The sequence below is a fragment of the Nitrincola tibetensis genome (assembly GCF_003284585.1).
Taxonomy (GTDB): Bacteria; Pseudomonadota; Gammaproteobacteria; order Pseudomonadales; family Balneatricaceae; genus Nitrincola; species Nitrincola tibetensis.
On the sequence record NZ_QKRX01000004.1, the window covers coordinates 1 to 57,671 of the forward strand.

The 57,671-nt window shown below is 44.8% G+C and carries 49 protein-coding genes (1 of these 49 running past the window's edge); 23 read left to right on the plus strand and 26 right to left on the minus strand.

Features of this window, described 5'->3' with window-relative positions; translation table 11 throughout:
- Positions 1–1,495, minus strand: a 1,495-nt coding sequence (locus DN062_RS06405) for a retention module-containing protein (protein WP_112158513.1), incomplete at its 3' end; no start/stop codon positions are given.
- A gap of 366 nt (positions 1,496–1,861) precedes the next feature.
- On the opposite strand from DN062_RS06405, the gene DN062_RS06410 reads away from it, so the two are divergent.
- The 6 genes from DN062_RS06410 to DN062_RS06435 all read left to right on the plus strand — a co-directional run bounded on the left by DN062_RS06410 (position 1,862) and on the right by DN062_RS06435 (position 9,960).
- On the plus strand, positions 1,862–3,361 hold the full coding sequence (locus tag DN062_RS06410) for a TolC family outer membrane protein (protein ID WP_112158514.1): 1,500 nt from the start codon (positions 1,862–1,864) through the stop codon (positions 3,359–3,361).
- Positions 3,362–3,444: 83 nt separating this feature from the next.
- Positions 3,445–5,589, plus strand: coding sequence for a type I secretion system permease/ATPase (locus tag DN062_RS06415; protein ID WP_112158515.1), 2,145 nt, complete (start codon positions 3,445–3,447; stop codon positions 5,587–5,589).
- Positions 5,589–7,016, plus strand: coding sequence for an HlyD family type I secretion periplasmic adaptor subunit (locus DN062_RS06420; protein WP_112158516.1), 1,428 nt, complete (start codon positions 5,589–5,591; stop codon positions 7,014–7,016). Before DN062_RS06415 ends, DN062_RS06420 begins: the two co-directional genes overlap by 1 nt.
- Positions 7,013–7,618 carry a helix-turn-helix transcriptional regulator gene (locus DN062_RS06425; protein WP_112158517.1) on the plus strand — a complete coding sequence of 202 codons (606 nt, stop codon included), beginning with the start codon at positions 7,013–7,015 and terminating at the stop codon, positions 7,616–7,618. Before DN062_RS06420 ends, DN062_RS06425 begins: the two co-directional genes overlap by 4 nt.
- 37 nt (positions 7,619–7,655) lie before the next feature.
- Positions 7,656–8,000 (plus strand): tryptophan synthase subunit beta like protein, encoded by a 345-nt coding sequence (locus DN062_RS06430; protein WP_112158518.1) that lies wholly within the window; start codon positions 7,656–7,658, stop codon positions 7,998–8,000.
- 139 nt (positions 8,001–8,139) lie between these two features.
- Entirely contained in the window at positions 8,140–9,960 is a 1,821-nt protein-coding gene (locus tag DN062_RS06435) for a YiaD family glycine zipper/OmpA-like lipoprotein (RefSeq protein WP_133256750.1), read from the plus strand.
- A 31-nt stretch (positions 9,961–9,991) separates the two neighbouring features.
- Here DN062_RS06435 and DN062_RS06440 read toward each other — a convergent pair whose 3' ends face one another.
- Entirely contained in the window at positions 9,992–11,920 is a 1,929-nt protein-coding gene (locus tag DN062_RS06440; RefSeq protein ID WP_112158520.1) for a bifunctional diguanylate cyclase/phosphodiesterase, read from the minus strand.
- A gap of 36 nt (positions 11,921–11,956) precedes the next feature.
- Positions 11,957–12,649 (minus strand): transglutaminase-like cysteine peptidase, encoded by a 693-nt coding sequence (locus tag DN062_RS06445; RefSeq protein ID WP_112158521.1) that lies wholly within the window; start codon positions 12,647–12,649, stop codon positions 11,957–11,959.
- 272 nt (positions 12,650–12,921) lie between these two features.
- On the opposite strand from DN062_RS06445, the gene DN062_RS06450 reads away from it, so the two are divergent.
- A complete protein-coding gene (locus DN062_RS06450; RefSeq protein ID WP_112158795.1) occupies positions 12,922–13,209 on the plus strand; it encodes an ArsR/SmtB family transcription factor in 288 nt (95 codons plus the stop codon).
- A 19-nt stretch (positions 13,210–13,228) separates the two neighbouring features.
- On the opposite strand, the gene DN062_RS06455 is transcribed toward DN062_RS06450, so the two are convergent.
- On the minus strand, positions 13,229–15,964 hold the full coding sequence (locus DN062_RS06455; protein WP_112158522.1) for a bifunctional acetate--CoA ligase family protein/GNAT family N-acetyltransferase: 2,736 nt from the start codon (positions 15,962–15,964) through the stop codon (positions 13,229–13,231).
- A 266-nt stretch (positions 15,965–16,230) separates the two neighbouring features.
- Here DN062_RS06455 and DN062_RS06460 point away from each other — a divergent pair, with 266 nt between their 5' ends.
- The 4 genes from DN062_RS06460 (at position 16,231) to DN062_RS06475 (ending at position 21,345) form a co-directional block, all read left to right on the plus strand.
- On the plus strand, positions 16,231–17,967 hold the full coding sequence (locus tag DN062_RS06460) for a type I secretion system permease/ATPase (RefSeq protein WP_112158523.1): 1,737 nt from the start codon (positions 16,231–16,233) through the stop codon (positions 17,965–17,967).
- A gap of 2 nt (positions 17,968–17,969) precedes the next feature.
- Positions 17,970–19,319, plus strand: coding sequence for an HlyD family type I secretion periplasmic adaptor subunit (locus DN062_RS06465; RefSeq protein WP_112158524.1), 1,350 nt, complete (start codon positions 17,970–17,972; stop codon positions 19,317–19,319).
- 110 nt (positions 19,320–19,429) lie between these two features.
- Positions 19,430–20,875 (plus strand): calcium-binding protein, encoded by a 1,446-nt coding sequence (locus DN062_RS06470; protein ID WP_112158525.1) that lies wholly within the window; start codon positions 19,430–19,432, stop codon positions 20,873–20,875.
- 266 nt (positions 20,876–21,141) lie between these two features.
- Positions 21,142–21,345 carry a PA3496 family putative envelope integrity protein gene (locus DN062_RS06475; RefSeq protein ID WP_112158526.1) on the plus strand — a complete coding sequence of 68 codons (204 nt, stop codon included), beginning with the start codon at positions 21,142–21,144 and terminating at the stop codon, positions 21,343–21,345.
- Positions 21,346–21,409: 64 nt separating this feature from the next.
- Here DN062_RS06475 and DN062_RS06480 read toward each other — a convergent pair whose 3' ends face one another.
- From DN062_RS06480 to ectA, 4 genes are read right to left on the minus strand one after another with little or no spacing between them, the layout of a single operon-like run.
- Positions 21,410–22,840: an aspartate kinase gene (locus tag DN062_RS06480; protein ID WP_112158527.1), complete on the minus strand. Its 1,431-nt coding sequence runs from the start codon at positions 22,838–22,840 to the stop codon at positions 21,410–21,412.
- Positions 22,841–22,854: 14 nt separating this feature from the next.
- Positions 22,855–23,244, minus strand: coding sequence for an ectoine synthase (locus tag DN062_RS06485; protein ID WP_112158528.1), 390 nt, complete (start codon positions 23,242–23,244; stop codon positions 22,855–22,857).
- Positions 23,245–23,265: 21 nt separating this feature from the next.
- The gene (gene ectB / locus DN062_RS06490) at positions 23,266–24,540 is read right to left on the minus strand and encodes a diaminobutyrate--2-oxoglutarate transaminase (RefSeq protein ID WP_112158529.1); all 1,275 of its coding nucleotides are present in this window, start codon (positions 24,538–24,540) and stop codon (positions 23,266–23,268) included.
- Positions 24,541–24,560: 20 nt separating this feature from the next.
- Positions 24,561–25,103, minus strand: coding sequence for a diaminobutyrate acetyltransferase (gene ectA, locus DN062_RS06495; protein ID WP_112158530.1), 543 nt, complete (start codon positions 25,101–25,103; stop codon positions 24,561–24,563).
- Positions 25,104–25,280: 177 nt separating this feature from the next.
- Here ectA and DN062_RS06500 point away from each other — a divergent pair, with 177 nt between their 5' ends.
- Both DN062_RS06500 and hisC read left to right on the plus strand, forming a co-directional pair.
- On the plus strand, positions 25,281–25,856 hold the full coding sequence (locus DN062_RS06500; RefSeq protein ID WP_338039967.1) for a MarR family winged helix-turn-helix transcriptional regulator: 576 nt from the start codon (positions 25,281–25,283) through the stop codon (positions 25,854–25,856).
- 112 nt (positions 25,857–25,968) lie between these two features.
- Positions 25,969–27,027, plus strand: a complete 1,059-nt coding sequence (gene hisC / locus DN062_RS06505) for a histidinol-phosphate transaminase (protein WP_112158531.1) — start codon at positions 25,969–25,971, stop codon at positions 27,025–27,027.
- 64 nt (positions 27,028–27,091) lie between these two features.
- On the opposite strand, the gene DN062_RS06510 is transcribed toward hisC, so the two are convergent.
- The 5 genes from DN062_RS06510 to DN062_RS06530 form a co-directional block, all read right to left on the minus strand.
- Entirely contained in the window at positions 27,092–27,988 is an 897-nt protein-coding gene (locus DN062_RS06510) for a GGDEF domain-containing protein (RefSeq protein ID WP_112158532.1), read from the minus strand.
- 84 nt (positions 27,989–28,072) lie between these two features.
- Positions 28,073–28,381 carry a c-type cytochrome gene (locus DN062_RS06515; RefSeq protein WP_112158533.1) on the minus strand — a complete coding sequence of 103 codons (309 nt, stop codon included), beginning with the start codon at positions 28,379–28,381 and terminating at the stop codon, positions 28,073–28,075.
- A 156-nt stretch (positions 28,382–28,537) separates the two neighbouring features.
- Positions 28,538–30,466 (minus strand): molecular chaperone HtpG, encoded by a 1,929-nt coding sequence (gene htpG / locus DN062_RS06520; RefSeq protein WP_112158534.1) that lies wholly within the window; start codon positions 30,464–30,466, stop codon positions 28,538–28,540.
- Between the two features lie 157 nt (positions 30,467–30,623).
- Positions 30,624–31,376: a DUF599 domain-containing protein gene (locus DN062_RS06525; protein WP_112158535.1), complete on the minus strand. Its 753-nt coding sequence runs from the start codon at positions 31,374–31,376 to the stop codon at positions 30,624–30,626.
- 126 nt (positions 31,377–31,502) lie between these two features.
- Complete coding sequence (locus tag DN062_RS06530) at positions 31,503–32,981, minus strand: protein adenylyltransferase SelO (RefSeq protein ID WP_112158536.1); 1,479 nt, start codon at positions 32,979–32,981, stop codon at positions 31,503–31,505.
- A 136-nt stretch (positions 32,982–33,117) separates the two neighbouring features.
- Here DN062_RS06530 and DN062_RS06535 point away from each other — a divergent pair, with 136 nt between their 5' ends.
- Positions 33,118–33,438 carry a DUF3301 domain-containing protein gene (locus DN062_RS06535; RefSeq protein WP_112158537.1) on the plus strand — a complete coding sequence of 107 codons (321 nt, stop codon included), beginning with the start codon at positions 33,118–33,120 and terminating at the stop codon, positions 33,436–33,438.
- On the opposite strand, the gene ybaK is transcribed toward DN062_RS06535, so the two are convergent.
- From ybaK to DN062_RS06560, 5 genes are all read right to left on the minus strand, one after another.
- A complete protein-coding gene (ybaK, locus tag DN062_RS06540; protein WP_112158538.1) occupies positions 33,435–33,905 on the minus strand; it encodes a Cys-tRNA(Pro) deacylase in 471 nt (156 codons plus the stop codon). The genes DN062_RS06535 and ybaK overlap by 4 nt on opposite strands.
- Before the next feature lie 100 nt (positions 33,906–34,005).
- Positions 34,006–34,359, minus strand: coding sequence for a ribbon-helix-helix domain-containing protein (locus DN062_RS06545; protein ID WP_112158539.1), 354 nt, complete (start codon positions 34,357–34,359; stop codon positions 34,006–34,008).
- A 21-nt stretch (positions 34,360–34,380) separates the two neighbouring features.
- Entirely contained in the window at positions 34,381–34,944 is a 564-nt protein-coding gene (locus tag DN062_RS06550) for a DJ-1/PfpI family protein (RefSeq protein ID WP_112158540.1), read from the minus strand.
- A 97-nt stretch (positions 34,945–35,041) separates the two neighbouring features.
- On the minus strand, positions 35,042–35,926 hold the full coding sequence (locus DN062_RS06555) for a DMT family transporter (protein WP_112158541.1): 885 nt from the start codon (positions 35,924–35,926) through the stop codon (positions 35,042–35,044).
- Positions 35,927–36,039: 113 nt separating this feature from the next.
- Entirely contained in the window at positions 36,040–37,965 is a 1,926-nt protein-coding gene (locus tag DN062_RS06560; RefSeq protein ID WP_112158542.1) for a DNA topoisomerase III, read from the minus strand.
- A gap of 78 nt (positions 37,966–38,043) precedes the next feature.
- Between DN062_RS06560 and DN062_RS06565 the strand changes: the two genes are divergently transcribed.
- A complete protein-coding gene (locus DN062_RS06565) occupies positions 38,044–39,216 on the plus strand; it encodes an MFS transporter (protein WP_112158543.1) in 1,173 nt (390 codons plus the stop codon).
- 12 nt (positions 39,217–39,228) lie between these two features.
- On the opposite strand, the gene rapA is transcribed toward DN062_RS06565, so the two are convergent.
- Positions 39,229–42,090 (minus strand): RNA polymerase-associated protein RapA, encoded by a 2,862-nt coding sequence (rapA, locus tag DN062_RS06570; RefSeq protein WP_112158544.1) that lies wholly within the window; start codon positions 42,088–42,090, stop codon positions 39,229–39,231.
- 138 nt (positions 42,091–42,228) lie between these two features.
- On the opposite strand from rapA, the gene DN062_RS06575 reads away from it, so the two are divergent.
- Positions 42,229–43,095: a prephenate dehydratase gene (locus DN062_RS06575; protein ID WP_112158545.1), complete on the plus strand. Its 867-nt coding sequence runs from the start codon at positions 42,229–42,231 to the stop codon at positions 43,093–43,095.
- Positions 43,096–43,331: 236 nt separating this feature from the next.
- Here the strand turns inward: DN062_RS06575 and mgtE are convergent, their stop codons facing one another.
- The 6 genes from mgtE to DN062_RS06605 all read right to left on the minus strand — a co-directional run bounded on the left by mgtE (position 43,332) and on the right by DN062_RS06605 (position 48,557).
- The gene (mgtE, locus tag DN062_RS06580; protein ID WP_112158546.1) at positions 43,332–44,675 is read right to left on the minus strand and encodes a magnesium transporter; all 1,344 of its coding nucleotides are present in this window, start codon (positions 44,673–44,675) and stop codon (positions 43,332–43,334) included.
- 252 nt (positions 44,676–44,927) lie between these two features.
- Positions 44,928–45,992 carry an FAD:protein FMN transferase gene (locus DN062_RS06585; protein WP_112158547.1) on the minus strand — a complete coding sequence of 355 codons (1,065 nt, stop codon included), beginning with the start codon at positions 45,990–45,992 and terminating at the stop codon, positions 44,928–44,930.
- An 18-nt stretch (positions 45,993–46,010) separates the two neighbouring features.
- A complete protein-coding gene (tcdA, locus tag DN062_RS06590; protein WP_112158548.1) occupies positions 46,011–46,805 on the minus strand; it encodes a tRNA cyclic N6-threonylcarbamoyladenosine(37) synthase TcdA in 795 nt (264 codons plus the stop codon).
- Positions 46,806–46,816: 11 nt separating this feature from the next.
- Entirely contained in the window at positions 46,817–47,056 is a 240-nt protein-coding gene (locus tag DN062_RS06595; protein ID WP_239995723.1) for a hypothetical protein, read from the minus strand.
- A 1-nt stretch (position 47,057) separates the two neighbouring features.
- Complete coding sequence (gene hda, locus DN062_RS06600) at positions 47,058–47,765, minus strand: DnaA regulatory inactivator Hda (protein ID WP_112158549.1); 708 nt, start codon at positions 47,763–47,765, stop codon at positions 47,058–47,060.
- 3 nt (positions 47,766–47,768) lie between these two features.
- Positions 47,769–48,557 (minus strand): DUF2066 domain-containing protein, encoded by a 789-nt coding sequence (locus DN062_RS06605; protein WP_162301260.1) that lies wholly within the window; start codon positions 48,555–48,557, stop codon positions 47,769–47,771.
- Between the two features lie 160 nt (positions 48,558–48,717).
- On the opposite strand from DN062_RS06605, the gene purM reads away from it, so the two are divergent.
- From purM to DN062_RS06620, 3 genes are read left to right on the plus strand one after another with little or no spacing between them, the layout of a single operon-like run.
- Positions 48,718–49,779: a phosphoribosylformylglycinamidine cyclo-ligase gene (gene purM, locus DN062_RS06610; protein ID WP_112158551.1), complete on the plus strand. Its 1,062-nt coding sequence runs from the start codon at positions 48,718–48,720 to the stop codon at positions 49,777–49,779.
- Positions 49,776–50,420 (plus strand): phosphoribosylglycinamide formyltransferase, encoded by a 645-nt coding sequence (purN, locus tag DN062_RS06615; protein WP_112158552.1) that lies wholly within the window; start codon positions 49,776–49,778, stop codon positions 50,418–50,420. Before purM ends, purN begins: the two co-directional genes overlap by 4 nt.
- Positions 50,421–50,443: 23 nt before the next feature.
- A complete protein-coding gene (locus tag DN062_RS06620) occupies positions 50,444–51,169 on the plus strand; it encodes a DUF3108 domain-containing protein (protein WP_112158553.1) in 726 nt (241 codons plus the stop codon).
- Positions 51,170–51,187: 18 nt separating this feature from the next.
- Here DN062_RS06620 and DN062_RS06625 read toward each other — a convergent pair whose 3' ends face one another.
- Positions 51,188–52,402, minus strand: a complete 1,215-nt coding sequence (locus DN062_RS06625; protein ID WP_112158554.1) for an EAL domain-containing protein — start codon at positions 52,400–52,402, stop codon at positions 51,188–51,190.
- A 157-nt stretch (positions 52,403–52,559) separates the two neighbouring features.
- Between DN062_RS06625 and DN062_RS06630 the strand changes: the two genes are divergently transcribed.
- The 4 genes in view from DN062_RS06630 to DN062_RS06640 are tightly spaced (at most 6 nt apart) and all read left to right on the plus strand, a layout consistent with a single transcriptional unit that may run on beyond the window.
- Positions 52,560–52,931, plus strand: coding sequence for a response regulator transcription factor (locus DN062_RS06630; RefSeq protein WP_112158555.1), 372 nt, complete (start codon positions 52,560–52,562; stop codon positions 52,929–52,931).
- Between the two features lie 4 nt (positions 52,932–52,935).
- Positions 52,936–54,972: a 3'-5' exonuclease gene (locus tag DN062_RS06635; protein WP_112158556.1), complete on the plus strand. Its 2,037-nt coding sequence runs from the start codon at positions 52,936–52,938 to the stop codon at positions 54,970–54,972.
- 6 nt (positions 54,973–54,978) lie between these two features.
- Entirely contained in the window at positions 54,979–55,173 is a 195-nt protein-coding gene (locus tag DN062_RS18470) for a hypothetical protein (RefSeq protein WP_133256751.1), read from the plus strand.
- Positions 55,163–57,671, plus strand: partial view of an ATP-binding protein gene (locus DN062_RS06640; protein ID WP_112158798.1) — the 5' portion only. It continues 230 nt past the right edge of the window; 2,509 of the gene's 2,739 nt are visible here — the first part of the coding sequence; it begins with the start codon at positions 55,163–55,165; its stop codon lies beyond the right edge, outside the window. Before DN062_RS18470 ends, DN062_RS06640 begins: the two co-directional genes overlap by 11 nt.

Here is a 57,671-nt window from a genome sequence, read left to right on the forward strand (position 1 = left end):
CATCTTCTTCAACAATCGCGGTTGTCGTGACGGTATTGCCATTTTGGTCGGTAATGGTGACTTCCAGCTCTGAGCCGGGTGGGATATCAGTGGTATCACCTGTAACCGTAATGCTTGGACCTGTATTATCGACGTCAGTCTCAACTGTGATCTCTGAAGGCACGGCATCCAGTTCATCAGTACCCGTTCCAGTCACTGGATTGCCGTTATTGTCTGTACCTGTAACGACAATATCCAAATCGCCATCGGTTAAATCAGTAATATCTAGATCAACAGTGTAGCTACCATCTTCTTCAACAATCGCGGTTGTCGTGACGGTATTGCCATTTTGGTCGGTAATGGTGACTTCCAGCTCTGAGCCGGGCGGGATATCAGTGGTATCACCTGTAACCGTAATGCTTGGACCCGTGTTGTCGACGTCAGTCTCAACTGTGATCTCTGAAGGCACGGCATCCAGCTCATCGGTACCCGTTCCAGTCACTGGATTGCCGTTATTGTCTGTACCTGTAACGACAATATCCAAATCGCCATCGGTTAAATCAGTAATATCTAGATCAACGGTGTAGCTACCATCTTCTTCAACAATCGCGGTTGTCGTGACGGTATTGCCATTTTGGTCGGTAATGGTGACTTCCAGCTCTGAGCCGGGAGGGATATCAGTGGTATCACCTGTAACCGTAATACTTGGACCTGTGTTATCGACCTCAGTCTCAACCGTAATCTCGGACTCGACAATATCCAGCTCTACTGTTGTTTGATCCGTTACAGGATTGCCATCGTTATCAGTCGTAGACGTATCTATAGTAATTGGACCATCTGTAAGGTCTGTAACATCGACATCTTCAGTGGTATAACTACCATTTTCTTCAACTACAGCTGATGTAGTTACCGTATTGTTATTCTTGTCCGTAATAACAATAACAACTGTGTTTCCGGGTGGTATGTTAGTTGTATCACCAGTCACAACAATCGTGCCCGAGTTCGGGTTATTGACAAGCGTAGTTAACGTTCCTGGGTCGTTTACGGTTGCACCATCGAAAATTAGACCTTCAAAGCTCTCAGCGCCTATAGTGCCAAACTGGAAAGCTAGTGGATCAACAGCTTCAACAATACGTGTCAACTGAACAAAGGAAGCCCCACCACCATCTGGCGCACCATCAGTACCAGCAGCAGGAGCCTCTAACTCATCTAATAAATCACCATCGCCATCAAGCGCCGCTAAAATTGCATCTAGTGTAGGATCAACAACGACACTTTCATCAGACACATCAGGTGCTGCACTGCGCTGGGATGCCGACATTAAGAGCGATTGATCTGGTCCTACTGAAACCAACTCACCCTCAAAATCAAGCACAACTTCTGCGCCTGTTGCCGTAACAAGCGTTTCTCCCGGCAATAGTCCATCGCCCACTTGAAGTAAACGCAGGCTACCATCAAAAGATCTTGCCCAAACGTCACCAGTCAAACTAGTTACAACAGCCACAAAGTTTTCCATAAAATCAGCACCTTATCTAATACTGCATTTGACAAGCGACGATAAAAATCACTTATCTATAGGATTTATATGGTGTACATACTAGTCTTTAGCAGACAAATAGGTATTGTACCGATGTACAGTTCAGACCTTTTAGTATGAATAAATTGAAAATAGAATAAGAGATCGACAAGAAAGGACCCACACAAAACATATGTTTAATTTTATTACACTGCAAAATAAGGGACAAATTAAAACAAACGATTTATTTTCTATTTTTATCCCATGCAATAAAATGCAAATCAGAAAAAACGCAAGAATTAAATGATTCCTAACAAGTATTGTGCACTCATCCTCACTGTTTTATGATAACGTTCTTTATTGTAAATGCTTAAAAATAAAATAAATCCAAAAGCAGAAAAAAAAGAAAAAACAGAACTATCTAGATCGGCTATTCTACTTAACAAGGACTTCGGGAATATGATCAACAGTAAAAAAAGTAAAACTCTATGCACCCTAATTGCTAGCATATGCTTATATTCTACGAGCACACTTACTCTAGCTGAAACAGCATCCAATCACTTTCCCGATGTTGTAAAACACGCAATTGAAAGCAACCCCGAAATCCAGGCCAGCTGGCATAATTTCATTGCATCTGGATACGATATTGATGCAGCACAAAGTGGCTATCGTCCAACCTTAGATTTTCTTGCCTCTTACGGTTTCGAATGGAACGACTATAAATCCAAACGTAGCTATGACGGCGCATCTGTTCAAATGACACTAACACAGATGCTTTATGATGGACTACGCACCTCTAACGACATTAAACGCTTTAGTAATCTTCAGCTTGTTCGCTATTTCGAATTACTTGACAGTATAGAGAACACTACACTTTCGGCTTTAAAAGCATATGAAGATGTACTTCGCTTTCGAGAGCTGGCAAGGTTAGCGGAAGAAAATCTTGCTGAACACATCTCTGTATACAATCAAATTGAAGAAAGCGCTAGGGCTGGCGTTGCACGACGCGCCGACTTAGAACAGATCAGTGGTCGCTTATCGCTTGCGGAAACAAACTTATTGATAGAGCTTTCCAACCTTCACGACGTAAGTGCTCGGTATTTACGCATTGTTGGGGCATTACCAGGTGACAACCTCACCCCCTTACAATTCAATGACAACCTAGTTCCAGCCAACACTCGTGAAGCTCTTCATTTGGCATATCAGGCCAACCCTGGGTTTCATGCAGCTATTCGTAACGTAGAAGCTGCAAAAGCCAATGAAAAACTTCAAAAAGGCATTTTACTTCCAGAACTTAGTTTTAATGCCAGGCACACAACTAGAACGTTTGACTCACAAGGCACGAACAATCAAGAGTCAGAAAGCCGTGCAGCGCTTGATTTCCGACTTAATATTTACAAGGGCGGTCGCGATATTGCCAACATTAACAAAGCGACCCATGAGCACTTAGCAACTGAATCTCAAAAAGATGCGTCCTGTGTAGTTTTACGCGAAGCTGTTCAAACTTCCTTAAGCAACATACGCAAGCTTGATGAGCAGATTCCATTTTTAAATCAACATCGTATTTCTTCTGACAACGTTAGAATGGCGTACAAAAATCAATTTGATATAGGGCAGCGATCTTTACTAGATGTTCTCGATTCTGAAAATGAGTTTTTTCAAGCTAGTCGCGCCTATGTGAATGCACTAGCTGATAGAAACATTGTGGCAGCGGAGTCCCTTACACTCACAGGACAACTACTGACTTCATTAAATATTGTGCGTGAAGGCCTGCCAACTCTTGAAGAACTTGGAGCCGACTCTCTAGATCCTACTGAGTTAGCCTGTGAAGCCCTTGATCTTAAAGAACTTACAGCACAACGTTGAGATTGATAAGAACAATTTGTCATTTACATGGCTATCGCCACTACCCAAAACGATAGTCATGTTATTTACATTTAAGGGACCTTATGTCGACAACAGTAGCTTCAGAAAATCGTGGTGGGATTCTTGTAGATTGCTTATTAATCATATGTAAGCATCATGACAGAGCACTATCACGCGAGTCTGCTATTGCTGGCTTACCACTTGAAAAGGGCGTTTTAACTCCTTCTGTGTTCCCCAGATCTGCCAAAAGAGCTGACTTATCTACACGTTTTTCAAACACAGCGCTGCAATCAATCCTATCTGAAATGCTTCCTGCCATTTTAATTCTAAAAAAGGATAATGCCTGTGTACTACTGGAAATTAACCAAGAGGAAAACACGGCTAAAGTTATATTCCCTCAGATTAACTCATCAAAAGTATTAACTGTACCCATATCAAAGTTAGAGTCAGGCTATACAGGCAACGTAATTTACATAAAGCCAGAACTTCAATTTGACAAACGCGCGCCTGAGATTAAAGAGTTAAAAGAACGCCATTGGTTTTGGAGCGTCATCAAAGATAATCGTCGAATTTATAGAGACGTTATAATATCGGCAATAATGATTAACCTCTTCGCCATTGCCATGCCATTATTTATCATGAATGTGTACGATAGAGTTGTACCCAATCATGCAACCGATACACTCTGGGTATTAAGTGCAGGTGTCTTTCTTGTGCTCTGCTCCGATTTAGTTTTAAAGCTGATGAGAAGCTGGTTTATCGACTTAGCCGCGAGCCGAGCCGATGTCAAACTATCCTCCTCAATCATGGAACGCGTACTGGGCATGAAACTGGTCAATCGTCCAGCATCATCAGGCTCCTTTGCCTCAAACGTTCAATCATTTGAATCGATCCGAAGCTTTATTGGCTCAATGACTGTCGTTTCACTCGTTGACCTACCTTTTGTCGCTTTTTTCGCCATCATTATAGCCATCATAGGGTGGCCACTTGTTTTACCTATTATATTCGGCGCTACTTTAATACTCCTATATGCACTATCCGCACAGAGCAAAATGCATAAACTCTCTGAAGACTCCATGCGTGCTGGTGCCATGCGAAACGCGACATTAGTTGAAAGCATTTCAAATATTGAAACTCTAAAATGTTTTGGCGGTGAAAGTAAAATTCAATCCATCTGGGAAAAAACAACACAGTTTTTATCGCGCAATACTTCCCAAATGCGCTTGATCGCTTCCTCAATTACCAGTGGTGCGCAGTGGGTGCAACACAGCGTTGCCGTTTGCATCATCATCATTGGTGTTTATATGATCATTGAAGGCCAACTCACACAAGGCGGCCTTATTGCAGCTTATCTTTTATCTTCTCGAGCTATGGCTCCTATTAGCCAAGCAGCAGGCCTTTTATCACAATATCATAATGCCGCAACGGCGATGCAATCTCTTAATGATCTAATGGAGCGCCCTGTAGAACGCCCTGCCGGAAAAAACTGGGTTACACGACCAAGATTAAAAGGCGATATTGAGTTTAAAAATGTTAACTTTCGTTACCCTGATGACGAAAGACTCGCGTTATCTCGTGTCAGTTTTAAAATAAAAGCGGGTGAGCACGTTGCCATTTTAGGTAGAAATGGTTCGGGTAAAAGCACACTAGAAAAACTAATACTTGGGCTCTACGAACCTGAATCTGGCGCTGTCTTAGTTGACGGAGTTGATATTAGACAAATTGACCCCGCAGAGCTTAGACGAGATATTGGATATGTGCCTCAAGACATTACTTTATTCTTTGGCTCATTAAAAGACAATATAATCACGTCTTCTTCGAATGCTACAGATGAGGAAATTATTCAATCTGCCAACATTAGTGGCTTAGCTCCTTTTATCAATTCGCATCCTGCTGGATTTGACATGCCAGTTGGTGAAAAAGGACAGCTTTTATCCGGCGGCCAGCGCCAAGCTGTTGCAATCGCGCGAGCTGTCATTAACAACCCACCACTTCTGCTACTTGATGAACCAACAGGATCTTTGGACCATTCAAGCGAAGAATATATTAAACAAAACCTTCAAACCTTTGGCCAAGATAAAACGATGATCATCATCACACATAGAACATCACTACTTGCACTAGCTGACAGAATTATAGTGATTGATGGTGGCATGATTATGGCAGATGGCCCTAAAAATGATGTAATGGAAGCCTTACGACAAGGTCGTGTCGGGAGCGCATCATAATGACAGAGACTAAAACATATAAAACAACAGAGCAGAAAGGTTTTGAAAAACTGGGCACTCTTTCAACGAGTGTTGGTGATAAAGGCATTACAGTTATTGAAAAGCTCTTCGGACGCTTATTAAACCAATCAGATAACACTGACTGGTCAGCAGATGCACAGTGGGCCCATATTCAACAAGAGCCTGTTCGTGGCCGTCGTCTTTTGTATGTGATGGCATGCATTCTTATACTCTTAATTATATGGTCTGCATTTGCTCCCTTAGATGAAGTTGCTCGCGGAGATGGTAAAGTTATCCCTTCTCAACAACTGCAAATTATACAATCATTGGATGGTGGTATTGTTGAAGGCATTCTCGTGCGCGAGGGTGAGATTGTTGAACCCGGCCAAACCCTTATTAAAATTGATCCAACTCGCTTCATTTCCAGCTTCAGAGAAAGCCGTGCTCAATTTTTAGCCCTAAGTGCTGAAGTCGCTCGCTTACGCGCGCTAACAGATGGAGTTGAACCCGATTTCTCAGCGGAACTAGAACTTGAGGCTCCTGAAATCGTTGCTCTCGAAAGGCGGCTGTACTTTTCTAACCTAGAAGAACTAAGTGAACAAAGTGGTATTTTTGAACAACAGCTGGCACAACGCCAACAAGATCTTCGTGAAGCTCGTGCAGCACGCGACCAGTATGCCCGCTCACTTTCTTTGAGTTCCCGAGAGCTTGACGTCACCCGTCCCTTACTTAGCTCGGGCGCCGTGTCGGATGTCGATATCATACGTTTAGAAAGAGAGGTTTCTAACGCCAGAGGTGAACTTAATCGTGCCGAAGCAGCAATAAGCCGCGCATCATCGGCCATAGAAGAGGCCCGAAATAAAATACGAGAGGCCCAACTCAATACCTCTAATAAGTGGCGAGCTCAACTTTCAGAAAGCCGAGCTAGACTTGAAGCTCTAACAGAAGCCGAAACAGGTTTAGCCGACAAGGTTACTCAAACAGATATACGCTCACCTGTTCGAGGAACTGTACAACGCTTATTTGTAAATACTGTCGGTGGAGTTGTCACACCCGGTCGAGATATTGTAGAAATCATCCCCTTAGACGATGCTTTGATCATTGAAGCAAGGATACAGCCAAAGGACATCGCCTTTATTCGTCCAGGACAGCAGGCCATGATCAAGTTCACCGCATATGATTTTGCAATTTTTGGTGGACTAATTGCTGAAGTTCAGCACATAAGTGCCGATACAATAACGGATGAAAAAGATAACACCTATTACCTTGTAAGATTACAAACGCACACCTCCGGCTTCGCAGATGACTTGCTAATCATTCCAGGCATGACGACGCAGGTAGATATTATGACAGGCAAGAAAACCGTACTTGAATACTTACTAAAACCCGTGTTACGTGCGACTTCTCAGGCGATGACAGAACGATGAATATAAAAAATACATTTATTACGGACGATAATCTAAAAATTTCTCGCTGGTCTATGGCATTTCCAGATGCTGAGATTATTTCAACAACACAGTTTGAACCACAATTTCATCAATCTGATGTTGTATGGATCGTGGTTGGCATCGAAAATTGGCAATCACTCATTTCTGACTATACACAGCTAGGAATACCCGTGATTGCATTATCTAAGCGCATGACACTTGCAGAACTCCGTCAAGCCCTAGAATTAGGTGCTCGAGCGTATGTCGAGGCGCTGGCAAACGTTAATACATTAAAACAAGTCGCAGAAACGGTAACTAATGGTGCCATGTGGTTACCTGCACCATTACTAACCCGTATTATAGGATCTCTATCAAATATCTTACCTGAGCCCAATAGTTTTCAGAAATCACCCTTAGAAATTTTGACGCAAAGAGAACGCCAAGTAACCGAGGCCGTTGCACAAGGTGCCTCTAATAAGGAAGTAGCAAAGCAGCTTAATATTACTGAACGAACCGTCAAAGCTCATTTAACCTCGATTTATGAAAAGCTTCAGGTTAAAGATCGGATGCATTTGATGCTAATTGCTAGAGTCGGGCCGTAGAGGCCTTCGTTAATTAACGAGAATAAAGGACGTTCGCATGTACGTTAAACGCAATCATGAAGCAAAAATCATAGCCGTCAGCATAGACAAAAGTGCGGAATTTTATGAGTGGGTTGAAGATGACGCTTCGGATCTAATGGACTTTCTGCCTTTTTCAGTCCAAGACTCCAAGGCTGACTCCCTTGCGTTTAACGACACTGAACTAATACGGGTTGTTGATGACTTGATAGATTTGCTCACTGAAAAGCAAATCATTCAATTCACTGAGCTTCCTCAAGCGGCTCAGTTAAAACTGTTGCGACGCCAAACACTCAGAAAAAAAGCAAACAGACTAGATCTTCTCTCCGAAGACCCTGAAGAGGAGACGATTCATTTAAATTAATAAGATGCCCGACTAGACTGATTATTAACTGCTGCAATAATTACGTAATCTTAGCAAGATTGTTGAGTGAAGTTGCAGACAACCCAAAACGTCTCTAAAAGAAACTCCTTCTAGAGCTTAGATGCATGGAAATATGGATATGATAACTCAGCACAAAAGAAAGCTTCTTCCTCGCCTAGTTGCAGGATTATGCTTATTATCAACAGGCCTTCTAACTCAAGCACACGCAACCACCATTGCCGACATTGCTAAAAGAGCGATTGAAAGCAACCCTGAGGTGCAAGCAAGCTGGCATACGTTTTTGGCTTCTGAATATGATGTTGACATTGCACGTTCTGGTTTTCGCCCTACTTTGGATTTTTTAGCCAGCTATGGCTACGAGTGGCGTGATTATGGCCCAAACAGCAACTTTGATGGTGGAGCAGCTGAGTTGTCAATGACGCAAATGCTCTATGATGGGTTTAGAACCTCAAGCGAAGTCAAACGTCTAAATAGTGCGCAACTTGTCCGCTATTTTGAGTTGATGGGCACTATTGAATCAACGACCCTCAATGCTCTCGTTGCGTACGAAGATGTCATGCGCTATCGCGAACTTGTGAAACTTGCTGAAGAAAACTTAGCAGAACACATTTCTGTATTTAATCAAATTGAAGAAAGTGCTCGCGCTGGTGTGGCCAGACGTGCTGATCTCGAACAAATCAGTGGACGCTTATCTTTAGCCGAATCCAACCTGCTAACTGAAATGTCTAACTTACATGATGTCAGTGCACGCTTCTTACGGATTGTTGGTGAATTACCACCTGGCGACATGACTCCCATTAGCATAACTGCAAACCAAATACCTGCATCAATCGTTGAAGCATTGAATTTAGCTTACCAAGGCAATCCGGATTTTCATGCAGCTATACGGAACATCTCAGCAGCAGAAGCCGCTGTAGGCACTGAAAATGCAAACTTCCGACCACGTGTTAATCTCAACGCCCGTTATGGGATGCAAACATTTGACGATGTTGGAAACAACAACAATCAAGCAGACGGACGAGTTGCTATAGAGTTTCGTTACAACTTGCTAAACGGCGGGCGCGATCAAGCGTCTCTGCGAAGAGCCTATGAAGAAGTAAACATTGCAAAAGACCTGCGTGATAAAGCCTGCGTCGATTTACGTCAGACCGTTCAGATTGCATACAACGATGTGCAAAAGCTTGACTTGCAGCTCCCCGCTTTAAATCAGCATCGTTTGTCTTCTAATAACGTTCGTAATGCATATAAAAATCAGTTTGATATTGGACAAAGAACATTATTAGATGTCCTCGACTCTGAGAACGAATACTATCAGGCTAGTCGTGCCTACACGAATGCTCTATATGACAAAAGCATTGCACTAGCAAGAACCTATACAGGTATGGGGCAACTACTGCCCGCACTCAATGTTGTTAAAGATGAGCTGCCTTCTTTAACGGAGCTAGGTGACGAATCTAGCCAACTGGATACATCTACAGTATGCCCTATTATTGAAGTTCCAGCCCCAGCACCGCGTTTAAGTGTGATGGATCAGCAAGAATCATCTTTACGTCAGAACCTTGAAGGCAGTGGAGTTGATGTGCGTCGTGTTGGTGATGCGATCCAGTTAGTAATGCCAGGAAACATTACGTTCAACACTGATCAATCGACCATACAGCCTACATTTATTCCAACACTCAACCAAGTTGCCAAGATTTTGAATGAATACTCAGAATCACAAGTGACAGTTGAAGGGCATACGGATAATAAAGGCTCTTTGCAATACAACCAGAGCTTATCCGAAAGACGAGCAGCTAGCGTGGCCGATTACTTAGTTAGCCAAGGTGTCAATCGTCCTCGATTAAGCACAGCGGGCTATAGCTATAACCGTCCAGTTGCTGATAATGCGACAGCCGCTGGACGTGCTCAAAACCGTCGAGTTGAAATTACAATTCGTTAAGTAAAATGAGCGACTGGAGTTAGCTCCCTTTTTAGAGAGAGTTAACTCCAGGTCCCGTGATGCCATCTACCCCAATCTCTTTCAATATCTTAGCCTCCTCCTGACTCTGCACACCTTCAGCAATTAGGAGCAAGCCTATTGAATGACCTAATGTACACAAACCTCGCAAAAAAGATTCAGTTGAACCACTCTCGGCTAAATCCCTCACGAAGGCACTATCGATCTTAATATAATCCAGTCCAAGCTCTTGCAAGCTCTTAATCTTCGCGAAATCAGCCCCGGCTCTCTCTAAACCTAACTTACACCCCGTTTGTCTTGCCATGGCACAAAATTCTTTAAATACATTTAAATGTAGAATGGCCGATCGCTCTGGAAACTCTAACCACAACTGAGAAGCTTGCTGCGGATAGGCTTTTAAGACTTCTATAACTTCCTGTCTTGCACCCACATCACACAAGGTCTCAACGGACATATTCACAGCAATGGAGCGGTGTTTTGACTCAACCCCATCATCGGCTAAAACGTGCCTGAGCATAGCCAAATCGAGTGCTGGCATCATACCCAAACGACGCGCCCAAGGTATAAAATACCCTGCATTTCTTAAAACACCTCCGAGCTCGAGTCGCATCATTGCCTCATTTTGAAGCAGGCTATTTTCACTGCTCATAACGGGATAGTAAACTGCTCTAACACCACGATGACCAACCGCCTGATGCAAAGCTTGTCTCCATTCGTCGGCCGAATGAAAACAGGCATCTATCTGGCGCACATCGGAAACTTCACAACAAGTTTGCTCCCGTTGCTCTGCAATTGCTAACATGCTGTCAAGATGAACAAACAAAGTAGCACGCTTATCCTGTGAGGTAAAATAGCAAGCAGCATGCGGAAGTATTATCCGCGCACTATCATACTGATTTGATAACGCTGACAACTTTTCTTCTAGCGCGGAGGATAATAAACGCAAATCACTGGCCTGACTTAACAACAAAGCAAAATCACTACCATTTAAACGTCCCACATAACAGTCGCTGTACTGCTCAGTGTACTCCTCCGTCAGCGCACGTAAGGTTGATGCAACCTTCCTTAATAATTCATCTGTGTGTTTATGTCCCAACGCTTGATTAATGTCCGCCAAATGATGAACACGCACGAGAAACATCGCATGATGACTATCAGAATCAACACTACCTAAATGTGCATCCAATAGGTTTATAAAGTACTCCCGATTCGCAACCCCAGTTAAAGGATCATGCTGATATTTGTAACGAAGCGCCTCCAACCGCTGAGCTTCACTTTCTAACATTTGGCGAATTCGACTAGACAAAATATTCATAGCCCTTACTACCCGACCAAACTCAAGTGTTCTAGGGACATCCGACATAATAAAACGCCGCCCCCCGATTGCTTCAGCTTGGGTCACAACATCATCCAAAGGACGAGTAATCACTTTGAGAATTAATGTCCCTAACAATCCACAGGCTAACGCCACAAACGATAACCAGAACAATAAGTTTCGTGTTGTGGCCCACAAAGCTTCATAGGCATAGCGGGTGTGACTCTCAACATACAAGGTACCAAATTGATGCCAACCATCTTGCACTTGAGAGATACCTGGCTCGATACTCAAAGGGGCCAACTCCAAAAACCAACTTGGAATTTGCGAACCCACCTCACCCTCATAGAGCTTACGTTGCAAGGTATTGCCTTCAGGATCAATCAACTCGATACGGTTATAATGACCAGTATCAAATTGAGCCGCAATCAACAACTCAAGAGTCACTGGATCCTTATCTAATTGAGAAAGCGTCAGCGCTAAAGAATTAGCATTATCAATATTTTTAAGCGTTAACTGCTCTTCAAAATAGGCTTTTGCCGTATAGGTACTTATTGAAAAACTGCTAATGAATGCTAATATCATCAGAACAACAACAGCTATCCATAATTGCTTAATAAGGGACATTAAAAGCGTCCTCCATCACGATGGTTAAAAACATCATTAAAAACTAACCCCTTCTTGTTGAATTCTATCCAGAACGCTTCTCCATCTTGATAAGCGAGCCGTCGAACTAGCTGCAGGCGTTGCAGAGTTACCCGCCCACAGACCTTCACTATTAAAGCTGAACACAGGGGTTAAATCAGGGCGTCTTGAGGCGGGCTCAACAGTCGAGATCAGACTATCTAAAATCAAGGGCTCGGCTGTTGGATGAGGGTAGTAGCCAAGAACCATGTGGGCTTCGGTCACACTACTTCGAGGCCCACCTGTTCGTGCACGGACATAGATTAACCGCAAATTATTATCGCTAATCCCTGCTTTTCGCAAACTAATGTACTTAGCTATAGCATAATCTTCGCAGTCCCCCATCCCTTTACCTAAGGTTTCAAGAGGGCTCGCCCAATAATCCTCTACTCCCCATAAACGAATATCAGTTTGATAACGTAAATGACGATGAAAAAACTGATTAACGCGCTGGATTTTATCCTGATCTGATAGTGGCGCAATCTCATTCAGCATTCGCTCCCACTCTCGCGAGACACTTGATCTTGAGGCACCATAGCGACTTTCCATCAACTGGTGAAAGCGTGTAAAATCAATTGTGACGCGGCTAAACGCAATAGAAGAAAGCTGCCAATAGCCCAGAAGTACAGATAGAAACAAGAAGCTGGACGCTTTTGCCCACTTCTTTAACATAACAATTCGTCTTCGCATTTAGACATAACGCTTAACATCCAAGTTTGCCATATTCAAAGAATTCACCAAGATCACGTAAATAGCAAAAAAACTAGGTTACAGGAATAAGTACATACCAAGTTAGTATAAACTAAGCTTTCAATTTTGCTGACTGATTCTATAGAATACAGCGTCCGTAATAATACTTTAGTCACAGGAGCACTCTATTGGCCTCTACCGTCAACACTACTGAGCCTCAGGTCAATGCATCTGGATCTGACAACTTAGCACTCATGAAGCAAAATGCTGCTGAAGCGGCACGACTTCTTAAAGCACTCGGCAACGATAGCCGCCTACTTATTTTATGCTATCTAGATGGAAAAGAGCTATCCGTCAGTGAATTAAATACTTGCTTAGATCTCAGCCAATCAGCTCTATCACAGCACCTTGCAGTGTTACGCAGGGATGGCTTGGTTAAAACACGTCGCGAGTCTCAGACAATTTACTACTCACTACATGGTGATAAAGCCATACGATTAATTAGCACACTCCATGAGATTTTTTGCCCACAAGAAGCTTAAAACACTTAAAGACCTGAGGCTACTGCTGTAGCCTTAAGCGCTGCCAATCCTCTGAAGGTTCATTTAGCATCATTTTCATATCAACTACATCTTCTTCAGGGTTATAACTATTTTTAAATCCAAGCTTTCGCGCCAACCCTTGCATGCCTTTATTTGCAGGCAATGTTGACCCTGCCAACATCAATGTGCCCTTAGCTCTGCAATACTCTATAACCTTTTCCATTAAGACAACACCAAGACCCTCTCCCTGCAAATCATCTCGAACCACTACTGAAAACTCAGCCTTAATATTGTCGGCATCGGTGACCGCGCGAACAACACCTAGAGTTTCCATCCCATCACCTTGTAATTTTGGTGCAGAAACGATCAATGCCATTTCACGATCATAGTCAATCTGCGTCCAATTCGCTAATTCTTGGTGCGTAGGGACACCTCTGCTATAGAAATAACGCAAACGTATCGACTCAGGCGATAACTGTTTATAAAACTCAAGATGTGCTGGCTCATCCTCTCCCCGAATAGCACGCAATATAGCGGGCCGACCTGATTTTCTTAGCTGTATGCGCTCGGTTAGGTGCTCAGGATATGGAGAAACTGCTGGAAGCATGGGCGTCCCGAGAGAGACACATACATCAATGACCAAGATGCCTCTCTTATTCAAAAGCAAAGGGTTTATTTCCAATGCTTTAATCTCAGGGAGGTCAATTGCCAACTGGCTCAATTTAATCAGAACATCACATAAATTTTTGATATCACGTTCTAACCAGTCGCTATTCTCTTCAATGACCTTATAGGCACGCGAATCTTTAACCAACTGATAAGCTAGAGCGCTATTGAGAGGGGGTAGCATCACCTTCCTATCAGCCATACTATCAACAACATACCCCCCCACTCCGAATACAATTAAAGGTCCGAATACCGCATCGCGTGTAATACCTAAATTGATTTGTAAGGATTGAAACCCACGCTTCATTTGCTGAATAGCAAATCCAAAGGTTTGCTCAGATCGGTAACGCTCACTAACGCGGTAGGCTAATTTTGTAGCCGAATGTCGAACTTCAGGAATGGAGTACAAATCTAATGCTAAATCCTGCCAACGCATCCGCTCATGCTTTTCGTAACTAAATGGATAAATATTGCCCTCATGCAAGGCTTTAATCGCAATAGATCCACCCAGTTGACTGGCAATATCAACAATGGCAGAAATATCTGTCGCGTATTGTGTGTTAGCAGTGGGAATATCGTACAAGTCCAACAAATGACAAGATTCAGCATGTGTTAAATAATCTCTATCACTCTCTTTAGCTTGCTGAATCAAATCATGTGCACGCTTTCGATTTGGCGCATTGTCTAATTGATAAGGCGCTGGCGTTTGTCGCATTACTGCCTGATTCCGATGGTATTCAACCATGTACATGAACGCATCAATCGCCTCTTCTGGCGTCAAAAACGTTGTGATACCAGCACTATTACACGTGTTACGCGCAGCAATGGCTGTTTCTCTTCCCATCCAACAGGTTAAAACATTACGAGGGGTTTTGCGCACTGCTTTAATGACCTCCGTTGCAGTGGCAACACTGGGAGCAAATCGCGTCGGCGCATGGATGGTTAAAATAACATCAACTTCAGGATCCTTACTTAAAATACTAATAACATCTGCATAATGAGTCGGAGTCGCATCAACATTAAGGTCAATAGGGTTCATGCCATTCCAATGGCCGGGGAGCTTATCAGCAAGAAGCTTGACTGTCTCTGGGCTAAGCTGAGACAGCTGGCCTTGCTTGCGGATCAAGCGATCATTTGCTAGTGCATTAGGCCCCATTCCATTGGCAACGATGGCAATCCGTTCACCGCGCATAGGCTTCATGCGGGTCAGAGTTTCAAGTGCATTAAAAAGATGGTCTGATGTTTCGACTCTAACAACACCTGCACGCTTAAGCGCAGCGTCAAATGCTAAATCGGCATTATTCAAACCATCCGCCACTTCCACTTTAATCCGACCATCGTTGATAACACCTGACTTCAACACCAATACCAGCTTGTTTCGCGAGGCAGCACGCAACGCCGAAATAAAATTGCGTGAAGTGCCAATAACACGATCCATTTGCAGCAAAATGGCATGAGTTGCAGGCTCCCCTGCTAGATAGTCGATTATTGAAGGCACATCGACATCAATCCCATCACCGAGTGTAAGAAAGTGAGAAAAACCGACCTCCTGCCCATTGGCCCAATCAATCATGGCCGCGCCAATCAAACCCGACTGCCCTATGTAGGCCACACGCCCCTTTTTGATATTGATATGAGATGAACTTGCGTTCATTTTTGAACCTGGCACCAATAAACCAATACAATCCGGCCCTAGTATTCGAATACCAAAAGAGCGAGCTGCGTCTTTGACTTCGTCTTTAACGCTTTTATGAGTAGCAGAAGGAAGGTAAGCCAAACCGGAAGTCAGGATCATCGCCGCCTTCACTTGATAGGCACCCAATTTGCGCACCCATGAGGCGACCTGTTGAGCAGGAGCACAAATAATTGCCAGATCAGGTATCTCGGGAAAGGAGGCAAGTGAGTCATAGCACTTAACACCTGCTATGCAAGATTCACCCTCTTGCCCAATGGCCATTAACGGCCCAGGAAAACCACTGTCAATCAAGTTTCCCAAGACTATATTTCCAAGGTTATTTGACTCGGCAGTGGCGCCAAATACTGCAATAGAACGAGGCTTGAAGAAACGCTTGAGGTATTTGGTTGACATGTCGTTTACCTTACTCAATGTTAGTCTAAGGATCTTCATTTATGCTATCTTACGCGCTTAGCAACTGCAGCAAAAGTACAAATATCCCTAATAGCTGATGCACATCAATCGAAACTACTTATAGATAATTAATAGAGTGGTTTCGATGTTTGAGTATTGATTTCTTTTAACTAACAGCATTGATGTATAATGCTTCATTAAGTTTTAAACTTAGGATAAAGAACAACCAATCGATTGATACGCTAACCGAACATACGGAGATTTTCATGCGCGAAAAACAAACGGAACTTGATTCGGCAATTCAACGCTGTCGTTCCAGTTTTATTCACGTCGGAGTTTTTAGCCTTTGTATCAATCTTTTGATGCTTGTTCCTGCTTTATATATGCTGCAAGTGTATGACCGCGTGATTGCAAGTGGTAGTGAATCAACACTTCTAATGCTGACACTCATTATGGTGGTTTTACTAACAACAATGGGCATACTGGAATGGGTCCGCTCCAGCATAATGCAAAAGGTTAGCAACCGCTTAAACCATCAACTATCCCCAAAGATGTTTAATGTCAGCTACCGGCAAGCGCTGTATTCAGGAGGTACATTAGTATCCTCCCAGCCTCTTAAAGATCTCAACGGAATCCGTCAATTTTTATCGAGCAATGGCCTGTTTGCGTTTTTCGATTCGCCTTGGGTTCCTGTCTACATATTCATTCTATACCTATTTCATCCATGGCTAGGCAGCATGGCTCTTGCGAGTGTTATTGTCTTAACAGGTTTAGCGGTAATCAACGAAAAAGTCACACAAGCCGCTCAAGCCGCTGCAAATAAAGAGCTTACTCAAGCGGCAAGCTCCGTTAGTAAAAACCTGCACAACGCCGAAGTCATCGAATCCATGGGTATGCTTTCCCACATTCGCAATCGATGGTCAATTAAAAACAAATCTGCACAAGCCTTTCAAATTCTCGCAAATGAACGAGCTGCTGTTCTATCCTCCATATCCAAGACCTTTCGGATTGTCATTCAATCACTCGTTTTAGGGCTAGGTGCCTACTTAGCTTTACAACAGGCGATATCACCCGGAATGATGATTGCTGGCTCTATTCTTTTAGGACGTGCTTTAGCTCCGATAGACCAAATGATAGGCGTTTGGAAGCAGTTTATTACGGTCAGAGAACAGTATGCGCGCTTACGCGATACAATTGAAAGTGATATAGGTCCGCATGAACAAATGTCGTTACCTGAGCCAGTTGGTGAAATTACAGCTGAAAATGCAGTCATCTGCGCACCTGGGTCTCGAGTCCCTATCCTTAAAGGCTTATCTTTTTATGTCGCGCCCGGCGATATGATTGGCGTCATTGGCCCGAGTGCAGCCGGAAAGTCCACATTTGCTAGAGCCCTATTGGGCATTTGGCCGGCGTTAAGCGGTAAAATCAGACTTGATGGCGCAGATATTTTTACATGGGATCGTGAACAGCTTGGCCCTCATATTGGATACCTCCCGCAGGATATAGAGCTTTTTGAAGGAACCATTAGCGACAACATTGCTCGCTTTGGCAAAGCAGATCCCAAAGAAGTTGTCACAGCGGCACGATTAGCGGGTGTTCATGACATGATTCTTCGGCTTCCAGACGGGTATGATACGTACATCAGCGCGCAGGGAGGCACTCTATCCGGCGGTCAGCGCCAACGAATTGGCCTTGCACGCGCACTTTATGGGAAGCCAAAGTTTGTAGTACTCGATGAGCCTAACTCAAATTTAGATCATCAAGGAGAAGCCGCGCTTGCACAAACATTGAAGTATTTAAAACGCATTCACGCAACAGTATTTATCATCACCCATCGAACAAATGTTCTCAGCCTTGTCGACAAACTCATGGTTTTAAATCAAGGAACCCTCACACTCTATGGACCTAGAGACAGAGTCATTGCAGAACTGAATAAAGCCAACGCAGGACAAATCAGCCAGCAAAACAGCCCAACCACATCAGATACAAAAGAGGCGGAATAGACATGAAACTACCAGTCCCCCCCTCAAATCTGCCAATAATATCAGCTGAAGATGCAGAGACTGCACACGCACTGTCTGACAGGCACCCTAAGCGCTTAGGTTATATTCTTTTATTGCTTACCTTCGGTGTTTTTGGAACCTGGGCCAGCCTAGCCCCTCTCGAAGGCGCTGCACACGCGCCAGGTATCGTCACTGTTGAAAATTATCGAAAGACTGTTCAACACTATGAAGGGGGACGCGTTAACTCTCTTCATGTACGAGAAGGTGACTGGGTTGATGAGGGTGCCCTCTTGCTTACTCTAGACGATACGCAATTTCGCGCAGAACTGGACATTATCGGTGGCCAACTGCTTGCCAGCCGAGCCAGTGAAGCAAGACTGCGAGCAGAGCGCGATAAACTCGACTCGATTACCTTTCCAGATGACTTTGATAAAACAGACGCTAGAGTAGAAGAGACGCTAACCAATGAGCAGCAATTATTTACAGCGCGCCAAAACTCGCACCAAGGTGAAATTGACGTATTAAAACAAAGAATCAACCAATATGAAGAGCAAATACGAGGTTTGGAAGCAATATCTCGGAGCAAACAATCCTTAATTTCATCCTACCAATCTGAGCTTCAAGACTTAAATCGCTTACTCGCCAATGGCTTTGTTGATCGCCACCGCTTGAAAATAGTAGAACGCAACATCTCAGAACTTCAGGGAGAAGTTGCCGAAAATCGGGCAATGATAGCAGGTATTCGTGTCCAGCAAGGCGAAACGCAGCTACAGATACTTTTGGTTGAAAAAGAATATCATACACAGATAGTCAATCAAATTTCAGAAGTTCAAACTCGAATTTTTGACCTAAGAAAACGCTTTGAAGCAATTTTAGATCGGGTTGAAAGAACACATGTTTTTTCACCAGAATCAGGTCGCGTCATAGGTATGAAAGTAAACACCATAGGAAGCGTTGTTCAGCCTGGCATTCAGATCATGGATATTGTTCCAGATACTGTGGACTTAATTATTGAAGCCCAAATATCGCCAGTAGACATAGATCGAGTGTTTACGGGCAAACTGGCAGATATTCGCTTCAGCAGTTTTAAAGCAGCAACAACTCCTGTTATTCAAGCCCAAGTCGTTCATATCTCAGCAGATCGACTCATAAACGAACAAACGGGTGCACCCTACTTTTTAAGCCGTTTAGAACTGACAGAAACCGGATACCAAATGCTAAAAGACCACCAACTCGTATTAGTCCCTGGCATGCCAGCAGAAGTCTTGATCAATACTGGGCAAAGAACCCTGCTTCAGTACCTGACCCAGCCAATCACAAATACTTTAGCTAGATCTTTTATTGAGGATTGACATAACGTCGGTTGTTTAAATCTCGAGGTACAATATTAGTACAATACGTTTGTGGTCTATAATTTCGATAATGTTTCACCAATCTATATTAATTAACAAGGAGCAAAGACATGTCTCTCTTCAAAGGCATCGTTAACTTACTGACTGGTAACGGTCAAAAAGTGATTGGTACTAAAGACAACGATCAGATTACTGTTGACGGTAATGTAAATATTGCAAAGCTCAAAGCGGGTGATGACACACTTAATGTTTCTGGGAATGCTGACTTCATCAGTGCAGGCTCCGGAAGCGATACCATCAATGTTAATGGTAATGCAGGACATGTATACCTAGGCAAAGGCGATGATGAATTAAATGTCGGAGGAGACCTGAAAAAAGTGTTTGCAGGATCCGGTGACGACACAATCAATGTGGACGGCAACCTCGGCAAAGCCTTTCTTGGAAAAGGCGATGACGAGCTAAATGTTGCCGGCAGCGCTGGGATCATTTTTGCTGGATTTGGCAATGACACTGTAAAAGTTGAAGGTAACTCAGGCCTTGTTTCTTTAGGTTTTGGTGATGACGAGCTTGAAATAGGCGGTAACTCTAAGCTGGTGTTTGCAGGTCCAGGAGATGACAAAGTCAAAATCGATGGTAACTCAAAGCTAGTATCCGCAGGGTCTGGTGAAGACACAGTACTCATTGGCGGAGACTCTAAACTTGCTTTCTTGGGCAGTGGCGACGATTGCATCGAGGTCGGTGGCAACTCCAAACTCATTTTCGCAGGCTCAGGTAACGATACGGTGGTTGTCGATCAAAACGCCAAGTATACTTCTCTAGGCAGTGGCAACGACCAACTCTACGTCGGTGGAAATGCTGGCAAGATCACATCATGGAAGGGTGACAACCAAGTGATGGTCGAAGGTAACCTGAAAAGTGCATGGTTTGCACTTGGATCCAATGATCTCTATGTTGGTGGTGACTCAACTGGAATCATTCGTACAGGCGCAAAAGACGATGTCGTTTGGATTGAAGGAAATGCCAACAAAATCTTTGCAGGCTTAGGTAACGATAAAGTGTACGTTGGTGGATCTGCTAATTACATCGACATGGGCTTTGGCAACAATGAAGCGAGCATCGGAACACTCAATAAAGTATTTAAAAGCTGGTCTGGTGACGACAAAGTCCTGATTGGGACCAATGCTGGCTGCGTGAACACTGGTGCAGGACAAGACCAGGTTTACATTGGCAACAACAAAGGCAAAGTAGATCTTGGTCTTGGTAATGATACGCTAACCCTAGGTTCTTTCGAAAATGGTAGCTATGCCAATGGCGGATGGGGCCATGATGTATTGAATATTATTGGAGATGCCGACAACTTCTCAATCAAATCTAAATGGGGTTACCAATACATTACAGATTTGACCAGCAATGCCACCATGAAGGCAAAGAACTTCCAAGAGATCAACTTTATAGACGATGCGACTGACAATCTAATCTCTGACTTTGACCTAAGCTTCACTAACGATCTGAAAGCCCTATCTTGCGGATGCTCAGGCGATGTAATTACCCTCTAATTATCATAATCAAGATCTAAAAAAAGCAGGCCTAGCGCCTGCTTTTTGCTATCACAACCCTTAGAACCGACATAAATAGTTTTTTATAGACTATTTAAATCCGTCTTATAAAATATTTCAATTTTGCTAGTTACCATTTCAGCACTATATTCCCGTTTAAGGAGAGATAAAGCAGGACATGAGCTTATGTCACGTTTTGAACCTTAAACTTGGATACCAGCAATTAAATTGCTATTTATTAACACTTGTCTGTGAGAGCAGAGCCGATGGGCACAAAAATCCGTGTCGATCAGGTCCCTATTGATGAGATAGAGGACTGGAACGAACAATTTTCAGAAGATGAAGATACTGGGCGCAGCCGTTTGAAATACAATGGTAAGCGTCGCCGTCAAATCGAAGACCTTATGGAAGAACGTCGCTTAATGAAACAAATAAGTGACGTCTTTGATGTCGTAGATGATCGCCTCTAACGCCTGATCACTTCTTCAAACTAGCCGGATTACATACATCCGGCTAGTTTGCGTAACTAAACAATTAAGCCGCTGCACAAATCACATCACCATGGTCTTCTTGCTCAATGAGCGCATGATGCAAGGCTTTAACCGCACCTTCGTAATCGTCCTCATCCACTACACACTGCATCTCAACCTGCCGAATCGATTGATGCAAAGCTTGGATGCTAATATTATTTTTGGCCAATGCAGATACTGTCTTCGCTAAAATTCCCGAGACTTTAAGATCCGAACCAATGGCAGACACAATGGCCACTTTATGCAAAGTAACATCTGCACCTGAATACGCATCAGCAACTAAACGAACAGCCCTGTTAACCATTTTCCGCGAGCCAGCTACATAGTACGTAATACTATTCGCATCCGAATCTCGGTTAACAACATACAATTTTAATTGATGCAAAAGTACCGATAGTTCAATATCGTATTGACCGTTCCCTAGCATGTCTTGATCAAAGATTTCAATCGCGAAAACATTGCGACGCCCGGCTATGATTTCAACACAAGGCTCGGCACTCTTATAATCTTGGGTAATCAAAGTACCAGTATGATTAGGCTCAAACGCATTTTTTATCCGCAACTTAATTCCTTTTTGACGCAATCCTTTTGCAGCTTTTGGATGTATTGCTTCCATCCCCAAGTTAGACAACTGATCCGCAACATCATAATTTGTGCGCCCTATGGTCACAATTTTATCCACACCTACCACAGCAGGGTCTGCACTGCTTAAGTGATACTCTTTATGAATGATTGCCTCAGCCGCTTGGGTCAATGTCGCTATTTTACTAAAGGTCATTTCACTATAACCGCGATCAAACACTCTCATCACACCTTCTGTGCAATGAGTATAACCTGTTACAATCGGCAACTCAGTCATCAAATCAACGTTAGTAAAATGCTCCATAATTGTCTCGTCAAAGGACTTAGGCTGACTCTGATGCCAACCCGACAAATCAATCAATTTGGCATTAACACCTTCATTTTGCAACGCTAAAACCGTATTGAACGCACTATGACTTTCTCCTAGAGACGCCAGCATTTCTCTCACTTTCAGTAAATGCTCGTCGAGCTGGAAGTGGCCGCAAGCACATAGAGATTGCAAGCTCTTCATCCATGCAATTGCCTCATCAATTCGCGTGCTAATAAATGTATCTGAATGCACACACACACTTGGCTCAAACAGGCTCGAATTGATCTCTAGCATTTTTGAGCGAACCACCTCTAGTGCTTGTATCCAAGCGGCCTCATTCTCTGCTTCAGCAAAGCTTGCATAGACACCCGGCTCACCTGTTTTTTTATGCTCCAGTAAAAGGTTTGTTATCCCAGCATAGGCGGATACAACAAAGATTCGCTGATATAGCTCAGCACCTTGACGCTCACCAATTAAAATAGTCCTTAACAGCTCGTCAAAGCGGCTCATGGACGTGCCGCCAATTTTTTCAACTGTGTGCATGCCAACTCCTGTCACTATTTCGAGTCATCAACGGGGTAAACGCCGTTTTCATCATGTACTTCTTTACCACTCAGAGGCGGATTAAAAACGCATGCCATCTTCATCTCCGTGGTTGCGCGCAATAGATGCTCATCATGCTGATCCAGTATATATAACATCCCTGGTTCAATTGGATACACCCTTCCATCAGCTAAGGTTTCAATTTCACCCGTTCCGCTCATACAATACACAGACTCCAAATGATTCTGATACCAAATATGTGTCTCAGTATTGGCATAAATTGTAGTAATATGGAATGAAAACCCCATCTGATCATCTTTTAACAACATCCTTGTGCTTTCCCAATTTTCTGAAACAACACGCCTTTCAGAGGCTTCACAGTCCTTCAAATGCCTTACAATCATACAACTCTCCTCAGATTCTAATTAAGATGCTTTTCTTTGCTGCTCTGAAAGCGCTTGCGCAAAACACTCGTTCAACACGCCCAAGCCAAACTCAATCTGCAGATCCGTGATAACTAAAGGCACCAAACACTTAACGACCTGCCCATGCGCACCACTGGTCTCTATTACCAATCCTTTTTCAAACGCCAAACTGGTTACTCGATCTGCAAGCTCACCCGTTTCACATTCGATACCACTCATTAAACCACGCCCCTTGAGCGTCATGGTTTTGAAGCCATGTTTACGAATAATATCGGATAAACCCTTTCTGAGCATTTCGGCTTTACGTCTAACCTCACTCGCAAACACATCATCTTTCCAGAATGTCTTGAATGCCGCCGTCGCCGTTACAAATGCATGGTTATTACCACGGAAGGTTCCGTTATGCTCGCCAGGAGACCATTGATCTAGCTCACTACGGAAAATAGTCAGAGCAAAAGGAAGACCGTAACCACTGAGTGACTTTGACAACGTCACAATATCAGGTTTAATGCCTACATCCTCAAAGCTAAAAAAGCGCCCAGAACGACCACATCCTGACTGAATATCATCCACTATTAGTAACATTTTATGCTTACGGCAAACACGTTCTAAATTTCTTAACCAATCATAGGAAGCCGCATTTAAACCGCCCTCACCCTGGATAGTCTCTACTATTACCGCCGCGGGATGGTCAACACCACTGCTGGGGTCAGATAGAACCTTATCTAAATATTCAGTGGTATCTACCCCTTCACCTAAATAGCCATCAAAGGGCATACGAGTAACATCTGATAAAGAAGCCCCCATCCCCCCTCTATGGTGTTCATTCCCCGTACAAGCTAAAGCTCCGCCTGATACGCCATGAAAACCGTTCGTAAACGAAATAATTTCGCTTCGACCAGTCACTTTACGGGCCAACTTCAACGCTGCCTCTACAGAGTTTGTACCTGTCGGACCTGTAAACTGAACTCGAAAATCCCCCATTCCCCTTGGTTCTAAAATAATGTCATGGAAGGTATTTAAAAAGGCCTCTTTTGCACTGGAGTACATATCAAGCCCATGCGTAATACCATCTGATAAGATGTAGTCAACCAATGCTTTTTGCAGCACAGGGTGATTGTGGCCATAGTTTAAAGTACCCGCACCCGCCAAAAAATCCACATACTCAGCCCCTGCCTCTGTAAAAAGAGACGCGCCTTTCGCTCGATTAAAAACCACTGGAAATGAACGTGAATAGGTACGTACACAAGATTCCAATTGCTCAAAAATATTCATACTTGACTCCCTTTTACTTGTTAGTGTGTTTGTGTCGTGCTGTTTTGCATCGTGTCGCTTTGTTGAACAATGAAAGGACCTGCTCGATACAAAACCTCATCTTCATGCTGCCCGTTGAAGTGCTGCTCTTTTGAAAACAAAACAGATGTTTCTACTGGCGCAGACAAATCATTAAAGAAACGCTCAAACAATGCCTCAGATGCTTGATTGCCTGGTGTTATAGTCGTTTCTAAATACGCGATGCCTTTGTCTGCAGATACGCGCCTCACCAATGCATGCAACATACGCTTTGCAAGCTGCTGACCACGGCATTCAGGTGCTACGGCAACCTGCCAAATGAACAATGTTTTCAGACGACCTGGGGGCACATAGCCTGATACAAAACCCAACAACCCCCCATCGGCTGACTTCACAGCGATCGAGGTTTGTGCAAAGTCAGAGCACTGCAAAAGGTTGCAATAAACTGAATTCGTATCTAAAGGTGGGCAGCGTTTAATCAACGCATGCAAAGCTGGGCCATCCGCTGGCTCGGGTTTACAAAAGTTTAATTGAGTAATATTCATAGCCTTTCTATATATTTGCATTTCAATGCTTTTTATTATAAAACATAATACAAAGGTTATTTCAACCCTAAATACGGGCATAAAAGGGATGTAATGCTGACTAAGGGGGTCTAAACAACAGACAATCACCCATAAAATTCAATAGAATTGCATTGGATAATACCAGAAGGTTTGACAATGATAAGTTTGCAATACAAAGCGAATAAGGTTAAAAATCACACTCAGATTTTGTCACCTAGCACCCAACCCGATCGCGCGAGCCTTATGCAAAAAAGTCAAGAACTCTTAGTCATGCTACGTCAGATAGTTCGAGCAACTGATATGTATGACAAACACCTTAGCCGCATGACAGGTCTTACCCTACCGCAGCTTTTATTAATGCAAACATTAGAATCGAAAGGGCCTATTACAGTAGGCTCATTAGCGAAGGAGATGAACTTAACACAAGCAACCGTTACCAGTATTCTGGATCGTTTAGAACGGAAACTATTGGTAAAACGCGAGCGCAGTCAAAGCGACAAACGTAAAGTGCACGTCGTGACGACTGATGAAGGCGTCGAACTGCTTAAATCTGCGCCCACCACGCTGCAAGATGTTTTCATTAAACAGTTTGACCACTTACAAGCATGGGAACAATCAATGATTCTGGCGTCCTTCCAGCGAGTTGTAGAAATGCTGGATGCCCATCATATAGATGCCGCGCCAATGCTAGACATTGGTATTCTAGACCGCAGCGAAGACAGCTTAAACTAACCCCCCCACTCTTTTCGATGAGCAGAACACCGAGCATCTAAACAGATGCGTTAAGCTGCTCTATTTTGTTAGAATAGTCGTATTTTTTACTTTTGACGGGACGCATTGCATTATGAGTAAGTTTTGGAGTCCGGCAATTCGCTCACTCGTTCCCTACACGCCAGGCGAACAACCAAAAGTGTTGAATTTAATTAAACTCAACACGAACGAAAACCCCTACCCACCCGCGCCAGCGGTCACAAACGCCATTCGCGAATTCGACACCTCACGATTGCGTTTATACCCAGACCCTGATGCCTCCATCCTAAAACAAGGATTGGCGGAATATCATAAAATCGATAAATCTCAAGTGTTTGTTGGAAATGGTTCGGATGAAGTTCTAGCCTTGGCATTCATGGCTTTTTTCCGTCATGGAAAACCCCTGTCAATGCCAGAAACAACCTATAGCTTTTATGAAGTGTATTGTGACTTACTAAATATAGAAGCCAGAAAAATTCCGCTGAATGCAAATTTTGAAATCAATCTTGATGATTACACTTCCGAAAACACAGGGATTATTTTTGCCAACCCAAATGCCCCAACTGGCATAGCTATCGGCTTGGATGAAATTGAAACCTTACTGAAACGCAATACAGAAACACTTGTATTGGTTGATGAAGCCTATGTCGATTTTGGCGCAAGAAGTGCTATTTCTTTAATCAATCAATACCCAAATCTACTTGTTTCACATACTTTCTCAAAATCCAGATCGCTTGCAGGCATGAGAGTTGGCTGTGCTTTTGGCCACCCCGAACTCATTGCAGGCTTAGAAAGAGTCAAGAATAGCTTTAACTCCTATCCACTCGACATGCTCGCCATCGCCACAGCAACTGAATCGCTGAAAGATGAAACTTACTTCCAAGCCACCTGCCAACGCATTAAGTCCACACGCGATCATGCTTCAAGCGCACTGGTCGATCTAGGTTTTAATGTTTTACCCTCAGCGGCAAACTTTATCTTCGCCTCTCACCCCAAATATGATGCCAAAGAGCTGATGCAGTATTTGCGAGACAAAAACATTCTTGTTCGTCATTTCACGCGCGCAGGAATTGATCAATTCTTACGAATCACCATTGGCACCGATGTGGAAATGTCAGAGCTCATCAATGCCCTCAAGGCACGTATTGACTAAACGACAAGCACCAAGTCCAGTTATTCAATTGGACTTGGTGCTGTTAAGTTAAGCATACAAATAATTAAGAATCGCCTTCAACTCGATTTCCACCGCAATGTCTGGCAATTGCAAGATTCTCAATAATTCGCTTCATCATTTCAGCAGCCGTATCTTCAGGACCTGATAAGCTTGAGACCCCTACACTGACTGTACAGGAGACATTACCTGATGCAGAAGGAATGTCCAACTCACCGACTAAACGGCGCGCACGTTCACCAGCAAGAACGGCCTGCTCATGATTTGTTTCTGGCAAAAACAACCCAATTTGATCATCGCCAAACCTCACCAAGAAATCAGCGGTACGTTTCATTTGATAAAGCGAGGTAACAATTTGACGCAACAACTGATCACCCGCATCCCAGCCAAAATCATCATTTATGCGACTAAAATCATCAATATCAATCAACAACATACTGCAAATACCATCATAACGCTGCGCTTGCGCTATATTTTGCTCCATAACAGGTATTAGCGCCCTTCGGTTATAAGCACCCGTTAATGAATCACGCTGAGCTTGATGGCTTATCTTACGCTCTAACTTCTTCCGATCATTAATGTTACGCAAAGCCCAGACATAAGTGTCAGAATCGACACAACTTAAACGCGCTTCAAACCAAATGGTTTCCGACAAACCCAAGGTTTTCAGCTCAGGCAAATGCTCAGGACGAAAAATATAGCGAGCCTTGCTTACTTCTCCGGAATCTTTTGCAGTGGATATCTGCTCACGCAACGTTGTTAAAATTACGTCTGACAACACACTTTCAATTGATAAGCCACGTATTGAATCAGGATTGAGCCACACCTCATCGCCAACACTCACATACTGGATACACTGATCTTTAATTATGAAAACACAGTCCGCCGTGACCGCTAGAACAGACGCAAAACAAGACTCAGGAAACGTTTGCTCCTCTGACATACTTCACCTCGATATTTGAAAAACCCTGAGTACTCACCTCCCTTTAGGTCGATAAGACATAGGACAAATTCATTTACTCTATGATTATTTAAACGGCTGAATCATCAGCTCAACGGCTGCTTTAAGTGTACTATCAGAGCAACTAAAGCAAGTTCCTTTAGGCGGCATAGCCCCTTTTCCGGAAATGACTGTTTGAGTTAGGGCATCTAAATCCTTTTCTAGCCGAGGGGCCCAAGCAGCTACATCATCCATTTTGGGGGCACCTGCTAAACCTGCATTATGGCACGCTAGACAATGGCGATCTAAGATGCCTTGTAAGTCATCTTGTGACCATGCGATTGAAGCACTTAAACATAAACTTATGACACCTACTGATGAAAGCACTTTTTTCATTTTTATAACCTCATCGACAGCTATTTAACCCGAGGATACCCGAGAAGAGCCAACAAATCGATAGATTAAGTTCTGGTTTTTGCTTTGGATCATCTAGAACGAAAAAAGCCTGATGCTGCCATAAAACTGCATCAGGCTTTTTAGTAAAAGCAGATATTAAGCGCTCAACTCCAACAAAAGCTTATTCAATCGAGCAATGTAGGCCGAAGGATCATCTAACTGCCCCCCCGCTGCAATCTGAGCTTGATCAAACAGGATTTTAGCCAGCTCGGAGAAACGCTCTTCATCAGGCTCTTGATCAAGTTTTACGATCAATGGATGTTCTGGGTTCAGCTCAAAAATGGGCTTGGTGTCTGGAACCTTCTGACCGGCCGCTTCCATAATCTTACGCATCTGTAGACCCATGTCGTAGTCACCAAGAACAAGGCACGCAGGTGAGTCCGTTAAACGATGCGTTACTCGCACATCCGACACCTGCTCAGCCAGAACAGGCTTGATCCGCTCAATCAGGCCATCCAATTGTTTAGCGGTTTCTTCCTGCTGTTTTTTCTCGTCTTCGGTTTCAACCTGACCAAGATTCAGCTCACCCTTCGTCACGTCTTGGAAAGACTTACCATCAAAATCGAAGAGCTGCCCCATCATCCACTCATCAATGCGATCAGTGAGCAAGAGTACTTCTATTTCTTTTTTACGGAAGATTTCGAGATGCGGGCTATTTTTAGCCGTGTTGTAGTTATCAGCAACCACGTAATAGATCTTTTCTTGCCCCTCTTTCATACGGGCAATATAATCTTCAAGGCTTACAGACTGCTCTGAGTTTCCTGTATGCGTTGAAGCAAAGCGCATCAGTTTAAGAATCTTTTCGCGATTAGAGTAATCTTCAGCTGGGCCCTCTTTCAGAACCTGACCGAACTCTTTCCAGAAAGTACTGTATTTTTCAGCATCATCCTTCGCAAGCTTGGATAGCATATCCAGCACACGCTTAGTCAAGGCAGTACGCAACTTATCGACATTAGAGTCTTTTTGCAAAATCTCGCGAGAAACGTTCAGAGATAGATTATTGGTATCAATAACTCCCTTGATAAAACGCAAGTATAGGGGCAAGAACTGATCGGCCTGATCCATAATAAAAACGCGCTGAACATAGAGTTTTAAGCCTTTGGGGGCTTCTCTATTCCATAAATCATAAGGAGCTTTCTCTGGTAAATAGAGCAGGCTTGTGTATTCAAGGTTACCCTCAACCTTGTTATGTGACCAAGTCAACGGGTCGGTGAAATCATGAGAGATATGCTTGTAAAATTCAGTGTAGTCTTCATCTTTAACTTCAGATTTACTACGCGTCCAAAGCGCTGTTGCTCGGTTGACTGACTCAAACTCAGGCACCGCTGAAACCTCAGCTTTTTCGCCATCTTCGTCATCGGCATCCAACGCAGGCGTATCCTTCTGCATCAGCACTGGGAAACTGATGTGGTCAGAGTATTTGCGTACAAGCGAGCGTAAACGCCATCCATCTGCAAACTCTTCTTCACCTTCTTTCAGGTGCAATACGATACGTGTACCACGTCCCGCTTTTTCAGTGGTCGCTATCGTGAATTCGCCCTCACCCATGGACGACCAATGAACAGCATTGGTAATCGCCTCACCTGCACGGCGCGTAAATACATCAACTTTATCGGCCACAATAAAGGCGGAGTAAAAACCCACACCAAACTGCCCAATCAACTGAGAATCTTTAGATTGATCACCCGTCATATTGGATAAAAAGCTAGCGGTTCCAGACTTAGCGATAGTACCAAGATGATCAATCACTTCCTGACGAGTCATCCCGATGCCATTGTCTTCAATCGTCACCGTTTTAGCGTCTTTATCAAAGGTGATATGGATTTTAAGATCAGAATCGCCTTCGTAAATATCACCCTTAGAGACCGCTTCGAAGCGCAATTTTTCAGCGGCATCAGATGCGTTAGAAATCAACTCACGAAGAAAAATTTCCTTGTTCGAATACAACGAATGCACCATGAGGTGCAGTAATTGTTTAACTTCTGTTTGAAAGCCAAGTGTCTCTTTGCTGGTTTCTGTACTCATCGCTACCTCTGTTCATGTTAAGGATAAAAAACACACGCTTGGACACACTTCGTGACCCGTGCGTTATCTCCAAAGTATCTTGATGAGCCGCTAGTGTTAGAGGCTCATCATCTGATCATGCATGAATGATGAGGGCGCAAACCTGAATTTCAAGTCTTCAGCGTGTACCATTTTCGCTTGTGTTTACAATCGGACGATTTAACTCTGAACTCATCGTTAGGGTTTTCATCGTGGAAGAGGTAAATTCACGTCGATAAAGCACAAAAACTACAATGCAGCTAAGGAGTATAAATAACCAAGGATTAATGAGCCATACCATGACGGGAATACTGAAATAATAGGATCGGAGGCCTATATTAAAACTGTTAGCTGCCATTGACGTCATTTTCGCAATACGAGCGGCATGTGCATCACGTTCACGTTCACTGATACTCTCTGATGGCAAAGGAGCACCACCGATCATCACCGACGCAAAACCATATTGTCTCAGACTCCATGTGAATTTGAAAAAGGCGTAGACAAACAACATGAGCATCACCAGTAGTTTTAACTCCCATTCTTGCTTAGTTGCCGCCATTGCAAACGGTATTTCTTCAATCAGGTTAATCGCCTTTTCCGTCGAGCTCATGACTGTCAGTATACCGGCCATGACTAGAATGGTTGTGCTGGCAAAAAAGGATACACTTCGTTCAAGGTTAGCAATCGCCGTTGTATCCGCAATACGATTATCTCGCGTGAGCATGCGAATCATCCATTCAGTCCGATAAATATGCATGATGCTCGCAAGGCAGGGTGTGGTATAACTTTTTGCTCTCGCATAATACATATAGCCGTTAAAGCAAAAGAGAAACCAGGCCAACGCCATAAGGTTAACCCAGTTATAGGTCAAAAACTCTAGTAAAACGTCCATAAATCTCATCTCGGCAAGGATAAAGGCCCTTCAAATATACAGTAAACATGCATTAATTCCATTGCTTTTAATGTATCAAAAAGTAATTAGATCACTGATCTCAAAGTACATTATTGACCTCGCGCATTAAGATGAGCAGGTTAAACAAATAGCCGCAGCCCATTCTGGTGGGGCTTGTGTAAAGGATGTCATATCCGGTCGTAAATCACTCGGGCAACGCAACAACGGCATCAATTCATTCACCTTGCGGTAATCACCTTGCTCAGCTTCTCGAATTGCCTCCTCAGCCATGTAGTTCCGTAGAATATAATAAGGATTCACGGAGCGCATTTGTGCACGTCGAATCGCAGGACTCGCCGCCTCTAAAGAAGCACGCCTATAATATTTTTCTAGCCATTGTAAAAAAACAGGTGCTTTTGTCGGAAAATAATTCGCGATATCCGTTACACTCAACAAATCAACAAGGGGGATATCGACTAAGTCACTAAAAAAACGGTGAATATCCACTCTATCCTTTTTAAATAAATCCCAAAGCTCTGCAATTAAATCAGCATCTTCAGGCTTGGATTTCAAAAGCCCTAAACGTGCACACTTACGCTCCAACTCAAAGCGGGCTTGCTGTTCGGAAAAAACGGCCAATTCCGCCTCTAATGCTTTGCGCTCAACCAAGGGCAACAGCGCCTGAGCCAAACAGGCCATATTCCATAAAACAACGGCAGGTTGACGGAAAAAAGCATATCGCCCTGCATCATCATTTTTGTTGGCAATGTGATCAGGCTCATAATTATCCAGAAATGTGAAAGGGCCATAGTCGAACGTTTCACCAATAATAGACATATTATCTGTGTTCAAAACACCATGAACGAAGCCATAGGCTTGCCACCAAGCGACTAAACGCGCTGTACGATTGGCAATTTCTTTGAACATTTCCAAATACGGATTTTCATGACTCCGCAAACTCGGATAAAAGCGATCGAGGCAATAATCAGCCAAGCGCTTGAGATCATCATGGCGATTACTGTAATAGAAATATTCAAAATGCCCAAAGCGTATGTGACAAGGCGTCACCCTAACCACTAGGGCACAGGGCTCCATACCTATACGCCGCGTATACTCTTCACTGCCTAACAAACAAAGGGCTTGTGTCGAAGGAATACCTAGGCCTGTCATCGCTTCGCTTACCAAGTATTCTCGAATACTGGAACGTAGCACTGCTCTCCCATCGCCAAAACGTGAAAACGCTGTTCGTCCAGCTCCCTTGAGATGTAAATCCCAACGTTGCCCTTTAGAGTTCACCACTTCACCCAGTAGCAACCCTCTACCATCCCCTAAATCTGGATTGTAATGACCAAACTGATGCCCTGTATATTTCATTGCCAACGGCTCAGCGCCCGGCAAAGGCTCCATTCCCGAAAAATACTTTATCAATCCGTCTGGATGCGTTTGACAAGGATCTAAATCCAGCAAGGCCGCCACCCTCGGATTAAAGCTAATCAAATGAACATTTTTAAGGGGCTCTGGCTCTCTCAACTGGTACCAGGTATCGGGTAACTGCCGATATGTATTATCAAAATTGAGTTTTTCTAGGGTTCGGTTGTACGCCATCACTTAACCTCCGTCATTCGACCATCGCCTATACCTTACCATTTTTATCAAGTATTAACAGCGTTGCAAATGTAAGGCTTTTAACAAATACTTCGCCTCACACTTTAACTGCCTTTGATAACGGGTAGATTCGACTATGACATTGGATTTAATTGATCTTGTGGTTTTTCTTGGCATCGGCGTCATTGCATTGACCTGGTGGAACAACCTAAAGGCAAAAGAACAGGCACTGAAAGCGGTGATACAATATTGTGATAGACATCATTTACAGTTACTCGATCAAAGCATTGCCCTGATCAAAATAAGACCTGCACGAAATGAAGCTGGCCATTTACATTTAAAACGAACCTATCTATTTGAGTTCACAAGCACAGGAGATGAGCGCTACAAAGGTAAAGCCTTTATGCTTGGATCAAGTGTTTATAAACTGGATGTTGATGCACACAGAATCGACTAGTCAAGAACAAGACCTGCCCATTGCCCTTCTGTTAAAGACTTAAAATCGGATGGATGTAACTCAACATCTAACCCCCGACGCCCTGCGCTCACGAACATAGACGTTAATGTTTCTGCTGAGCGATCAATAAAGGTTCTAAGCCGCTTTTTCTGGCCGAGGGGGCTAACACCACCGAGCACATACCCAGTTACACGCTCTACTTGAGCTTTATTCGCCATTTCAACTTTTTTTGCGCCACTGACTTTAGCCAAGCGCTTTAGATTCAAACGCTCGGCAACAGGGACAACGGCTACAACAAGCTCTTTGCCATCGAGGCTGACAACGAGAGTTTTAAAAACGCGTTCAGATGACACTCCAAGTTTTTCAGCGGCTTCTAGGCCATAAGAACTTACACTTGGATCATGTTGATATTCATGAATCTGAAAAGAAACGTTCGCTTTTTTTAATAGGTTAATACAAGGAGTCATATAGTCCGCATACGTGTGCTATCGGGTTCAACCCTTAGGGTCTGACGACAAAATCACACGTTAGCAATTGATCCCTATTGGTGCAAGGACTGCTGGTGTATTAATGATGCCTAGACTGCTGCTCCCGCTGTAGAATCTGATCCGCATCAAGTGAGGCGATTGAAACACTAGGATTGATTGGGATCTCACCTTGAAGCTGTAATGCCTGATAACGCAAAGCACACACTCGCAGAAAAGAGGTGAAGTTACCCAAATCATGCCCAGCATCAATCGACTCATGGTAAAGTCGGGTGATAAGTTGAGGGGTTTGCATACCATCGCGTTGAGCGATTTCTTCCAGCAACTTCCAGAAATATTTTTCCATCCGAACGCTGGTCACCATCCCATCGATACGCAATGAGTGCGTGTCACTTTTCCATAAAGCCGGATCGGCATTGATGAATAATCGGCACATACCCCTCTCCTTATATCAGATTTACGTCAGCAGTTTTTGGAACTGTGCTAACCAGTCCGGATGGGCAGGCCAAGCTGGCGCTGTCACCAAATTACCATCCGTTATGGCTGCATCCACAGCAATATCGGCATACTCGGCGCCACTGGCCTCCACTTCAGGCCGACAAGCCGGGTAGGCTGAGCAGCGTTTCCCTTCTAACACTTTAGCAGCTGATAGCAATTGTGCACCATGGCAAATGGCCGCAATGGGTTTATTTGTTTCTGCAAAATGCTGCACCATTGCCAACACCTTTGGATTCAAGCGGAGGTATTCGGGGGCACGACCTCCTGGAATGACCAAAGCATCGTAATCACTTGCTTCAACCGAATCGAAACTGGCATTCAACGTAAATCGGTGGCCTGGTTTCTCGCTGTAGGTCTGATCTCCTTCAAAATCATGAATAGCAGTGGCGATGCTGTCACCTGCTTGCTTGTCTGGGCATACGGCATGAACCTTATGGCCAAATGCTTGCAGGGCTTGAAACGGCACCATAGTTTCATAATCCTCGGTGAAATCTCCGGTAATCATCAATATTTTCTTGCTCATCTGGGGCCTCCTTTACTTGTTATAACCCTGTGTTAAGACTCTCATAGACCACGGCCTTAAGGGTATTACAGTGTTACTACGTATCAAGCGACTCCCCTCATTTAGGTTGACGGACGGGAATTCGATGCCCCCAGAAAAACAAAGCTAAACCGCCAACCACTAACAAGCACCCTTGCCATAACCTAGGTGTCAGTGGCTCTGCATTCAGCAAGTGCCCCAACATCAAGGCAAACACGGGAGTAATCAGCGTTACAAGTGCTACCGTACTAGCAGGTAAATGACGTAGTACATGAAAATAGCTAACAAAACCAACTAAGGAGCCAAAAATAGCCAAGTATAAGACCGACCAAAACGCTCGACTCGATGGGTCGATGACCAAAGGTGCCGCCCCCATTAACCACCAAGTAATGCCAAAGCCCGGTAAAGACCACAGCAAAGCCCCAACGGTATGGGCCAAAGGGTGAACCTGAGCACTGGCACGCTTCACTAATACGCCACTTAGGCTAAACAGAACAACGGCCATCAACAATAGAAACACACCCGGAAGACTGTCGCGCCCCAGTGCAACATCGTCCGTAAAAATTACCCCAAGTCCCAGAAACGCTAAAAAACTGGCAAGCCATCGATAAGCCCTCAAGGCGGGTTCGTTCAGCAACCCCATACCGAAAATAGCCGATAGAATGGGGGCCAGACCAAAAATAATTGAGATTAAACCTGAAGGCACATATCGCGATGCAATATAGGTGCAGCACATAGCACCAAACACGCCGAGTGACGCATAGGCATAGGTCAACTGGGCCTGAAAATTCAGTGGAAGACGAATGCGAAGAATCCCTAACAACCCCAAGCCAAGAACAGCAGCGATCCCCATACGCAGCCAACCAGCTAGCACTGGATCAATTGTTTCACTGCTCCAAGCAATCGTCAGAGGTGTGGTGGACCAAATTAACACCACCGCCAGGTAGGCAACAGGTATAGACATCATGTCTCCAAAGTCGTTATTAAAACAGCATTATAGGTTTGGCTTGGGGAAGATAGATTAACTTGCGTTTGATGCTCCTCCTATTCCAGATAGATACACCGCCAGCAACCAACCTATTTTTTACTTGTATTTTTTCTAGAACGACGAACGCTTTTGCGTTTCTGACGAGTTCCCGCACCCGCAGGAACCTTTACAGCCGTTTGCCCCACTTGACTAATCAAATCACCAAGAGTCGCTTCTAAGCTCTGCATAAATGCCTGATAGCTGTCTTCTCGCTGACTAATGGCATTTAGGCGCGCCTCCCATTCGGCCGTCATATCAGGCAATGTAGTGGACTCAGGCAAACTATTAATTAAGGCTTTACCCGCAGCGGTTGCCAGTATTTGCTTGCCTTGGCGCATCAGAAAATGCCGTTTAAACAACAGCTCAATAATCCCCGCACGGGTCGCTTCGGTACCTAATCCATCGGTTTCTCGCAAAATTTTTCGGATGTCTGGGTCTTTGACATAACGCGCAATACCCGTGATGGCTGCCAGTAACGTTGCATCGGTGAAATACTTAGGTGGCTGGGTCATTTTTTCCTGCAACACTCCGCCCAGACACTGCAGTGTCTGACCTTGCTGAAGTGGCGGCAAGGCGGACTGTATGCCTTCATCACCGTCATCATCCTTCGAACGAGATGGAAACAATACCTTCCACCCACTTTCCAACGTTTCGCGCGCGCGAGCGATGAAACAGCCACCGGCAATATCCAGTATCACCTCTGTATCGTGGTAACGCCAATTTGGATAAAACTGGAGCAAATACTGGCGAGCAATCAATTCATAGAGACGCTGTTCATCTGTTGATAAGCGCGTACCACTGACTTGCTTTTCAGTGGGTATAATCGCGTGATGCGCATCGACTTTTTTATCATTCCATGCTTTGCTGCGTAAACTCAGATCCGCTCCATTCACAGCCTCAGTCAAAGCTGAACACGTATTACGAACAGCCTGAATGACACGAGGTGCCCGATCATAATGCTCCTCAGGTAAATAACGACTGTCTGATCGCGGGTAAGTGATTAAGGTGTGCTTTTCATAAAGACTTTGACAGGTATCCAATACCTGCTGAGCACTCATGCCATAACGCTTACCAGCATCAATCTGCAATGAAGACAAGCTGTAAGGTAAAGGCGGGGGCTGCTGTTTTGTTTTGCGACTCAACTGGGTGATATGAGCAGGTTGCCCAGCAATTCGACGCACTACATTTTCAGCCAAGGCTTTTGAGACAACTCGCCCGTCTTCATCCTGATAAGCAGCACAGGCTTCACTTGGCTGCCACTTAGCCTGAAAGCTCTCACCTGCATCCGTTTGCACATTAGCCAATACCTCATAAAAGGGTTTGCTGACAAAAGCCTCGATCGCTTCATCACGTCGCACAACCAACCCAAGAATGGGCGTCTGTACTCGCCCCACTGACAACACCCCTTGATAGCCAGCCTTTTGCCCCTGTAAGGTGCACGCCCGAGTCAGATTAATACCATACAACCAATCAGCCCGCGAACGCGCCAATGCAGATGTCGACAGGGGAATGAATCCTTGGTTGGGCTTAAGCTGAGCAAGCGCTCGACGAACCGCATCAGGATTGAGATCACTGATCAAACAACGCTGAACCGTCGCTCGCTTTTGAGGGGTAACCTTGAACCATGCAATGACTTCATCGACCAATAACTGCCCTTCACGATCTGGATCACCGGCATGGATCAACTCATCCGCCTCTTTGACCAGCTTTTTAAGCACCGTCAGTTGCTTTCGTGTGTTCGTTTTTGGCTGTAACTGCCATTCGCGAGGAACAATAGGCAAATGCTCAAATCGCCATGCTTTAAAAATCGGGTCATAGGCATCAGGCTCAGCTTGCTCCAATAAATGACCAATACACCAACTAACAACTGTATCTGCACCACACTTAATGTACCCATCTCCTTTTTGTTGCGGGCCTGGTAATGCATTGGCAATGGCTCTTCCTAAGGATGGTTTTTCCGCAATAAATAATCTCATTTGAACATCCTGTTCTGAACTTTTACGGCTAAAGTGTTATATTCGCGTATTCTCATTTGCGAACTATGGACGCACCTCATGTCTCTTCCTATCACTGTCTGGGGGCTTGCTTTAGGCCAAGCCTTACTGGTCTCGGGTAACATTTTATTGGTTTCTGTCACTGCACTGATTGGACAACACATCGCCCCATCCCTGACGTTAATCACCTTGCCTGTCGCATTACAATTTCTTGGGCTGATGGGGGTCACGCTACCCGCCGCACTCTTAATGCGATGGCTGGGTCGAAAAACCGGATTTATGCTTGGCAATCTCATCGGGGTTAGTGGTGCGTTCTTAGCCTACTTCGCGCTGTTAAATCAAAATTTTACACTATTTTGCCTGAGTACCTTCTTATTAGGAATGGCCATTGGTGTTGGTCAACAATATCGTTTTGCTGCGATTGAAGGCTGCCCTCCTCATCAACACCCTCGCGCCATCAGTCTTGTCATGGTTGGCGGTGTGCTTGCCGCCATTTTAGGGCCTAATTTAGCTATATGGGCGGAGGATTGGGTATCGGACATTCCTTATTTAGGAGCATTTGCGGTATTAATTGCGCTCTACAGCCTTACAACTCTACTGATCGCACTCTTACCCTTGCAAAAACCGAACCTTGCAGAACAAAAAGGAGCGACTCGTTCATACCGTGAACTTTTTCAGCAACCTCGGCTGGTGTCTGCAGTTTGTGCTGGCATGATCGGTTACGGTGTGATGGTACTGGTCATGACTGCAACCCCCTTAGCAATGCAAGCGTGTGGTTTTAGTTTCAGCAGTACAGCCAGCGTTATCCAGTGGCATGTACTCGGTATGTTTGCCCCATCCTTCATCACGGGCCGCTTAATTTCATATTTTTCCGCGACTAAGGTTATACAAGCGGGTTGTTTACTGCTGATTACCTGCGTTATTTTAAACCAATTAGGCACGGGCTATTGGCATTTCTGGACCGCATTAGTTGCACTGGGAATTGGCTGGAACTTTACATTTATTGGTGCCACAACGCTGCTTACACAAACCTATGCACCGGCAGAAAAAGCAAAAGTACAGGGAATGAATGACTTACTGGTATTCGGCTTTGCTGCTCTTGGCAGCCTACTGGCTGGCTATTGGCAAAGCCTATTGGGATGGGAGTTACTGAATCTATTAATGTTACCGGCCATTTTAGTGGCTATGTGGCTCGTCTGGTCAAGTAACCGACGAGCCACATCCTACGCCTAAGTCAGTGTGCTTTTACTCCGACACGACAATCACACGTAAGGCATCTAAACGCAGGCTCGCTCGTTCCAGTGCGAGCCTCATCATCTCTGTATCGTCAACATGCTGACTTATCTCCTGCGGATGGATCGCTGGGTTGACAGCCGCCAGTGCTTTAAGGCGCTCCAACTCATTCGTTCGATCACTCAGTAAACTGTGCAAAGCCGATTCAATTAAACCTGGCAATTGCTTATCCACAATCGCTTGCCCATGCTTTAATTGCAAGACGATGTTATCACGCGCAACTCTTGCCATATTACTACTGGTTGCTAAAGGCACAGGTTGTACCAATTGATTTAAAGGCTTATGTGCCAATACAGCCGACAAATCCTGCCCTTCTGGTCCCGTTAAAACTCTTAAATAGCCAGAGGGCAAGTAACGTGCTAGCTGAAGCGATCTGGGCACTGCGAGATTTAGCGTAAACACCATTTCAACCAACAGGGTTCCCGCAGGTAAGGCCGGCAGTTTGAGTACACCTAATGCATTATTACCAAGATCATTGCGAGTTAACAACTCCATTAACTCTAGCAATAATGGGTGTTCCCAACTTAAAAACTCAACGTCCTCACGTGACAATGCCTCTTTACGACTGAAAGTTAAAGTCATGCCATCTTCCGGAAGCTCAGATAGCTGGTACAGCATCTGCTCTCCAGGATGAACGACTAACCCCCTTTCACCATGAGGCTGAACTGCAATTCCAAATCGATCAAACAGCTTTTCGGCATAGTCTTGTAACGCCTTACCATTTTCCAGCTCATGAATTTGGCTGATGACTGAATCGGCTTTTGCTGCATTAAAGCTCGACATTTCAAGTAAGCGATCTCGCCCAAAAGACAACTCACTTTCCAGCTCTTGTCGCTCTTGCTGGGTTTCCTCAAGCAGTTTTTGCAAAGCGTGGCGCTCGCCCGGGTGACGCATTGCATCTCTAAGTGGCTGTGCAAAACGATGATAGAGGGCATCTCCTGTTGAACAAACACGTGTAAATGCCTCCAACCCTTCATGATACCAACGCATTAACACTTCCGTTGCACTGTGTTGATAATAAGGCAAATGTATTTGCACACTGTGATGCTGCCCTATTCGATCCAAACGCCCAATTCGTTGTTCAAGTAGATCAGGGCTTAAGGGCAAGTCAAATAAAACCAGATGATGGCAAAATTGAAAGTTACGCCCTTCACTGCCAATTTCAGAGCTGATCAACACTTGCGCTCCGAGATCTTGCTCAGCAAAGTAGGCTGCGCTACGGTCTCGATTAACGAGGCTCATCCCCTCATGGAAAACAGTCGAGCGGACACCCCCTCTCAGATTGAGAAAGTCCTCAAGCATAACGGCCGTTTCCGCATGCGCACAGATCACGAGCGCTTTTTCCTTTTTATTGGTTTTAAGCCATTCAAGCAACCAAGCGACGCGAGGATCACTGCTAATCCAAGTATCGCCTAAACGTTTCTCTGGATGTAGAAGCGGTTCCAATGCAGGCTCGTCCTCACCTTCGGACGAAAATAGTGTCGGTGCAATGAGCGGATAGGTGTGGAGCACTCGCTCTGGAAATCCATCTATATTTTTTCGTGTATTACGAAACAGTACTCGTCCTGTTCCTTGACGGTCCACTAAATCAGCAATCATTTTATGGAGGCTAGCCGATTGCTCAATTTCGGAAAGTCCTTTCCAGTGTTCAAGGGTATCCGCCCCCAAGCGTTCAGCTAAAACAGCTTGTAAATGCGCATCTCGTTTTAGCAGATCCGCACCCTCGGTCATCAATGCTTCAATCAACACATTTAAATGTCGATAACTCGACTCTTCATCTAAAAACCGCTCTAAATCGGGGTAACGATCAGGGTCTAATAACCTCAAACGCGCGAAATGCCCCTCTGGTCCTAACTGCTCCGGCGTTGCAGTTAACAATAATAGGCCGTCAGAAACGCGGGCAACTTGCTCAACACATTGATAAGCGTGACTTACAACTTCTCGACTCCACCCAAGATGGTGAGCCTCATCCACCACTAGAATATCCCAATGTACTGAAGAGGCCTGCTCCAGTCGTAAAGGATTTCTGGACAGTAACGAAACAGGCGCCAAAATTAGCTGAGCAGAATCAAAGGGGTTCTCGTGCCCGGACTCAGCAATCGCCAAACAACGCTCTTCATCTAACAAAGTAAAAACCAAGTTGAAACGCCTTAGCATTTCGACCAACCACTGGTGCAACAGCGAATCCGGCAATAAGACCAAGACACGTTTAGCACGCCCGGATATCCAGTGTTGATGCAAAATCAATCCTGCTTCGATCGTTTTTCCTAATCCCACCTCATCAGCCAACAAAGCCCTGGGCGCTGGGCGCGAGCTAAGCTCCGATGCAATATACATTTGGTGTGGCAACAACTGAACACGGGCCCCCATGAGCCCATATGCTGACGATTTTTGTAATCTATACTGGTGTTCTAATGTATCAACACGCAATTTAAACAAACTATGGCGGTCAATCTGACCTGCAAATAGCCGCTCTTGAGGTTTGCTGAAATGCACTGCACTGTCTAAGTGTATTTCTGGCACAATCATCTCTGCGCCCGACTCATCAACGCCTAAATAAATAAAGCAGCCATTATGTTCAATTCGCTCACGAATGGTGATGAGAACCCCGTCATCATTTCGTATTTGCTCATCGGGCTCGTAACATACTCGACTTAAAGGAGCATTGTCCGTTGCATATGTCCGGCTATCTCCTGCTGCCGGAAAACTAATTTCCACACGTCGGTTGGCACATTCAACCACGATACCTAACCCCAGTTCAGCTTCAGTATTACTGATCCAACGCTGCCCCGGAACAAACTCTGTATGAGCCAATCTGCAAATCCTCTACAACACTTTGAATAATGAGTGCAATGATAGGCGTGATTGAGGCTGAGTTCAAAGCCTGATCGTGCTTAACCGCTATGTCTGTGCAATAATTGCATTTTTAAATCGGCATGACGACGAACGATTATGAATCAATCCAATGACATTATTGCCTATCAAGGGCATAAGGGCGCCTATTCACACTTAGCCTGCTGCAGAGTTCATCCTGAATTAAGAGCACATGCCTGCGCGAGTTTTGCCGAAGCCATGTTTATGGTAGAACGTGGCGAAGCGCGTTTGGCCATGATACCCCTTGAAAACTCCACGGCAGGTAGAGTTGAAGAAATCTACCGCTTAATGCCTAAAACCCGACTTCATATTATTGATGAACATTTTGAGCCGGTTAACCACTGCTTGCTAGCCTTGCCAGGTACCAAGCTTCAAGACCTTCGCACCGTTTCATCACATCCACAAGCGCTTGCTCAGTGTGACGGCAATATCAAGTCGCTAAAGCTTGAACAGACTGCAGCTCTCGACACTGCCGGTGCAGCTGAAGAGTTGTCTCTTTCAAAAAACCCAACTCATGCAGCGATAGCGTCGAGCTTAGCCGCCGAGCTATACAACCTTGAAATCATCAAAGACAACTTTCAAGACGTGAACGGCAATACCACCCGCTTCATGATTTTGGCAAAAGAAAGCCGTATGCCTGCTTTCGAAGCAGACAAGCGCTATTTGACAACACTGATGTTTAGAGTTCGCAACATACCTGCTGCGCTTTACAAAGCCTTAGGGGGGTTTGCGACAAATGGACTTAACATGGTCAAACTCGAAAGCTATATGTCATCAGATACTATGCAAGTTTCCAGTTTTCATTTAGATGTTGAAGGTCATCCACATCAACCTTCAATGCAGCACGCATTACAAGAGCTGAACTTTTTTGCCAGTGAAGTTAGAGTCATGGGGACTTACCCAGCTCACCCTTTCAGAACCTCATCTCTAAGCATCGAGATCTAGTTTTGATGGTTTTAGCAACAATAGAGACTAAAAAATTGGTGCTTATACACAATTAATATTAAAAAATTAGGGTTTACCCTATTGTGCACTGCACAAAATTAAACTATCTTTAAGTTGTCCTGTTCTACAGGACGCGGAAAGCTGGCTCTCTTCCAGAGGCAGCTTTCGCATCCCATCTCTCAACTCTTCCTGAGTTGTATGCACTTTGCTTGCCCCTCTCATCGAGGGGCTTTTTTTTATAGGCCTAGAACGGCCGTTGCGATTGCAAAATAAACTAAAATACCTGCGGCATCTGCAATTGTCGCCACTAGAGGAGCACTCGCTGTTGCAGGGTCTAACCCCGCCTTTTTAAGCACAAAGGGCAAGCTTAAACCAAGTAAGCTACCCATCATAACCACTGCAACCATACTCAGTGCAACAATCAAGGCAATATCCGCACCACCCCTAAACGCACCAATCATTGAGACAGCGAGCGCCATAGTGCAACCAAGCGCCAGCGCTATTGCCAGTTCGCGACTAAAAAGTTTGAACCAGTCTGACATTTGCACATCACCTGTCCCCAAGCCCCTCACCATCAAAGTGGATGCTTGCGAGCCTGCGTTACCAGCACTACCTATCAACAAAGGCATGAAAAAGACTAATACTGCATATTTGGCGATAGTGTCTTCATAAATTGAAATACCTGCAGCCGTAAATATATTGGCAAACACTAGCAACAATAGCCAAAAAATACGCTTTTTATACAATGTAAAGCCACTGGCATCTCTAAAGCTCCCTTCTAAATCACCAATTGAACCACCTTTTAAGATATCTTCAGTTGCTTCTGCTTCCGCAATATCCATCGCATCATCATAGGTAACAATACCCACAAGCCGAGCCTGCTCATCTACAACCGGAACCGCCAACAAATCATAACGACTGATACTTTTTGCCGCATTTTCTTGTTCTTCATTCGGACCAAGTGTAATCAACTCAGTTGTCATAATTGAGCTAATCGCCGCCGACGGTTTGGTCAGAATCAACTCTCTTAAGGAGATGGTTCCAACCAGCCGATGCTGCAGATCCAGAACATAAATTTGATAGATTGTTTCAGCATCGGGCGCCGTTTTACGAACACGCTCTAATGCCTGCTCAACACTGCTGTGCTCTGGGACGCTACAGTAGTTACTGGTCATAATCGCACCAACTGTCCCTTCCGCATAGCTCGCCATTCGACGAAGGTCTTCACGTTCCTCTTTAGCCATTCGTTTTAAAACAGACGTCTGTCGCTCTTCAGACATCATATTAAAAAGATCTGCACGCTCATCCGATTCCATGGATGACAGTAATTGGGCTAAGCCTTCAATTGTCATCTCCTCGGCGATTTGAAACTGAAGAGACATAGGCAAGTAACCAAAGATTTCTGCTCGCTCAGTCAACTCAAGATGAGCGAGTACTTTCAAACAAACTTCAGTTGATTCATGTCGAAGAAATTCTGCAAGATCAGCAGGTTGGAATTCTGTCACCGTATTTTCGATAGCAACAGTATCTTGTTTTGCCATGGCGCTGCGAAGGGCGTTAGCGAGATCAGCGTAGGTCATAAGTGTCTCCGTTGAGCGAGCGTTACTCGCCGAAGACAGGTATCAAAAGGATACCCTTAGCGGGCGAACAAACTCGATGTCAATATTTTGTTAATGAGTAAGCAGCAACTGCTAGGGTCCATCAGAGTTCTCATGTGATTTAATGGATAGGTAGGGTTCGCGAATATATTGAAATTCACTGAAATAGTCAACCTAAGCTAAAGTTTTTCAGATACTTGACTTAGATTGTCTAGATAGTAAGAACCGAGATTTTTATTGCAATAAAGACTGCGCAGCACTTTCACCGACGTACTGTTTAAATGCACTGGAAATATGTGTAAGCCACTTATCTCCAGAGCGCTCCAACATCAGCACTTTTAAATCTTCGCGCTGCGCAACAGCAAGCCCAGCTTCAACACCCATGACCATCATCGCCGTTGCCCAAGCATCTGCACTGGCATTGTCCGGTGACAATACGGTAACTGACGCAAGGCTGTGGTTGACAGGCCAACCAGTCACGGGGCTAATCGTATGCGAAAATCGCTGCCCATCCACTTCGAAATAATTGCGATAATCACCTGAAGTCGCCACCGACATATCTCGTATTTCAATAATGTGATGCGCTTGCTGCACGCCTTCGTGAGGCAATTCAATGCCAACTCTCCAAGGCTCTCCTGCTGAACGCTCCCCCTTTGCCAGCAACTCCCCACCAATATTGACCAGATAATGCTCATATCCCTGCTCTGAAAGATAACGCCCGACTTCATCAACTCCGTAGCCTTTTGCAACACCCGACAAATCAACAAAAAAATCTTGCAAACGCCGAGCTTGACCTAAGTCTTCATTTAAAACCAACCAAGCGAACCCTGATTCATGAAGTCGCTCTTCAAGCAAATCAGGATCAGGAATGGCATCGGGCCGTTGCTCTGGACCAAAGCTCCAAAGATTCACCAAATTTCCAACCGTCACATCGAAGGCTCCCTGGCTTTTCTCCGAAATTGACTGACTTAACACCAGCACCTCCATGAGTTCTGGCGACAGAGATTTCCACTCTCCTACAGGATGATGATTAAACCCAATTAGCTCTGAGTCATCTCGATACGTAGACATGCTTTTATCAACAGCTTGCAAACGCTGAAGGATACCTTTACGAAGTGTTGCTTGGACCTCTTCCGTCAGATTGCCCGAAAGCGTCACTTGCCAAAAGGTCCCAAAAATATTCCCTTCTATGCGAGTCACCGTTTTTTCCGGTGCAGAAGGACTACACCCTGCTAGGACTAAGGCCAAAAACAGGATAAAAAAAGAGCAATAGACACGGTAATAAGAGGAAAAAGACATGAATTAATTTCCTAAGAGTTAAAGCTTGTGCATGCGTTGAAAGCGCGCTTCCATTTTCTTGAGCAAGCGCGCCACTGCAAAAAATGCGAAAGTGGCCGTCACACAGGTCGCTGCACCAAACCCACCTTGGCAATCAAGCTTCACTGACTGCCCGTGTTTAGGTTTTTGATGACAAACCTGTCCATCCGGTTGCGGATAGCGCAATTGCTCTGTTGAAAACACACAATCTACGCCAAATTTATCCGTCTTTGAAAACCCATAATGGCGACGTAAAACGGATCTGAGTTTCGCCGCTAAAGGATCTTGGGAGGTTTTTGTTAGATCATCCACCCTGATTTGGGTCGGATCGATTTGGCCGCCAGCTCCCCCTATTGTAATAATTGGCATTTTACGGCGACGACAATGGGCAATCATAACAGCTTTATCACGCACATTATCAATCGCATCAACAACATAATCAGCATCAGGAGCGATTAGATCTGCCACATTCTCTTTACTTAGAAATGCTGCGATCTCTATTACTTGACAGTCTGGATTGATATCTCGGATTCGAGCCGCCATCAAGGTGGTTTTTGGCTGCCCAACGGTGGATTGCATCGCATGAATTTGACGATTGGTATTGCTCGTGCAAACGTCATCTAAATCAATCAGCGTGATCTTGCCAATCGCAGTCCGCGCTAGCGCTTCTGCCACCCAGGAACCAACGCCACCAATACCAACGACAACAACATGAGACCGCGTAAAATGCTCAGTTAAACGCTCGCCATATAAACGCTGCGTCCCACCAAAGCGCAAATTAAAATCATCTGACACGTTTCTCTGCCTTAAAAGCTGTCGTCGGTTAATTCTGTGTATACAGGCTGACGGCACACTAAACAGCGGCCTTCAATTGTGACAATACCCTTGTACTCATATTCAATAGGCTGATCCATACCTAGATCGGCTTCAGCACAATGATCACACCAGGTATGCTTTAAAAAGTCTGCTTTATCTTCATTTGAACGCCCTTCAAAATCGCGCGCCACCATGCCTTCAAGCGTATCATTTAATGAATGTTGAACCACATTACCAACCCATAACTTGTTTAACGAAAGGAATTGTAATTCTACGCTGGGCACTTAAAGATGCATGATCCAACTTTTCGAGAACAGACAATAAGTGCGCCATATCGCGACTACCGTGATGTAACAGGTAACGAAGCACCTCTTGGCTTAACTCAAACCCTCTCTCTGCGGCTCTTGCTTTTAATGCCAATATTTTAGCTTCATCATCAATGGCATATACGTGTAATACCATTCCCCACAAGAGTCGTGACTCTAAATCAACCAGCTTTAGCCTCAAATGAGCAGGGGCTTTTTTCCCAGAGATTAATAGGGTTTTTCCAGCTGCACGCATTCGATTGTACAAATGGAATACGGCTTCTTCCCACTCTTTACGTCCAGCAATCAGTTCAATATCGTCGATACAGACCAGATCCAACTGATCCATATTTTCAAAAATTGAAGGATCGTGATCGATTAAAGTTGCAATAGGCAAATACACAGAATGTCGGCGATGCTCATCAGCTAGATGACAACAACTTTGCAAAAGATGCGAGCAACCATGACTGTGGCCACCCCAAAAATACATATATTGCTCACCACGTCCACTGGCCGCTTGCTCAAGCGTTGATATCAATAAACCGTTATCACCCACTACAAAGTTTTCAAATCGCGCTTCATCACGAAGGGCGATGCCAAGAGGCAATTGAACAGGCGCCTTAACATGAGTCATAACTTAGTTCCAATCAAACTCCAATGAGGATTGCCCTCTAGGCACCAGACGCTCAAACTCATTTAGCCCGTCGCTGATTTCTTCTAGATTGTCCACTTGCAATCTTAACACGACCACACCCTGACTGAACAACACTGGCTGTATCGCTGACCGATCAACTAACTCAGACAAGAGAGTCGTGAGTGCTAGATAACTTGCGGCATCATGAACCCCGTAAACACTCATCTGCAGACTGCCGACTTCTGGACTAGGCAACTCTACAAGGTCAGGATTCAATGTGGCTCCATCTACAGGAGCCGGGCTGACACTCAAGGCCTGGGGATCTTCGACTGCGACGACCTCTGCAACGGAGGATTGTTCTTGCACCCACTTCACAAGCAGATCGACCTGCTGCTCAACCATCCCACTTGTCTCAAAGGTGGCTTGGCTGTCTGGAGCGTACAACAACCACTGCGTTTTTAAATCAGCATCTTGATCATCCCAGTACCCAATCAACAATTGATCCGGCTCGTAGCGTGCCACACCTTGCAACAACGCTTGGATATCTGAGTCAATGGCATCTTGTTCACGTAACGCCTGCTGATCGGCAAGATCCATCAAAGGCAACAAGAAAGCGTATGTATCATTCGATTGCCTAACCAACGCTTGCGCAACCTCATGGGTTGGGCGCGCAAAAACACTCTGCTGGTCATTCGACTCAACCAACAAAACAAGAATTTTTTTGGGGACAGCTACTTCAGCAAAACTGACTTGGGCCAGCAAACTAAACACAACCACTAAAATCGCATTCAAAAAACTCCGCATAACGTTCGTTCGACACTCAATAAAGGCTGATAGCAGTGAATTAATTTATTTTCAACTTTAACACACAATAGCCCCTTCACCATCAACCTGATAAACTATTGTACTAAATTTCTATTGAGTCCATCCGGTTTTAAAGGTCAGGTACGTAATGTCAACAGGTTCTGAAAAAACTTCCCTAAGCTACAAAGATGCTGGTGTCGATATCGACGCAGGTAACGCGCTGGTCGAGCGTATCAAGGGTGTGGCCAAGCGCACAGCACGTCCAGAGGTACTCGGTGGACTGGGTGGTTTTGGCGCGTTATGCGAAATACCCGAAGGCTATAAAAAGCCAGTTCTAGTGTCTGGCACCGATGGCGTGGGCACTAAACTTCGCCTTGCTATGGATCTAAATAAGCATGACACCATTGGTATCGATTTGGTGGCGATGTGTGTGAACGATTTGGTGGTAGCTGGAGCTGAACCTCTTCTATTCCTAGATTACTATGCAACTGGCCGCTTAAATGTCGACATGGCAGCAGATGTTGTAACCGGGATAGGCAGAGGTTGTGAGCTCGCGGGTGCAGCACTCGTCGGTGGTGAAACCGCTGAAATGCCCGGCATGTACGAAGGCGACGATTATGATTTAGCTGGCTTTTGTGTCGGCGTTGTTGAGAAAGACCAAATTATCGATGGCTCTTCAGTTCAAGCAGGCGATAGCCTAATCGCACTGGCGTCTTCTGGCCCACACTCCAATGGCTATTCATTGATCCGCAAAATCATTGAAGTTTCTCAAGCTGACCTCCAACAGCCTATTGGCGATATCACCTTGGCTGCTGCACTACTCGAACCAACACGCATTTATGTCAAATCCCTGCTCAGTTTGATTAAACAAGTACAAGTTAATGCCTTATCCCACATTACAGGCGGCGGTTTACTTGAAAACATCCCGCGTGTTCTACCAAAATCCACGAAAGCCGTTCTTTTCACTGATAGCTGGGAACTTCCGCCCGTTTTCCAATGGCTACAAAGTGCAGGCAACGTAGAAACCCGTGAAATGCACCGCACCTTTAACTGCGGTGTCGGCATGGTTATCGCGGTACCGAGCCATACCAAAGATCAAGCACTCAGCTTACTTAAAGAGCTAGGTGAAAATGCGTGGGAAATTGGCGTTATCGAATCTGCTGATCCAGAAGAAGAACAAGTTGAAATGCGAGAAGGCCACACTGCATGACACAACGCATCGTTGTCTTAATTTCAGGCAGTGGCTCTAACCTTCAAACCCTGATTGATCACTCCCTAAAGGGTGATCTTCATGGGGATATAGTAGGTGTCATCAGCAACAAAGCAGATGCCTTCGGTTTGGTAAGAGCCGAAAATGCCAACATTCCCAACATGGTCTTAGATCATAAGATGTTTGAAAGCCGTGAGGATTTCGATCTTGCCTTGATTGAGCAAATAGACTCGTTCAAGCCAGACCTCGTTGTTTTGGCTGGTTTCATGCGCATCCTCAGTGAGGAGTTTGTTAGTCGCTACCAAGGGCGCTTGATGAATATCCACCCTTCTCTGTTACCTAGATATAAAGGACTCAACACTCATCAACGTGCACTAGATGCGGGGGATGCCGAGCATGGCTGCAGCGTTCATTTTGTTACAGAAGAACTGGATGGTGGGCCTATCATCATTCAAGCGAAGACACCAATTTTAATGGAGGATGATTCAGCCAGCCTTCAGGCACGAGTGCATACGCTGGAGCATAAGATTTATCCTTTAGCCGTGAGTTGGTTCTGCAGTGGTCGTTTACGCGTCACAGTTGATGGCGTTATGTTAGATGACAACTGCTTACCCAGCTCTGGATTTGAACTCAAAGTCTGACCGACAGTATTACGGGAGATTGTATGGGCGTAAGCAACAAGTGGTTAGCTTTAGCAACTCTACTGCTGCTTCTGAGTTTTTCATCGATGAGCTCAGCTCAAGCGCCCATCCAATCGCTTCAACCTTTCAAGGCGACCTATTCTTCGGAAATAGATGCCGCTCTGACCATCAGCGGAGAAGCCTCTCGTGAACTCACCCGCATGGATAACGGTGATTGGAAATTATCGGCTGTTGCCTCCGCAATGATGGCTAGAGCTGAAGAGACAACCCAAATTCGCTTGGCTGATGGCGTCATTCTTCCCATCCATTACCACTACCATCGCCGCATTCTAGGCAAACGTAGGACCGCGGAGCTTAAGTTTGATTGGGTTGAAAAGAAAGTCACAACGGATATTGACGATAAACCTTGGAAAATGGATATTTCACCCGGCGTACACGATAAACTCAGTTACCAGCTTCAAATACCGATTGATCTCGCAGCAGGAAAAACTCGGCTTTCCTATCCTGTCGCTGACGGTGGACGCTTACAAAACTACGTATTTAATGTTACAGGGCAAGAGCGTATCTCAACTCCGGCTGGAGACTATGACGCCGTTAGAGTTGAGCGTGACCGTGGTGAAAACTCTGATCGCGAGACATTCATTTGGCTTGCTCCAGAGCTTAACTACATGATTATAAAGCTCACGCAAATTGAACCTGATGGCAATCGCATGAGCTTACTGCTTAAAGAGCTTTCAGTGCACGAGTAATTCGGTGCACCTTAAGTCTCAAGACAATGCTGGAATCAGGTCACTATGGCAGGATATGAGAGACGCCAGACGTCCCTGAGATTTCCGCTCTTCTCGGATATCAACAAGCAAAATCCGCGCGTCATCTAACGACAAAGAAAGTGTAGAGCATTCTTGCCCTGTTTCCAGATCATAATAGGGCGAAGAACTCATAATACGTCGTTCAAAATCAGTGGCCCCTAATAACTGATAAAAATATGGCCTCCAGCTCCAATTATGGCCCGCGTATGCCGCATCTTCCACCCAAACACCCTGAGAGACGTCGTAGGTAAAGTTTGAAGAGATCTGGGTTCCACTGCGATTGCAGATATAAAACCGAAGAACATCAGGGTCTGGATGCCAAGTATTCAAGCTATCCGTTCCACCACTGAGCAATAAATCTTTTAACAACATTAACTCACTGTGAAGACCCTCAGTGTAGAATTGCCTGCGTGCAACCTCATCGATAGCCATATCCAAATGCTGACTGATCAACTCCATTGTTTGCGTTTTCATTGAATCCACATTCAAAAATTCTGCTTTTGCAGGCGAAAAGATGAACCCTTGAATATAGCTTGCATTGCAATGCAAGGCGGCAAAAAATTCATCCGGCGTTTCAACACCTTCGAAAATTACTTTGCACCCTAATCGTGCACTCATCTCCCCAACCGTCTGCATAAGCGCACTATGAAAGTGCGTTTTGGGTCCTGTTTGGAACATACGCATATCCAGCTTTATGAAATCAGGAGTAAATGCCAAAACCCGATCCATCTGCTGAAATCCAGCGCCAAAGTCGTCGTAAGCAATTTTGACCCCTTCTGAGCGATAGCGCTCGGCAAATAAACATATTCGGTCTAAATCACCATCCAGCTCTGTAATTTCGAGGACCACTTGTTCGGGTCGAACACCCACCTGCTTTAGCATCTCTAGGGTTGGCAACTCACCCGTTGCCGTGACGGAATTAATCCACTCAGGCGAGATATTCAGGGATAAAAACTGCCCCTGGCGCAACGAATTGAATTTCGTTAAGGCCTGCAATCGGATATCTCTATCTAAATTTAATCGCTCTTCACGGCTCAAACTTGGAGACGAAAATAAATTAGCCGCTGAAATAATCTGTCCCTGTACATCGGTGGTTCTAGCAAGGGCTTCATAGCCCGCCACTTCGCCACTGGCGATTTCAATAATAGGCTGAAACCAAGGGAATACGTTCATCTTAAGACCTTGTTGTGTAATGATTGACTGTTTCAATTATTCTAAAGGTGTTCATTAAGCAAGTCATAGGCCACTCTCATCAATTGGTATAGTAGACTTTCAACCTGACCGCCAGCGCACTAGACTGAATTATAAATAATTATAAAAGGAGTACAGCATGACTAAGGTGCTGGTAGTAGATGATGAACCGAATATTCTTTTATCGCTAGAGTTTTTGATGGAGCAAGCGGGATTTACCGTTTTTACTGCTGAGGATGGAGAAACTGCCTTGCAAACAATTCAAGAACTCGAACCAAACCTTGTCTTATTAGACATTAGCCTACCAGGTATCAGTGGTTTTGACGTGCTAGCAGAGCTAAGGAATGACGAACGCTTTCAACATCTACCTGTGATTATGTTGACGGCACATGGGCGAGAGGTTGAACGCGAAAAAGGCATGGCGTTAGGCGCTGATGATTACATAACAAAGCCTTTTTCAACACAAGCTCTGGTTCAAAAAGTCAGAAACCTCTTACACGAAACAGGTTAACATCATGCCAAAGCGTCAGCATTTACTCGGTATCTGGCTCGTCCTCACAGGCATTACGGCTTTAGTTTGCTTGGTTCTAGGGCTATTACTCGATTCCATTTTATCAACGTCGCCATCCCATCGCATAATGCTAGTGATTTTAGCCTGCATGGGCCCTACGCTACTGGCACTTGGAGGGTTGATTTTAGAACAAAAGCTCTTTGCTCCTTTACGACGACTGCAGGTACAGTTCTCTCGTTTGGTCGCAAACCCTGACGCCAACGATGACTTTGCACCAGAAGGTTGGTTGAAACATTTAGCTCCCGATTTAGAACACCTAAAAAAAGGCTGGCGAGAGGACCGACAGAAGCTCATTTCGGCAAGACAAGCTGGCGCTAAAGATGCCATGCGCATTCGCCATGAGCTTGAAGCTGTAGTTCAGTTTCTTGAAATCCCCTTACTCTTATGCGACCAACACCAGCGTGTTTTAATGCTGAACCCAGCAGCTGAGGCCCTATTTCATGACCACCCAGCCCTTGGACTCGGCCGCCACTTACAACAATTACTTCCCTTACCAAATCTATCGGAAACCCTTAAAAAACTTCCTCAAGATGGCAGTCCTAGACAATTGCTTCTACATCACGAAGGCAGGTGGCTTAGATGCAATTTACGCCGCGTGAAAGCCAATCAAGGTGAAGCTCTGCTGACTCTGGAAGACACAACAGAAGCGCACACCACTCATCAACGCTGGCGCCAACCTCTAGCAGAACTCCTGCCCAAACTTAGAGGACATGCCGCTACCTTATCAACCACGGCCGAGGCTCTATCCAGTGCTACAAATAATAGCCTCATTAAAGAAAAACTTGAAAATGCTATGCATCAAGAAAGTCAAAAACTGGGTGGTTTGATTGATCAACTTGCCCACCTTTTAGAGTCTTTACAACTCGATCAAGGCCGATTGACCGACACCTGGTCAAATGATTTTATCAGTGCGCTAGTGGATAGCTGGCAAAATCCGAATGTCGCAATGGTACCGATAGGCATTCCTGCCTGGTTTCGTGCCGACAGTCCAACACTATTAGCGATGCTTGAGCGCTTACTGCCTGAGTTCATTCAGACAACGCAGGCATCAAGCATAGAGTTTGAGATTTGCCTTGGCAATAAGCGTGTCTACCTTGATATTATCTGGAAAGGAGCTGCCTTGACGCAGCAAACATTAGAAGAATGGAGAGACTTACCTTTAAGTGAACAACCTCTGGCCCCACGTATCAGCGATGTACTCAACCAACACAATTCGGATTGGTGGTCGTTACCCGACCATGACCGTGAGCACGCTCGCCTTCGCATCCCTCTACCTGCGACCGATCGGCATGCAGAGCCCAACAAATCAATTAACCCAAGACCTGAATTTCATGATTTTAGCATCGCAGACCTCCCTGCCCCCAAAAGCGAATTAGCACATTTAAATCTCAACCAACTTGAAATGATTGTCTTTGACACGGAAACAACTGGACTTAAACTGCGATCAGGGGACACGATTGTCAGCATTGGGGCCTGCAGAGTTGTCAACGGGCGATTACTCGCAACAGAAAAATTTGATCAGCTCGTCAACCCCGAACGCCCAATACCTCCGATGAGTACAGCCATACATGGCCTGAATGATGAGGATGTTAAACACGCTCCACCCTTGAAAATTGTGCTGCCTCGTTTTAGAGCCTTCGTTGGTCAAGGTGTTTTAGTTGCTCACAATGCTGCATTTGATCTCTTAGCCATTCAAATGCATCAAGACGAATCTGGAGTTGAGTTTGACATGCCCATTCTTGACACACTGCTATTGTCACGTGTCCTTGATCCAGATATCGATGAGCATAGCCTAGATGCATTAGCCGAACGTTTCCAAATACATTTTCCGGCAGGCACCCGCCATACGGCTCTTGGCGATGCCCGCGTAACGGCCGAACTTCTGCTTACATTGCTTCCACGATTAGAGGCACGTGGTGTCCACACCCTTCAACAGGCACTCGTCTTGCAAGCGAAGGCAGAAACCATCAGAGTAGGCTAAAGCGCCATGCAAAAGAAAAGCTTATCCAGCCGCATGATCGCAATCGTCCTTTTATGTGGCCTGCTGTTTTCTCCACCGATCATTTTCTTGTTCGACACCCCATCAAACTTAGGACTGTCACGCCTAACCATTTGGATATTTGCCGCTTGGCTTGGCATTATTACTATCGCAGCCTATTTTTTGGAAACATCTGATGAGTGAAGCCATTATTCTCGTCTTTGCATTTGGCTACCTAGCACTGCTCTTCATCATCGCTGCTTTCGGCGACAAGCGTGCTGAACAAGGACGCTCCATCATAGGTTCTCCTACGGTATACACCTTATCAATTGCCGTTTATTGCACAGCCTGGACGTTTTACGGAAGTGTAGGCCGCACGACTGAAGCAGGCCCCAGCTTTTTATTAATTTATTTAGGCCCAACACTGGTCATGCTAAGTGGCTGGATGTTGATTCGGAAAATGGTTCGAATTGCTAGAGCTCAGCGCCTGACCTCAATAGCCGATTTTATCAGCGCTCGTTATGGCAAGAGTCAACGTATTGGCGCCATCATTACCATTATTGCAGTGATAGGCATCATTCCGTACATTGCGCTGCAGCTCAAAGCCATCACCTACAGCTACTCAATTCTTGCCGACTTTAACGCACCCGCAACAGACACAAGCCAATCAATGCTTTTCTTTGCCGATAAATCCTTTTGGATTTCACTCGTACTGGCCGTGTTTATTATTTTATTTGGAACAAGGCAACTCGATGCCAGTGAGCGCCATGAAGGAATGGTCTCGGCAATCGCTTTTGAGTCCTTAGTTAAGCTCATGGCTTTTTTAGCTGTGGGGATTTTTGTTACCTTTTATCTGTATGCAGGTCCTGTTGATCTATTTGAGCAGGCAGCTAACCACCCAGCACTCATGTCAACACTAGGTCTTGAGAAAGTTCCAGGCGGCGCGTCAGGCTGGGTTGGTTTACTGATTTTATCCATGCTCGCATTTATCACACTACCACGACAATTTCAGGTAATGGTAGTTGAGAATGTTGATGAAAGTCATATCAAACGCGCCTCTTGGATGTTCCCACTCTACCTACTGGCCATCAATATTTTTGTTATTCCTGTCGCCCTCGCAGGAATGATGTTAAATGACCCCAATCTAAGCCCAGATAGCTACGTCTTAACATTGCCGCTGATTGAAGGCGCTAAAACCTTACCGATGTTAGTATTTATTGGGGGCCTATCTGCAGCAACAGGCATGGTCATTGTTGAAACTATTGCACTCTCCACAATGGTGAGCAACCAACTGGTGATGCCAATTCTATTACGCTGGAGACGCTTGCACCTCGATCGACAATCAGACTTAAGCCCTTGGCTGCTAGGAATTAGACGCGTCACTATTCTATTCATACTGTTACTGGGCTATCTATACCATGCACTAATAGGGGAGTCCTACACGCTTGTTACCATCGGCCTGGTTTCATTCGCCGCTGCCGCGCAGTTTGCTCCAGCACTTTTACTAGGACTGTACTGGCGCGGAGCCACTCAAACCGCTGCAATGATAGGATTGTTAGGTGGCTTTACTGTATGGTGCCACACCTTATTAATTCCTGGTTTTGCCCAATCCGGATGGATTGATATTCAACTCATTACTGAAGGCCCTTGGGGTATCGAAGCGCTCAGACCCTACCAATTGTTTGGATTTGCAGGCTTAGACATTTATACGCACTCACTGTTTTGGAGCCTACTGGCCAACATAGGTTTGATCATACTGATTTCTCAATTCACACGACAAACACAATTTGAACAAACACAGGCTGCCATATTTTGTGGGGCACTTCAGCAAGATCAGCTCCATACACCCATGTGGCATGGACACACGAGCAGAGGTGAACTACATGAACTCGTCCATCGATACTTAGGCGCCAGTGCGACTGAACGACTTTTTGCTTCCTTCAGACATGAGCATCGAACAGATGAAGCTGAAGATCCCGCGTCGCCTGCCCTAATTAATGCCGCGGAAAAACAACTGGCAGGCTCACTTGGAAGTTCATCTGCACGCGTACTTATTAACTCGGTGGTGAAGGGTGAGGCCTTAGACTTAAAAGCTGTTTTGAGTATTTTAGATACAACATCACAGACGCTCGAATACAATCGTCGTTTAGAACAAAAATCAACTGAGTTATCCCTCATCGGCAAAGAGCTTCGTGAAGCCAATGATAGACTGAGAGAACTGGATAGATTAAAAGATGAATTCATTGCCATGGTCAGTCACGAGCTAAGAACCCCGCTGACATCAATACGTGCGTTTGCTGAAATACTTAGAGACACCCCCAGCATCACGTTAGAAAAACACGCTCACTTTTTAGATGTCATTGTCAGAGAAAGTGAGCGACTGTCACGACTAATAGAAGAAATTCTTGATTTAGCTCGCATAGAATCGGGACGCATGCAACTTAAGCCAGAACGCATTAATTTAATTGAATCCTTGCAGCAATCCATAGAGGCTGTCACTCGACTTTACGAAGAACGAGGCATTAGAATACAAGTAAATCTCTGTCTTGATGAAGCTTGGGTGATTGCAGACACCGATCGATTACAGCAGGTGATTATAAACCTGCTAGACAATGCGCGTAAGTTTGCAAACGCATCTAAGGGTGAAGTTAACGTCACACTAAATCAAAACAAGCGCTGCTTTCGACTCAGTGTTGAAGACA

Coding starts and splice junctions, on each gene's coding strand:
- DN062_RS06410 (WP_112158514.1), top strand. CDS start 1,862: ATGCTTAAAAATAAAATAAATCCAAAAGCAGAAAAAAAAGAAAAAACA.
- DN062_RS06415 (WP_112158515.1), top strand. CDS start 3,445: ATGTCGACAACAGTAGCTTCAGAAAATCGTGGTGGGATTCTTGTAGAT.
- DN062_RS06420 (WP_112158516.1), top strand. CDS start 5,589: ATGACAGAGACTAAAACATATAAAACAACAGAGCAGAAAGGTTTTGAA.
- DN062_RS06425 (WP_112158517.1), top strand. CDS start 7,013: ATGAATATAAAAAATACATTTATTACGGACGATAATCTAAAAATTTCT.
- DN062_RS06430 (WP_112158518.1), top strand. CDS start 7,656: ATGTACGTTAAACGCAATCATGAAGCAAAAATCATAGCCGTCAGCATA.
- DN062_RS06435 (WP_133256750.1), top strand. CDS start 8,140: ATGATAACTCAGCACAAAAGAAAGCTTCTTCCTCGCCTAGTTGCAGGA.
- DN062_RS06440 (WP_112158520.1), bottom strand. CDS start 11,920: ATGTCCCTTATTAAGCAATTATGGATAGCTGTTGTTGTTCTGATGATA.
- DN062_RS06445 (WP_112158521.1), bottom strand. CDS start 12,649: ATGTTAAAGAAGTGGGCAAAAGCGTCCAGCTTCTTGTTTCTATCTGTA.
- DN062_RS06450 (WP_112158795.1), top strand. CDS start 12,922: ATGAAGCAAAATGCTGCTGAAGCGGCACGACTTCTTAAAGCACTCGGC.
- DN062_RS06455 (WP_112158522.1), bottom strand. CDS start 15,964: ATGTCAACCAAATACCTCAAGCGTTTCTTCAAGCCTCGTTCTATTGCA.
- DN062_RS06460 (WP_112158523.1), top strand. CDS start 16,231: ATGCGCGAAAAACAAACGGAACTTGATTCGGCAATTCAACGCTGTCGT.
- DN062_RS06465 (WP_112158524.1), top strand. CDS start 17,970: ATGAAACTACCAGTCCCCCCCTCAAATCTGCCAATAATATCAGCTGAA.
- DN062_RS06470 (WP_112158525.1), top strand. CDS start 19,430: ATGTCTCTCTTCAAAGGCATCGTTAACTTACTGACTGGTAACGGTCAA.
- DN062_RS06475 (WP_112158526.1), top strand. CDS start 21,142: ATGGGCACAAAAATCCGTGTCGATCAGGTCCCTATTGATGAGATAGAG.
- DN062_RS06480 (WP_112158527.1), bottom strand. CDS start 22,840: ATGCACACAGTTGAAAAAATTGGCGGCACGTCCATGAGCCGCTTTGAC.
- DN062_RS06485 (WP_112158528.1), bottom strand. CDS start 23,244: ATGATTGTAAGGCATTTGAAGGACTGTGAAGCCTCTGAAAGGCGTGTT.
- ectB (WP_112158529.1), bottom strand. CDS start 24,540: ATGAATATTTTTGAGCAATTGGAATCTTGTGTACGTACCTATTCACGT.
- ectA (WP_112158530.1), bottom strand. CDS start 25,103: ATGAATATTACTCAATTAAACTTTTGTAAACCCGAGCCAGCGGATGGC.
- DN062_RS06500 (WP_338039967.1), top strand. CDS start 25,281: ATGATAAGTTTGCAATACAAAGCGAATAAGGTTAAAAATCACACTCAG.
- hisC (WP_112158531.1), top strand. CDS start 25,969: ATGAGTAAGTTTTGGAGTCCGGCAATTCGCTCACTCGTTCCCTACACG.
- DN062_RS06510 (WP_112158532.1), bottom strand. CDS start 27,988: ATGTCAGAGGAGCAAACGTTTCCTGAGTCTTGTTTTGCGTCTGTTCTA.
- DN062_RS06515 (WP_112158533.1), bottom strand. CDS start 28,381: ATGAAAAAAGTGCTTTCATCAGTAGGTGTCATAAGTTTATGTTTAAGT.
- htpG (WP_112158534.1), bottom strand. CDS start 30,466: ATGAGTACAGAAACCAGCAAAGAGACACTTGGCTTTCAAACAGAAGTT.
- DN062_RS06525 (WP_112158535.1), bottom strand. CDS start 31,376: ATGGACGTTTTACTAGAGTTTTTGACCTATAACTGGGTTAACCTTATG.
- DN062_RS06530 (WP_112158536.1), bottom strand. CDS start 32,981: ATGGCGTACAACCGAACCCTAGAAAAACTCAATTTTGATAATACATAT.
- DN062_RS06535 (WP_112158537.1), top strand. CDS start 33,118: ATGACATTGGATTTAATTGATCTTGTGGTTTTTCTTGGCATCGGCGTC.
- ybaK (WP_112158538.1), bottom strand. CDS start 33,905: ATGACTCCTTGTATTAACCTATTAAAAAAAGCGAACGTTTCTTTTCAG.
- DN062_RS06545 (WP_112158539.1), bottom strand. CDS start 34,359: ATGTGCCGATTATTCATCAATGCCGATCCGGCTTTATGGAAAAGTGAC.
- DN062_RS06550 (WP_112158540.1), bottom strand. CDS start 34,944: ATGAGCAAGAAAATATTGATGATTACCGGAGATTTCACCGAGGATTAT.
- DN062_RS06555 (WP_112158541.1), bottom strand. CDS start 35,926: ATGTCTATACCTGTTGCCTACCTGGCGGTGGTGTTAATTTGGTCCACC.
- DN062_RS06560 (WP_112158542.1), bottom strand. CDS start 37,965: ATGAGATTATTTATTGCGGAAAAACCATCCTTAGGAAGAGCCATTGCC.
- DN062_RS06565 (WP_112158543.1), top strand. CDS start 38,044: ATGTCTCTTCCTATCACTGTCTGGGGGCTTGCTTTAGGCCAAGCCTTA.
- DN062_RS06575 (WP_112158545.1), top strand. CDS start 42,229: ATGAATCAATCCAATGACATTATTGCCTATCAAGGGCATAAGGGCGCC.
- mgtE (WP_112158546.1), bottom strand. CDS start 44,675: ATGACCTACGCTGATCTCGCTAACGCCCTTCGCAGCGCCATGGCAAAA.
- DN062_RS06585 (WP_112158547.1), bottom strand. CDS start 45,992: ATGTCTTTTTCCTCTTATTACCGTGTCTATTGCTCTTTTTTTATCCTG.
- hda (WP_112158549.1), bottom strand. CDS start 47,765: ATGACTCATGTTAAGGCGCCTGTTCAATTGCCTCTTGGCATCGCCCTT.
- purM (WP_112158551.1), top strand. CDS start 48,718: ATGTCAACAGGTTCTGAAAAAACTTCCCTAAGCTACAAAGATGCTGGT.
- purN (WP_112158552.1), top strand. CDS start 49,776: ATGACACAACGCATCGTTGTCTTAATTTCAGGCAGTGGCTCTAACCTT.
- DN062_RS06620 (WP_112158553.1), top strand. CDS start 50,444: ATGGGCGTAAGCAACAAGTGGTTAGCTTTAGCAACTCTACTGCTGCTT.
- DN062_RS06625 (WP_112158554.1), bottom strand. CDS start 52,402: ATGAACGTATTCCCTTGGTTTCAGCCTATTATTGAAATCGCCAGTGGC.
- DN062_RS06630 (WP_112158555.1), top strand. CDS start 52,560: ATGACTAAGGTGCTGGTAGTAGATGATGAACCGAATATTCTTTTATCG.
- DN062_RS06635 (WP_112158556.1), top strand. CDS start 52,936: ATGCCAAAGCGTCAGCATTTACTCGGTATCTGGCTCGTCCTCACAGGC.
- DN062_RS18470 (WP_133256751.1), top strand. CDS start 54,979: ATGCAAAAGAAAAGCTTATCCAGCCGCATGATCGCAATCGTCCTTTTA.